The sequence below is a fragment of the Aeromonas sp. TW 6 genome, assembly GCF_013168745.1.
In the GTDB taxonomy this organism is placed as follows: domain Bacteria; phylum Pseudomonadota; class Gammaproteobacteria; order Enterobacterales; family Aeromonadaceae; genus Aeromonas; species Aeromonas caviae.
This window is the reverse complement of the sequence record NZ_JABERS010000009.1, coordinates 1-53,659: the sequence shown is the minus strand read 5'-3', so window position 1 is coordinate 53,659 and position 53,659 is coordinate 1. Positions and strand designations below refer to the sequence as shown.

At 60.6% G+C, this 53,659-nt stretch carries 64 protein-coding genes (1 of these 64 cut by a window edge); 45 read left to right on the top strand and 19 right to left on the bottom strand.

From position 1 onward, the window contains the following. From glnG to glnA, 4 genes are all read right to left on the bottom strand, one after another. A protein-coding gene (gene glnG, locus HKD46_RS06540) for a nitrogen regulation protein NR(I) (RefSeq protein WP_010672523.1) crosses the window boundary here: on the bottom strand, positions 1–1,328 show its 5' portion. 91 nt of this gene lie to the left of the window's left edge; 1,328 of the gene's 1,419 nt are visible here — the first part of the coding sequence; it begins with the start codon at positions 1,326–1,328; its stop codon lies beyond the left edge, outside the window. A gap of 9 nt (positions 1,329–1,337) precedes the next feature. Continuing rightward, positions 1,338–2,393 (bottom strand): nitrogen regulation protein NR(II), encoded by a 1,056-nt coding sequence (gene glnL, locus HKD46_RS06535; RefSeq protein WP_010672524.1) that lies wholly within the window; start codon positions 2,391–2,393, stop codon positions 1,338–1,340. Between the two features lie 86 nt (positions 2,394–2,479). After that, positions 2,480–3,049 carry a DUF4124 domain-containing protein gene (locus HKD46_RS06530; RefSeq protein ID WP_010672525.1) on the bottom strand — a complete coding sequence of 190 codons (570 nt, stop codon included), beginning with the start codon at positions 3,047–3,049 and terminating at the stop codon, positions 2,480–2,482. A gap of 192 nt (positions 3,050–3,241) precedes the next feature. Beyond that, positions 3,242–4,651: a glutamate--ammonia ligase gene (glnA, locus tag HKD46_RS06525; RefSeq protein WP_010672526.1), complete on the bottom strand. Its 1,410-nt coding sequence runs from the start codon at positions 4,649–4,651 to the stop codon at positions 3,242–3,244. Positions 4,652–5,001: 350 nt separating this feature from the next. On the opposite strand from glnA, the gene typA reads away from it, so the two are divergent. The 3 genes from typA to dtd all read left to right on the top strand — a co-directional run bounded on the left by typA (position 5,002) and on the right by dtd (position 8,427). Next, positions 5,002–6,813, top strand: a complete 1,812-nt coding sequence (gene typA, locus HKD46_RS06520; protein WP_043153538.1) for a translational GTPase TypA — start codon at positions 5,002–5,004, stop codon at positions 6,811–6,813. 177 nt (positions 6,814–6,990) lie between these two features. Further along, entirely contained in the window at positions 6,991–7,863 is an 873-nt protein-coding gene (locus HKD46_RS06515; protein ID WP_039039511.1) for a virulence factor BrkB family protein, read from the top strand. Between the two features lie 126 nt (positions 7,864–7,989). Further along, entirely contained in the window at positions 7,990–8,427 is a 438-nt protein-coding gene (gene dtd / locus HKD46_RS06510) for a D-aminoacyl-tRNA deacylase (RefSeq protein ID WP_039039510.1), read from the top strand. Positions 8,428–8,493: 66 nt separating this feature from the next. On the opposite strand, the gene HKD46_RS06505 is transcribed toward dtd, so the two are convergent. Further along, complete coding sequence (locus tag HKD46_RS06505; RefSeq protein WP_010672530.1) at positions 8,494–9,174, bottom strand: methyltransferase domain-containing protein; 681 nt, start codon at positions 9,172–9,174, stop codon at positions 8,494–8,496. Positions 9,175–9,347: 173 nt separating this feature from the next. On the opposite strand from HKD46_RS06505, the gene HKD46_RS06500 reads away from it, so the two are divergent. After that, the gene (locus tag HKD46_RS06500) at positions 9,348–10,256 is read left to right on the top strand and encodes a bifunctional GNAT family N-acetyltransferase/hotdog fold thioesterase (RefSeq protein WP_109421825.1); all 909 of its coding nucleotides are present in this window, start codon (positions 9,348–9,350) and stop codon (positions 10,254–10,256) included. A 46-nt stretch (positions 10,257–10,302) separates the two neighbouring features. On the opposite strand, the gene HKD46_RS06495 is transcribed toward HKD46_RS06500, so the two are convergent. The 4 genes from HKD46_RS06495 to HKD46_RS06480 form a co-directional block, all read right to left on the bottom strand. After that, on the bottom strand, positions 10,303–12,363 hold the full coding sequence (locus tag HKD46_RS06495; protein WP_171865037.1) for an AsmA-like C-terminal region-containing protein: 2,061 nt from the start codon (positions 12,361–12,363) through the stop codon (positions 10,303–10,305). A 142-nt stretch (positions 12,364–12,505) separates the two neighbouring features. Beyond that, positions 12,506–14,575 carry an ATP-dependent DNA helicase RecG gene (recG, locus tag HKD46_RS06490; RefSeq protein WP_171865036.1) on the bottom strand — a complete coding sequence of 690 codons (2,070 nt, stop codon included), beginning with the start codon at positions 14,573–14,575 and terminating at the stop codon, positions 12,506–12,508. A gap of 176 nt (positions 14,576–14,751) precedes the next feature. Next, positions 14,752–16,101: a CDP-diacylglycerol--serine O-phosphatidyltransferase gene (pssA, locus tag HKD46_RS06485; protein ID WP_042015252.1), complete on the bottom strand. Its 1,350-nt coding sequence runs from the start codon at positions 16,099–16,101 to the stop codon at positions 14,752–14,754. Positions 16,102–16,253: 152 nt separating this feature from the next. Continuing rightward, a complete protein-coding gene (locus tag HKD46_RS06480) occupies positions 16,254–17,615 on the bottom strand; it encodes a GntP family permease (RefSeq protein ID WP_235673808.1) in 1,362 nt (453 codons plus the stop codon). Between the two features lie 165 nt (positions 17,616–17,780). Between HKD46_RS06480 and HKD46_RS06475 the strand changes: the two genes are divergently transcribed. The 4 genes from HKD46_RS06475 (at position 17,781) to HKD46_RS06460 (ending at position 21,629) form a co-directional block, all read left to right on the top strand. Then, complete coding sequence (locus HKD46_RS06475) at positions 17,781–18,290, top strand: gluconokinase (protein WP_039039504.1); 510 nt, start codon at positions 17,781–17,783, stop codon at positions 18,288–18,290. A gap of 60 nt (positions 18,291–18,350) precedes the next feature. After that, positions 18,351–20,147 (top strand): phosphogluconate dehydratase, encoded by a 1,797-nt coding sequence (gene edd / locus HKD46_RS06470; protein ID WP_043153528.1) that lies wholly within the window; start codon positions 18,351–18,353, stop codon positions 20,145–20,147. A 9-nt stretch (positions 20,148–20,156) separates the two neighbouring features. Then, the gene (locus tag HKD46_RS06465) at positions 20,157–20,798 is read left to right on the top strand and encodes a bifunctional 4-hydroxy-2-oxoglutarate aldolase/2-dehydro-3-deoxy-phosphogluconate aldolase (RefSeq protein ID WP_039039502.1); all 642 of its coding nucleotides are present in this window, start codon (positions 20,157–20,159) and stop codon (positions 20,796–20,798) included. Positions 20,799–20,936: 138 nt separating this feature from the next. Next, the gene (locus tag HKD46_RS06460) at positions 20,937–21,629 is read left to right on the top strand and encodes an AraC family transcriptional regulator (RefSeq protein WP_151027772.1); all 693 of its coding nucleotides are present in this window, start codon (positions 20,937–20,939) and stop codon (positions 21,627–21,629) included. A gap of 55 nt (positions 21,630–21,684) precedes the next feature. On the opposite strand, the gene HKD46_RS06455 is transcribed toward HKD46_RS06460, so the two are convergent. Continuing rightward, on the bottom strand, positions 21,685–22,074 hold the full coding sequence (locus HKD46_RS06455) for a nuclear transport factor 2 family protein (RefSeq protein ID WP_041214080.1): 390 nt from the start codon (positions 22,072–22,074) through the stop codon (positions 21,685–21,687). Between the two features lie 110 nt (positions 22,075–22,184). Next, positions 22,185–23,192: a substrate-binding domain-containing protein gene (locus tag HKD46_RS06450; protein ID WP_039039499.1), complete on the bottom strand. Its 1,008-nt coding sequence runs from the start codon at positions 23,190–23,192 to the stop codon at positions 22,185–22,187. A gap of 89 nt (positions 23,193–23,281) precedes the next feature. Between HKD46_RS06450 and HKD46_RS06445 the strand changes: the two genes are divergently transcribed. Next, the gene (locus HKD46_RS06445) at positions 23,282–23,932 is read left to right on the top strand and encodes a Qnr family pentapeptide repeat protein (RefSeq protein WP_041212172.1); all 651 of its coding nucleotides are present in this window, start codon (positions 23,282–23,284) and stop codon (positions 23,930–23,932) included. 206 nt (positions 23,933–24,138) lie between these two features. On the opposite strand, the gene HKD46_RS06440 is transcribed toward HKD46_RS06445, so the two are convergent. Together HKD46_RS06440 and gpmM are read right to left on the bottom strand one after the other, a co-directional pair. Further along, positions 24,139–25,542 carry a peptidoglycan DD-metalloendopeptidase family protein gene (locus HKD46_RS06440; RefSeq protein ID WP_043153520.1) on the bottom strand — a complete coding sequence of 468 codons (1,404 nt, stop codon included), beginning with the start codon at positions 25,540–25,542 and terminating at the stop codon, positions 24,139–24,141. A 9-nt stretch (positions 25,543–25,551) separates the two neighbouring features. After that, positions 25,552–27,081 carry a 2,3-bisphosphoglycerate-independent phosphoglycerate mutase gene (gpmM, locus tag HKD46_RS06435; protein ID WP_043153519.1) on the bottom strand — a complete coding sequence of 510 codons (1,530 nt, stop codon included), beginning with the start codon at positions 27,079–27,081 and terminating at the stop codon, positions 25,552–25,554. Between the two features lie 348 nt (positions 27,082–27,429). Here gpmM and HKD46_RS06430 point away from each other — a divergent pair, with 348 nt between their 5' ends. From HKD46_RS06430 to gpsA, 3 genes are read left to right on the top strand one after another with little or no spacing between them, the layout of a single operon-like run. Further along, positions 27,430–27,861 carry a rhodanese-like domain-containing protein gene (locus HKD46_RS06430; RefSeq protein WP_010672546.1) on the top strand — a complete coding sequence of 144 codons (432 nt, stop codon included), beginning with the start codon at positions 27,430–27,432 and terminating at the stop codon, positions 27,859–27,861. Positions 27,862–27,908: 47 nt separating this feature from the next. Continuing rightward, entirely contained in the window at positions 27,909–28,379 is a 471-nt protein-coding gene (secB, locus tag HKD46_RS06425; protein WP_010672547.1) for a protein-export chaperone SecB, read from the top strand. 2 nt (positions 28,380–28,381) lie between these two features. Beyond that, positions 28,382–29,386 carry an NAD(P)H-dependent glycerol-3-phosphate dehydrogenase gene (gene gpsA, locus HKD46_RS06420; RefSeq protein WP_171865034.1) on the top strand — a complete coding sequence of 335 codons (1,005 nt, stop codon included), beginning with the start codon at positions 28,382–28,384 and terminating at the stop codon, positions 29,384–29,386. A gap of 69 nt (positions 29,387–29,455) precedes the next feature. Here gpsA and nfuA read toward each other — a convergent pair whose 3' ends face one another. Further along, a complete protein-coding gene (gene nfuA / locus HKD46_RS06415) occupies positions 29,456–30,034 on the bottom strand; it encodes a Fe-S biogenesis protein NfuA (protein ID WP_010672549.1) in 579 nt (192 codons plus the stop codon). A gap of 148 nt (positions 30,035–30,182) precedes the next feature. Continuing rightward, a complete protein-coding gene (locus tag HKD46_RS06410; RefSeq protein ID WP_043153514.1) occupies positions 30,183–30,911 on the bottom strand; it encodes a ComF family protein in 729 nt (242 codons plus the stop codon). Between the two features lie 38 nt (positions 30,912–30,949). On the opposite strand from HKD46_RS06410, the gene bioH reads away from it, so the two are divergent. From bioH to HKD46_RS06395, 3 genes are all read left to right on the top strand, one after another. After that, positions 30,950–31,714: a pimeloyl-ACP methyl ester esterase BioH gene (bioH, locus tag HKD46_RS06405; RefSeq protein ID WP_043153512.1), complete on the top strand. Its 765-nt coding sequence runs from the start codon at positions 30,950–30,952 to the stop codon at positions 31,712–31,714. A gap of 72 nt (positions 31,715–31,786) precedes the next feature. Beyond that, positions 31,787–32,020, top strand: a complete 234-nt coding sequence (locus HKD46_RS06400) for a hypothetical protein (protein WP_041214075.1) — start codon at positions 31,787–31,789, stop codon at positions 32,018–32,020. 1 nt (position 32,021) lies between these two features. After that, positions 32,022–32,783 carry a putative metalloprotease CJM1_0395 family protein gene (locus tag HKD46_RS06395; protein ID WP_043153510.1) on the top strand — a complete coding sequence of 254 codons (762 nt, stop codon included), beginning with the start codon at positions 32,022–32,024 and terminating at the stop codon, positions 32,781–32,783. Between the two features lie 58 nt (positions 32,784–32,841). Here the strand turns inward: HKD46_RS06395 and HKD46_RS06390 are convergent, their stop codons facing one another. Continuing rightward, positions 32,842–35,148, bottom strand: a complete 2,307-nt coding sequence (locus HKD46_RS06390; RefSeq protein ID WP_043153507.1) for a Tex family protein — start codon at positions 35,146–35,148, stop codon at positions 32,842–32,844. Between the two features lie 268 nt (positions 35,149–35,416). Then, a complete protein-coding gene (gene greB / locus HKD46_RS06385; protein WP_043153505.1) occupies positions 35,417–35,890 on the bottom strand; it encodes a transcription elongation factor GreB in 474 nt (157 codons plus the stop codon). A 202-nt stretch (positions 35,891–36,092) separates the two neighbouring features. Between greB and ompR the strand changes: the two genes are divergently transcribed. Beyond that, entirely contained in the window at positions 36,093–36,812 is a 720-nt protein-coding gene (ompR, locus tag HKD46_RS06380; RefSeq protein ID WP_010672556.1) for a two-component system response regulator OmpR, read from the top strand. Continuing rightward, positions 36,809–38,119, top strand: coding sequence for a two-component system sensor histidine kinase EnvZ (gene envZ / locus HKD46_RS06375; protein ID WP_010672557.1), 1,311 nt, complete (start codon positions 36,809–36,811; stop codon positions 38,117–38,119). The genes ompR and envZ overlap by 4 nt, the downstream gene beginning before the upstream one ends. A gap of 36 nt (positions 38,120–38,155) precedes the next feature. Here envZ and HKD46_RS06370 read toward each other — a convergent pair whose 3' ends face one another. Further along, positions 38,156–39,070 carry a DMT family transporter gene (locus HKD46_RS06370; protein ID WP_043153503.1) on the bottom strand — a complete coding sequence of 305 codons (915 nt, stop codon included), beginning with the start codon at positions 39,068–39,070 and terminating at the stop codon, positions 38,156–38,158. A gap of 354 nt (positions 39,071–39,424) precedes the next feature. On the opposite strand from HKD46_RS06370, the gene rpsJ reads away from it, so the two are divergent. From rpsJ to rplQ, 28 genes are all read left to right on the top strand, one after another. Next, positions 39,425–39,736, top strand: coding sequence for a 30S ribosomal protein S10 (rpsJ, locus tag HKD46_RS06365; protein ID WP_005307944.1), 312 nt, complete (start codon positions 39,425–39,427; stop codon positions 39,734–39,736). A 22-nt stretch (positions 39,737–39,758) separates the two neighbouring features. Then, positions 39,759–40,391, top strand: coding sequence for a 50S ribosomal protein L3 (gene rplC, locus HKD46_RS06360; RefSeq protein WP_010672559.1), 633 nt, complete (start codon positions 39,759–39,761; stop codon positions 40,389–40,391). A 17-nt stretch (positions 40,392–40,408) separates the two neighbouring features. Next, entirely contained in the window at positions 40,409–41,014 is a 606-nt protein-coding gene (gene rplD, locus HKD46_RS06355; RefSeq protein WP_005340616.1) for a 50S ribosomal protein L4, read from the top strand. After that, a complete protein-coding gene (rplW, locus tag HKD46_RS06350) occupies positions 41,011–41,313 on the top strand; it encodes a 50S ribosomal protein L23 (protein WP_005307955.1) in 303 nt (100 codons plus the stop codon). Before rplD ends, rplW begins: the two co-directional genes overlap by 4 nt. Positions 41,314–41,328: 15 nt before the next feature. Continuing rightward, the gene (gene rplB / locus HKD46_RS06345) at positions 41,329–42,150 is read left to right on the top strand and encodes a 50S ribosomal protein L2 (RefSeq protein ID WP_010672560.1); all 822 of its coding nucleotides are present in this window, start codon (positions 41,329–41,331) and stop codon (positions 42,148–42,150) included. A 22-nt stretch (positions 42,151–42,172) separates the two neighbouring features. Continuing rightward, entirely contained in the window at positions 42,173–42,451 is a 279-nt protein-coding gene (gene rpsS, locus HKD46_RS06340; RefSeq protein ID WP_005307960.1) for a 30S ribosomal protein S19, read from the top strand. A gap of 10 nt (positions 42,452–42,461) precedes the next feature. Then, the gene (gene rplV / locus HKD46_RS06335; protein ID WP_010672561.1) at positions 42,462–42,806 is read left to right on the top strand and encodes a 50S ribosomal protein L22; all 345 of its coding nucleotides are present in this window, start codon (positions 42,462–42,464) and stop codon (positions 42,804–42,806) included. A 3-nt stretch (positions 42,807–42,809) separates the two neighbouring features. Then, positions 42,810–43,523, top strand: a complete 714-nt coding sequence (rpsC, locus tag HKD46_RS06330) for a 30S ribosomal protein S3 (RefSeq protein ID WP_005331168.1) — start codon at positions 42,810–42,812, stop codon at positions 43,521–43,523. Positions 43,524–43,536: 13 nt separating this feature from the next. Further along, on the top strand, positions 43,537–43,950 hold the full coding sequence (gene rplP / locus HKD46_RS06325) for a 50S ribosomal protein L16 (RefSeq protein ID WP_010672562.1): 414 nt from the start codon (positions 43,537–43,539) through the stop codon (positions 43,948–43,950). Beyond that, on the top strand, positions 43,950–44,141 hold the full coding sequence (rpmC, locus tag HKD46_RS06320) for a 50S ribosomal protein L29 (protein WP_005307965.1): 192 nt from the start codon (positions 43,950–43,952) through the stop codon (positions 44,139–44,141). Before rplP ends, rpmC begins: the two co-directional genes overlap by 1 nt. Further along, entirely contained in the window at positions 44,141–44,389 is a 249-nt protein-coding gene (gene rpsQ, locus HKD46_RS06315; RefSeq protein ID WP_005307966.1) for a 30S ribosomal protein S17, read from the top strand. Before rpmC ends, rpsQ begins: the two co-directional genes overlap by 1 nt. 148 nt (positions 44,390–44,537) lie before the next feature. Beyond that, positions 44,538–44,906: a 50S ribosomal protein L14 gene (rplN, locus tag HKD46_RS06310; RefSeq protein ID WP_005307975.1), complete on the top strand. Its 369-nt coding sequence runs from the start codon at positions 44,538–44,540 to the stop codon at positions 44,904–44,906. 11 nt (positions 44,907–44,917) lie between these two features. Beyond that, positions 44,918–45,235: a 50S ribosomal protein L24 gene (rplX, locus tag HKD46_RS06305; RefSeq protein ID WP_005307977.1), complete on the top strand. Its 318-nt coding sequence runs from the start codon at positions 44,918–44,920 to the stop codon at positions 45,233–45,235. A gap of 13 nt (positions 45,236–45,248) precedes the next feature. Further along, a complete protein-coding gene (gene rplE / locus HKD46_RS06300) occupies positions 45,249–45,788 on the top strand; it encodes a 50S ribosomal protein L5 (protein WP_005331162.1) in 540 nt (179 codons plus the stop codon). A 10-nt stretch (positions 45,789–45,798) separates the two neighbouring features. After that, the gene (gene rpsN, locus HKD46_RS06295) at positions 45,799–46,104 is read left to right on the top strand and encodes a 30S ribosomal protein S14 (protein ID WP_005331161.1); all 306 of its coding nucleotides are present in this window, start codon (positions 45,799–45,801) and stop codon (positions 46,102–46,104) included. 19 nt (positions 46,105–46,123) lie between these two features. Further along, positions 46,124–46,516: a 30S ribosomal protein S8 gene (rpsH, locus tag HKD46_RS06290; protein WP_010672564.1), complete on the top strand. Its 393-nt coding sequence runs from the start codon at positions 46,124–46,126 to the stop codon at positions 46,514–46,516. Positions 46,517–46,529: 13 nt separating this feature from the next. Further along, the gene (rplF, locus tag HKD46_RS06285; RefSeq protein WP_010672565.1) at positions 46,530–47,063 is read left to right on the top strand and encodes a 50S ribosomal protein L6; all 534 of its coding nucleotides are present in this window, start codon (positions 46,530–46,532) and stop codon (positions 47,061–47,063) included. A 9-nt stretch (positions 47,064–47,072) separates the two neighbouring features. Beyond that, entirely contained in the window at positions 47,073–47,426 is a 354-nt protein-coding gene (gene rplR / locus HKD46_RS06280) for a 50S ribosomal protein L18 (protein WP_041212181.1), read from the top strand. A gap of 14 nt (positions 47,427–47,440) precedes the next feature. After that, on the top strand, positions 47,441–47,941 hold the full coding sequence (gene rpsE, locus HKD46_RS06275) for a 30S ribosomal protein S5 (protein WP_005340605.1): 501 nt from the start codon (positions 47,441–47,443) through the stop codon (positions 47,939–47,941). A gap of 6 nt (positions 47,942–47,947) precedes the next feature. After that, complete coding sequence (gene rpmD / locus HKD46_RS06270; protein ID WP_005307985.1) at positions 47,948–48,127, top strand: 50S ribosomal protein L30; 180 nt, start codon at positions 47,948–47,950, stop codon at positions 48,125–48,127. Between the two features lie 2 nt (positions 48,128–48,129). Further along, complete coding sequence (gene rplO, locus HKD46_RS06265) at positions 48,130–48,567, top strand: 50S ribosomal protein L15 (RefSeq protein ID WP_005307987.1); 438 nt, start codon at positions 48,130–48,132, stop codon at positions 48,565–48,567. Between the two features lie 8 nt (positions 48,568–48,575). Beyond that, positions 48,576–49,904, top strand: a complete 1,329-nt coding sequence (gene secY / locus HKD46_RS06260; RefSeq protein WP_010672567.1) for a preprotein translocase subunit SecY — start codon at positions 48,576–48,578, stop codon at positions 49,902–49,904. 27 nt (positions 49,905–49,931) lie between these two features. Continuing rightward, a complete protein-coding gene (gene rpmJ, locus HKD46_RS06255; protein WP_005319705.1) occupies positions 49,932–50,045 on the top strand; it encodes a 50S ribosomal protein L36 in 114 nt (37 codons plus the stop codon). Positions 50,046–50,184: 139 nt separating this feature from the next. Next, positions 50,185–50,541 (top strand): 30S ribosomal protein S13, encoded by a 357-nt coding sequence (gene rpsM, locus HKD46_RS06250; RefSeq protein ID WP_005307991.1) that lies wholly within the window; start codon positions 50,185–50,187, stop codon positions 50,539–50,541. Between the two features lie 14 nt (positions 50,542–50,555). Then, the gene (gene rpsK / locus HKD46_RS06245) at positions 50,556–50,945 is read left to right on the top strand and encodes a 30S ribosomal protein S11 (RefSeq protein ID WP_005319702.1); all 390 of its coding nucleotides are present in this window, start codon (positions 50,556–50,558) and stop codon (positions 50,943–50,945) included. A gap of 39 nt (positions 50,946–50,984) precedes the next feature. Beyond that, a complete protein-coding gene (gene rpsD, locus HKD46_RS06240; protein WP_010672568.1) occupies positions 50,985–51,605 on the top strand; it encodes a 30S ribosomal protein S4 in 621 nt (206 codons plus the stop codon). A 25-nt stretch (positions 51,606–51,630) separates the two neighbouring features. Next, complete coding sequence (locus tag HKD46_RS06235; RefSeq protein WP_005307997.1) at positions 51,631–52,620, top strand: DNA-directed RNA polymerase subunit alpha; 990 nt, start codon at positions 51,631–51,633, stop codon at positions 52,618–52,620. Positions 52,621–52,663: 43 nt separating this feature from the next. Next, a complete protein-coding gene (gene rplQ / locus HKD46_RS06230) occupies positions 52,664–53,047 on the top strand; it encodes a 50S ribosomal protein L17 (RefSeq protein WP_005307999.1) in 384 nt (127 codons plus the stop codon). 413 nt (positions 53,048–53,460) lie between these two features. On the opposite strand, the gene HKD46_RS21180 is transcribed toward rplQ, so the two are convergent. Further along, a partial coding sequence (locus tag HKD46_RS21180; protein ID WP_221413904.1) for a hypothetical protein occupies positions 53,461–53,659 on the bottom strand: 199 nt, incomplete at its 5' end.

Below are 53,659 nucleotides of genomic sequence, written 5' to 3'. Positions count from 1 at the left end.
TGATCCAGTGCCGTCTCCAGCATGATCCGTTCGAACTGGGGCATGGCATCCGCCAGGATATCGGTCTCCCCCAGCGCCAGCTTGGCGGCCACCCAGTCCTGCAACTGCTGCTGCCAGCCACCGGTCAGGGCGGGCTGGCCCGGCTCGGCGGTGCTGGTGATGGGAGTCAGCAGCTCGGTGGGCAGATCGCCTACCAGCACCTCCTGGCCCGAGGCCATCACCGTCAGCCAGCGGCAGACGTTCTCCAGCTGGCGCACGTTGCCCGGCCAGGGCAGGCGGCTGATGTAGGTCTGGGTATCCGGGTGCAGGCTCTTGGCCTCCACGTTCAGCTCCTTGGCGGCTCGCAGCAGGAAGTGCTGGGCCAGCTGGGGGATGTCCTCCCGGCGCTCCTTGAGGGCCGGAATATGGATGCGGATGACGTTGAGGCGGTGGAACAGGTCTTCCCGAAACTCGCCGTCGGCGACCCGCTTCTCCAGATTCTGGTGGGTGGCGGCAATGATCCGCACATCCACCTGCACCGGTTGGTGGCCGCCAACCCGGTAGAACTGCCCGTCCGCCAGTACCCGCAGCAACCGGGTCTGCACGTCCAGCGGCATGTCGCCTATTTCGTCGAGAAACAGGGTGCCGCCATCGGCCTGTTCGAAGCGGCCGTGACGAATGTTGTTGGCACCGGTGAAGGCCCCCTTCTCATGACCGAACAGCTCGGATTCGATGAGATCTTTCGGGATGGCCGCCATGTTGAGGGCGATGAAGTTCTTGTGGGCCCGGGGGCTGTGCTTGTGCAGGGCATGGGCAACCAGCTCCTTGCCGGTACCGCTTTGACCGTTGATGAGCACCGAGATGCTGGAGCGCGACAGCCGGCCGATGGCGCGGAACACCTCCTGCATGGCAGGGGCTTCGCCGATGATCTCCGGGGTGGTGGTGGCTTCCTGCTGGCGAGCCTTGCGCTTGGTACGTTGCTCCTTGAGGTGGTTCTCGGCCCGGCGTACCAGGGTGACCGCCTCGTCGATGTCGAACGGCTTGGGCAGGTATTCGAAGGCACCGCGCTGGTAGGCGTTGACCGCGCTGTCGAGGTCCGAGTGGGCCGTCATGATGATGATGGGCAGATCGGCCTGGCGGCGATGGATCTGCTCCAGCAGGCTCAGGCCGTCGATGCCCGGCATGCGGATATCCGAGAGGATCACGTCCGGTGAGCGCATCTCCAGTGAACTCAGCAGGGCTTCGCCGTCGGCGAAACTTTCGCATTCGAAGCCTTCGCTGCCAAGGGTGCGCTCCAGAACCCACCGGATGGAGCTGTCGTCATCGACGATCCACACTTTTGCTGTCATGAGGTTCCCTTATTTGCGAAGTGGTAGATAAATGGTGAATTCGGTGTGGCCCGGCCAGCTGATGCAGTCGATGCGACCCTTGTGCTGATCGATCAGGTTCTGGGCGATGGAGAGGCCCAGGCCCGTTCCCCCTTCCTTGCCGGTGATCATGGGGTAGAAGAGGGTGTCGCGAATGGCGTCGGGAATGCCGGGGCCGTTGTCGATGATCTTGATTTCGGCCGCCAGGCGATAGCGCTGGCCATGGATGGTGATCTGGAAGGCGGTGCGCGTCTTGATGCGGATGAGGCCGTCCTGATCCCCAAGGGCCTCGGCGGCGTTGCGCACTATGTTCAGGAACGCCTGTTGCAGCTGGTCCGATTCCATCTCGAATTCGGGGATGCTGGGGTCGTAGTCCCGCTCGATGCGGATCTGCGGCGGCAGCTCCAGGTCCACCAGACGGCGCACCTGTTCCAGCACGGAGTGAACATTGTGCATCTGGTGACGGCCGGGACGCTGGGGACCGAGCAACCTGTCGACCAGCACCCGCAGGCGATCGGCCTGCTCGATGATGATGCCGGTGTATTCACGCAAGGCCGGGTCGGGCAACTCTTTTTGCAGCAGTTGGGCCGCGCCGCGCAATCCCCCTAGGGGGTTCTTGATCTCGTGCGCCAGGCCGCGCACCAGCTCCTTGGCGGCCTGCTGCTGGGCGTGTTGCTGCAGCTCCTGGCTGATCTTCTTCTGCTGATCGATCTTGCGCAGTTCTACCACCATCAGTCGCTGTTCATGATCGGCCATGGGGCTGACGCTGATCTCTACCAGCCTGGGCTCCCCCTCCACCACCAGGGTGACTTCGCTGTCGGTGAAGCCCTGCCCCGAAATGAGGCACTGTTTGAAACGCTGCAGATCGAGAGAGATGTGTTCCAGCAGGTGGGGCAGTTCGATGCCGATCAGTCGTCGTTCGCTGAGGGAAAGCAGCTGCTCTGCCGCCGGGTTGACGAATTGAATGCAGAGACGTTCATCCATGAGAATGACGGCGGTCAGCAGATTGTCCAAGAGTGTCTTGGCGTTGTCCGAGCGGGTTGGCACAGGTTTCTCCCTAAAACGGTGCTGTACACCTAGAATGCACCAATATAGTGCATCAAGTTTACCCGCATCGGTGCGTCACATCACCCCTAATTGGCCTTGGGGGCGGCTCTGGGAGCCTGATTCACCGACGCCCTGTGCAGGTAAAAGGTGGTTGGCTTAGATTTAGCAAGGATCGTACCGTCTTTGGCGAGCAACTCGAGCCGTGCCTCATAGGCGCCCCTATCGAGGTTTTCCACCCGTATGGCCAGGCTGTTGTGAACCAGGGGCACCGCCTTGCCGTTCAGGATCAGGCGCACATCGTATTGCACCGGGACCTGGGGAGAGATCTCGCCCTGGAAGACGATGTTGCCGGTATTGTCGCGCAATGTGCTGCCCGGTTCCGGAGAGATGAGATCGATCTCCAGGGGAGCCGCTTCCAGGGCTTTCCTGGCATCGACACCGGTCAGGCTGTTGAAGTTGTCCACCTGGACCGAGTGGGGGGCTGTGCCGATGAGCGGCGAGACCCGCAGGTCCACCTCTTTTGCGCTCTTGCCGGGAGGAGGGGCATCGGTGTAGTGGGTCACCCCCTGGGGATCGACCCAGGAGTAGACGCGGGCGGCCTGTGCGGAACAGGAGGCCATCAGCAGGAGGCTCAGCAGCCAGGGTACAGTGTTCATCCATCTCTCCTTGACGGGGTTCACCTTAATCCTATCAGAGAAAAACCACGGGGTCGGGGTGTGAACAGCCGAGGGTGGTACGGCTCCGTGAATGGGATCATCTTTCTGCACGATCGTGCCCGTTCGGCGGTATTTCCGTTGCCAGAATGAAAAAAAACCCGCCAGATGGCGGGTTTGTCATGGGAAGGCGGATTAGACGGAGTAGTACAGCTCGAACTCCAGCGGGTGCGGGGTCATGCGCACGCGGTCAACATCCTGCTGTTTCAGTTCCAGGTAGGAGTTGATGAAGTCATCGCTGAACACGCCACCACGGGTCAGGAACTCACGGTCTGCATCCAGTGCGGACAGCGCTTCGTCCAGGGAACCGGCAACGGTCGGCACTTCAGCGGCTTCTTCCGGCGGCAGATCGTACAGGTTCTTGTCCATGGCATCGCCCGGATGGATCTTGTTGATGATACCGTCCAGACCGGCCATCAGCTGGGCAGCGAAGGCCAGGTACGGGTTGGCAGCCGGATCCGGGAAGCGTACTTCGATGCGGCGGGCTTTCGGGCTCGGCACGACCGGGATACGGATGGAGGCAGAGCGGTTGCGGGCGGAGTAGGCCAGCATGACCGGTGCTTCATAGCCCGGCACCAGACGCTTGTAGGAGTTGGTGGTCGGGTTGGCGAAGGCGTTGATGGCCTTGGCGTGCTTGATGATGCCGCCGATGTAGTGCAGTGCCATCTCGGACAGACCGCCATACAGGTCACCTGCGAACAGGTTGACGCCGTCTTTGGCCAGGGACTGGTGGCAGTGCATGCCGGAGCCGTTGTCGCCAAACATGGGTTTCGGCATGAAGGTGACGGTCTTGTTGTAGGCGTGGGCCACGTTGTGGATCACGTACTTCAGGACCTGTACTTCGTCAGCCTTCAGGGTGAGGGTGTTGAAGCGGGTTGCGATCTCGTTCTGACCGGCAGTCGCCACTTCGTGGTGGTGAGCTTCGACGACCTGGCCCATCTCTTCCAGCACCAGGCACATGGCGGCACGGATGTCCTGGGAGGAGTCAACCGGGGCAACCGGGAAGTAACCACCCTTGACGAACGGACGGTGACCCTTGTTGCCGTGCTCGTAGTCGGTACCGGAGTTCCAGGCAGCTTCTTCGGATTCGATCTTCACGAAGCTGTGGCCCATGGTGTTGGAGAAGGTGATGTTGTCGAACATGAAGAATTCCGGCTCCGGCCCGAACAGCACGGTGTCAGCGATGCCGCTGGACTTCAGGAAATCTTCGGCACGCTTGGCGATGGAGCGCGGATCACGGTCATAGCCTTGCATGGTGGCGGGTTCAAGCACGTCACAGACGATGTTCAGAGTAGTCTCTTCGGTGAACGGGTCCAGTTTGGCGGAAGCCGGGTCCGGCATCAGCACCATGTCAGACTCGTTGATGCCCTTCCAGCCGCCGATGGAGGAACCATCGAACATCTTGCCGTCTTCGAAGAAGTCTTCGTCAACCTGGTGGGAAGGGATGGATACGTGCTGCTCTTTACCCTTGGTGTCGGTAAAACGCAGATCAACAAACTTGACTTCGTGTTCCTGGATCAGGGCCAAAACGTTCTGGGCTGACATGCTAAGTAACCTCCGGTGTTAAAACTCTTTGGGTGAATGCGTCGTCACATTCACATAAGCCAGTATCGTGCCAAGTTTGTGACAGCTTGATTTCAGGGCACTTGCACCGTTTCAGGCTGTCGAGAAACCCGTTCTCATGCCGGTTGCTGCATTAAAGTGGTGCAACCTTGGATCGTTTTGGTGCACCGAGATGGTGCGCCAGCGTATCCAGGCCATCTAAGCAGCCTTTTGCTGCGGGGTCCATGATCCTGATCCTTTGTTGTGTGTGAATGTGTTGCAATTCTGCTAGGCAGATCACAAAGGCGAGAGTACAATTAGCGCCCAATTTTACCCGGTGATTTGAGGCGAGAATGTTAGAGAATTTACGCAATATTGCGATTATTGCGCACGTTGACCACGGCAAAACGACTCTGGTTGATAAGCTGCTGCAGCAATCCGGCACTCTGGATCGCACCAGCGAAGGTCAGGAACGGATCATGGACTCCAATGATCTGGAACGGGAACGTGGCATCACCATTCTCGCCAAGAACACTGCGATCCGCTGGAACGACTATCGCATCAACATCGTGGATACCCCGGGTCACGCCGACTTCGGTGGTGAAGTTGAACGCGTACTCTCCATGGTTGACTCCGTGCTGCTGCTGGTCGACGCCGTTGACGGCCCGATGCCGCAGACCCGTTTCGTGACCCAGAAGGCGTTCGCCCAGGGTCTGAAGCCCATCGTGGTCATCAACAAGATCGACCGTCCGGGTGCTCGTCCTGACTGGGTAATGGATCAGGTCTTCGATCTGTTCGACAACCTGGGTGCCACCGATGAGCAACTGGACTTCAAGGTTGTTTACGCCTCTGCACTGAACGGTTGGGCCACCCTGGATCAGGACGTCCCGTCCGAGAACATGGAACCCCTGTTCCAGGCCATCGTCGACAACGTGGAAGCCCCGAAGGGCGACGTTGACGGTGCCTTCCAGATGCAAATCTCCCAGCTGGACTACAACTCCTACGTGGGCGTCATCGGTATCGGCCGCATCACTCGTGGTCGCGTCAAGACCAACCAGCAGGTCACCATCGTCAGTGCCAACGGCAAACCGCGTACCGGCAAGGTCGGTCAGGTGCTGGGCTACCTGGGCCTGTCCCGTACCGAAGTGACCGACGCGCAAGCGGGTGACATCATCGCCATCACCGGTCTGGGCGAGCTGAAGATCTCCGACACCATCTGTGACAACAGTGCCGTCGAAGCCCTGCCGCCGCTCTCCGTGGACGAGCCGACCGTGAACATGACCTTCCAGGTCAACACCTCGCCGTTCGCCGGTAAAGAAGGCAAGTTCGTCACCTCCCGCAACATTCTGGAGCGTCTGAACCAGGAACTGGTCCACAACGTGGCCCTGCGCGTGGAAGAGACCGAAGATCCGGACAAGTTCCGCGTCTCCGGCCGTGGTGAACTGCACCTCTCCATCCTGATCGAAAACATGCGTCGCGAAGGTTACGAACTGGCGGTATCCCGTCCGGAAGTTATCCTGCGTACCGTGGATGGCGAACTGCAAGAACCGTTCGAAACCGTTACTGTGGACGTGGAAGAAGCGCATCAGGGTTCCGTGATGGAGCAGCTCGGCCTGCGTAAAGGCGAGATGACCAACATGACCCCGGATGGCAAGGGTCGCGTCCGTCTGGACTTCATCATCCCGAGCCGTGGCCTGATCGGCTTCCAGACCGAGTTCCTGACCATGACCTCTGGTACCGGTCTGCTGTATCACACCTTCGACCACTACGGTCCGCACAAGGGTGGCAGCATCGGTGAGCGTCAGAACGGCGTGCTGATCTCCAACGCAACCGGCAAGGCTCTGACCTTCGCCCTGTTCGGTCTGCAAGACCGTGGTCGTCTGTTCATCGGTCACGCGACCGAAGTGTACGAAGGCCAGGTCATCGGGATCCACTCCCGCTCCAACGACCTGACCGTCAACTGCCTGAAAGGCAAGCAGCTGACCAACATGCGTGCCTCCGGCACCGACGAAGCCCAGGTGCTGACTCCGCCGATCCGCATGACCCTGGAGCAGGCTCTCGAGTTCATCGACAACGACGAGCTGGTGGAGATCACCCCCAAGGCCATCCGTATCCGCAAGAAACTGCTGACCGAGATGGATCGCAAGCGCGCCGGTCGTGCTTGATCGATAGCTGTTCATCGACAGACCAAAGAGAGGCCTTATGGCCTCTTTTTTTATGGGCTCGACATGAGGGCGCATGCGGCCTGAACTCGATGGAGGCGCATCCGGCCGGTCTGCGGGTGGCCAAATGACCACCCTATCTGACACAATGTCTGCATGATCACGCTTACGAGAAACAAGATGCAGCAGCAGATCCGCGGCCGTCTGGCCCATGCACTCTCCTTCTTGCGCCACGATGGTGCCCACTTCGCCCAGTTTGTCTGGGGCCGCTTCCAGCAGGACAGATTGACGGTGACCGCCGGTTACCTGGCCTATGTCACCCTGCTCTCCCTGGTGCCCATGATCGCCGTGGTGTTCGGCATGATGTCGGCCTTTCCGGTGTTCCAGAGCCTGAAGCAGGCGATGGAGCAGTTCGTCTATCACAACTTCGTCCCCACCGCAGGGGAGATGCTCAAGGAGTACATCGACGGCTTCGTGGCCAACGCCACCAACACCACGGCCGTCGGTATCGGTGCCCTGATCGTGGTGGCCCTGATGCTCATCTCGGCCATCGACAAGAACCTCAACTACATCTGGCGATCCACCCGAAGCCGGCCCTTGGCCCAGGCATTCGCCATGTACTGGATGATCCTGACTCTGGGCCCCGTGCTTATCGGGGCCAGCATCGCCATCTCCTCCTACATTCTCTCGCTCAGGTTGTTCGCGGCTGACAGCCTGTTCGGTATCGGCTATCTGCTGCTGCGCAGCCTGCCGTTCCTCTTCTCCGTGCTCACCTTCCTACTGATCTATACCGTGGTGCCCAACTGCCGCGTGCGGCTGACCCACGCCTTCATCGGTGCCCTGGTGGCGGCCACCCTGTTCGAGCTGGCCAAGCGCGGCTTTGCCATCTACATCACCAACTTCCCCTCCTACCAGGCCATCTATGGCGCCCTGGCGACCATTCCCATCCTGTTCGTCTGGGTGTATCTGAGCTGGCTGGTGGTGTTGCTGGGGGCCGAGACCACCGCCTGCCTCGGGGAGTACGAGAAGCCCGGTGCAGAGGAGCTGGCCTGACGCCGGCCGGCCATCACACCGGATCCCGGCACAAAGACGTTGGCCCGGGCAGGGCATTTATTGGTAGCATCGACGACCGCTCATCCCGCAGGATGGGCGGTCGTGCTGTTTTGAGAGGAGAGGGATGTGATTGCACTGATTCAGCGGGTCAGCGAGGCCAGCGTAACGGTAGAGGGAGAGGTGACTGGGGCCATCGGTCAGGGGTTGCTGGTGCTGCTCGGGGTGGAGCAGGGGGATGACGAGGCCAAGGCGGACAAGCTACTGCACAAGGTGAGCGGCTATCGCATCTTCTCTGACGAGAACGGCAAGATGAACCTCAACGTGAGCCAGGTGGGTGGCAGCCTGCTGGTGGTCTCCCAGTTCACCCTGGCGGCGGATACCGGCAAGGGGATGAGACCCAGCTTCTCCGGTGGCGCCCATCCCGCAGATGCCGAGCGACTCTATGAGTACTTCGTAGCCCGCGCCAGGGAGAGCGGCGTGCCGACCGAAACCGGCCGCTTCGCCGCCGACATGAAGGTCAGGCTGCTCAACGACGGCCCCGTCACCTTCTGGCTGCAGGTATAAGGGTGGCAGGTAGGGCAGGACTCACCGGAGGGGCAGGACGCGATGCCTGCACACTTCGCAGGTTCTTCACCCTGCCGGTGCTCGCCCGCCCTGGCCATGCTGACGGGTCGCGTGCAGGATGACGTTGCGGTAGCCGGGCACGTCGTGGACGTGGGTCGGGCCTATCCACTCCTCTGCCAGTCGCAGAGCCTGTGCCTGTTCGAGCCGGGTGCGGGGCAGCAGATTGATGATGAGGGTTCCGCTCAGGCGGCTGGCCAGCGCCTGATAGAGCGGAGCCTGGAAGAGCAGCAGGGGGTTGCCGTCCTGGCTGAACAAATCCAGCAGCACCAGATCGTAGCTCTCCTGGCTCTGGTGCAGGAAGTGCAGCGCATCGGCGTGATGCAGCCGAGGCGAGCCCCCTGATGAGGGGAGGAAGAACTGCTGGAACAGGGTGAGGATCTCGGCATCCAGATCCACGCAGTCGTGGTGGGCATCGGGCCAGCGTGCCGCCAGGTGACGGGTGAGATCCCCTCCGCCCAGCCCCAGCTCCAGGATCCTGCTTGCCTGCTTTGGCAACTGCTCCGCGATGCTCCGTTGATGAGGCAGACAGAGGCGGGCCGGTTGGTGGAGGCTCATGGCGGATTGCACCACGCCGTCCATTTCCAGCCAGCGATGACGGGCATTTTCAAGCACCGAAACGCGGCGTTCGGGTTTGGCACTGAGGTGCAATAAGTGATCGGCTTGGTACGCTTGCAGATTGAAGTCCATGAATTTGCACGGCAAGATGGCTTTCGACCAGTGTAACTCAAGGATGTTGTTATGTACCGGGTGGTCACCCCCCAAACGGCAGCCGAGCTGGATACCTACTACAGGCTGCGCCGGGAGAAATGGTTGCGTCAGTCCTTCCATCTGCCAGTCGGCGCACACTCAAGGATCGCTTTATGTACCGGGTAGTCACCCCAGAAACACCAGCGGAGCTGGATGCTTACTATCAGTTGCGCTGGGAACTACTGCGCAAACCCTTCAATCTGCCCCTTGGCTCCGAGCGTGACGAGTACGATACCGTCGCCATTCACCGGCTGATGCTCGCACCCGACGGAACGCCCATCGCCGTGGGTCGCCTCTTTGTGGGCGGCGATGAAGCCCAGATCCGCTTTATGGCGCTGCGACCCGAATTTCGCGGCCAGGGGCTGGGCGCCCGCATGGTGGAGGATCTCGAACAGCTTGCCCGCGACGAGAAGGTGAAACGGCTGGTGATGAACGCCCGCCAGGAGGCGGTGGAGTTCTATCGCCGCTGTGGCTTCCTTGAGGTAGGGGAAGGCCCCGTCTCCTTCGGCCGCATCCCTCACCGCCAGATGATCAAGTCCCTGAGTCCCATGCAGACCATCCAGTACCGCCCGGAGTGGTGCCAGGATCTCACCACCCGCTGGTCGCGGGGCATTCCCATCAGCGAGAAGATGGGGGTGCACATCACCCACTACGATGGCCAGACCTTCCACCTCAAGGCCAACCTGGCGGCCAATCTCAACGTCCACGACACCATGTTCGCCGGCAGCATCTACAGCCAGTGCGTGCTGGCGGGCTGGGGTCTCATCTGGTTGCAGCTCAAGGAGGCAGGGCTGGGAGGGGATACCGTGCTGGCCGAGGGCAACATCAAGTATTACCGGCCGGTGAGCGAAGAACCGGAGGCGCGGGTGGCCCGGGAGGGCATGCCCGCCGTGCTCGAGCCGCTGAGGGGCGGAGAATCCGCCAAATTCAGCCTGCGGGTGCAGCTGTTCAGCGGCCGCAAGCTGGCGGTGGAGTTTGTCGGTCAGTACGTGGTGCTGCCCATCAAGCGCGGCGCACGCTGATCCCTGATGTTCACAGCAACAAGGCCTCTTCGCGAGGCCTTGTTCGTTATTGGACGGCGGGTGGCCGTGGGCGCCAGAGCGGGCCGCTTCGTCCCTGGGCGGGGTAGCGCACACCCGCCTCCCAGCCACAGGCGTCCTGTCCCGTGGGGACACTCCAGCCCAGGTCGGGCGCATTGAGGGGGCCGCGCCAACGGGCGAGCAGCTCGGCGCAGCGCCCCTTGTTCAGGACCCCGAGGTCGAGCTGCCACTGGTCTGCGGCCAGGTCGACACCCCCTTGCAGTGCCAGCAGGTGGGTGATGGTGGAGGCACCGCCTTGTTCGATCCGCACCTTGCCCTGCTCCGCCCTGGCATCCAGCCTGATCTGATAGAAGGGGGTGTCTCCGCGTTGCATCGCCTGCCACAGCGTCTGCGGTGTCAGATCGGGGGGGGTCTGCTCCCTGAACCAGTCATCCAGCAGGGGGTCGATGCCGACCTTGTCCCAGAAGGGATCCTTGCTCTCCAGGCTCAAGCTGCCCTGAAGGGTCCGGCGCCAGTTGGCCGTCTGCTCGCCGGGTTGCCCGTTGAGGTCGGCCTGCAGATCTGCCGCCAGATCCACCTTGCCCGCGAAGGAGACGGGGGAGTGCAGCAACTTGCCCCACTGCTCCAGATCCAGCTGCTTGCCCTGCAACTGCAGGCGGCTCTCCTGCCCGGGCGTTCTGCCCCACTGGCCGCTCAGATTGAGGGAGCCCTCGTCGGGCAGGGAGGTGGTGAGGGTGTTGAGCTGCCAGGAGCTGGGGGTCAGCTCGCCATCCAGGGTGCCGTTGCGAGCACTGAGACCGTCCCACACCAGCTCGAACCACTTGCTCTCGATGCGGGCACGCCCCAGCAGGGGGCCTGGCTGGTTGCCCCGCAGGGCGAGATCGTTCAGGTAGAGTTGCCAGCCGGTCAGGGAGAGGGGCAGGGTGTCGTCGAAAGAGAGCACCTTGAGCTTGTCGAAGGCCAGTTTGCGGATGTCGATCTGTTGCGGGCGCCAGCCCTGCCAATCCTGCCACCACCCCTGGGGCAAGCTGATGTCCATGCCGCTCAGGGCCAGATCCTTAAGGACGAGCCTCTGCTGCTGGGTGTCGAGGGCCAGCTCGACGTTGAACTCCCCTTCGTATGCCTTGCCTCGCAGCTCGGCATCCAGCTGGCGGGGGGAGAAGGCGAGCTTGCCCTCGACGGCCTCAAGCTGGAACAGGCCGCGGCCCATGTCGCCCAGAGTGCCCGCCAGATAGCCGCTGGGCTGGCTGCCCGCCTGCCAGTCGAAGGCGGTGAGCTGGCCGTTGAAGTTGTTGAGGGAGAGCTCCTGATCGATGGCATTGATGCTCATCTGGGCAAGCTGACCCCTGTCCAGGGTGATGCGGCGCAGGGGGAACTCGCCAGGGGGAATGTCACCAAGCTCGAGGCGCATGGCGCGGGCCTTGAGATCGTGCAGTTGCAGGCTGCGCTCTGGCCAGTTCAGCACCATGCCGGTCTCGAGCAGACCGTCGAACAGGTTGGTGGTCAGTCTGTCGGTGCTGAGCACCCGCCCCTCCAGCCGCCCCTTGAGGCTGAGACGGGCCAGGGTGAACATGGGGGTCTCCAGCTGGTTGATGCCCAGGGTGAGGTTGGCCTGGGGCTGGCGTCTTGGGTCGATCAGTTCCCAGTCACTCAGGGACGCACTGAGGCCGCGCAGGGTCAGGGCCTCGCTCTGCAGGTTCAGGTTGTCGATGGTGCTGTCGCTGATGGTGAGGGAGTGAACCGGCAGGCTTGGCAACTGGTTGGGGAGCGGCAGCTTGATGACGGGACGGATGAGGTCCAGGTGGGCGATGCGCACATCCCGGTTCAACCAGTCGATGTGCTCGATCTCCAGATAGAGTTTTTCCAGCTGTACCGCATCCCCATAGCGCACCTGTTCCGCCAGCAGGGTGTAGGGGTGCAGCGGATTGAACACCAGCCGGCCTATGGTGACGGGCACCCCGGTCTGCTGGCTGAGCCAGTTGGCGATGGGGCCTTTGGCGCGCTCGGCATCGAACAGGCCGAGACCGACCCAGACAAAGAGCAGCAGGAAGGCAAAGGTGTAGAGCAGGCCGCGCAGCCAGGAATTCATCAGTGCTTTCCTCCTGTTTCTGTTGCTTGGTCAGGCATTCGAGTAGTGATCCCGTAGACCGAGCCAGCATCGTATCAAGGGTTCGACACGGCTCGGGTGTTTATCCATCAGGCAAGGTGACCCTCTTCTGCATCTGCCCTGGTCAAGCATTGGAGTAGTGGTCTCGCAGGCCCAGCCAGCGGCGGATCAGGGGCTCGACATGGCTCGGGTGTTTATCCATCAGGAAGCGCGCCATCTTCTGCACCTGAGGGATGAGCGGCTGGTCGCGCACCAGATCGGCGATCTTGAGATCGGCCAGGCCGGTCTGGCGGGTACCGAGCAGCTCGCCTGGGCCGCGCAGTTCCAGATCCCGCTGGGCGATGAGAAAGCCGTCATTGGTCTCCCGCAGTACCCCGAGGCGGCTCTGGGCGGTCTTGGACAAGGGGGCATGATAGAGCAGCACGCAGTGAGAGGCCACCGACCCCCGCCCGACCCGGCCGCGCAGCTGGTGCAACTGGGCCAGCCCCAGTCGCTCCGGGTTTTCGATGATCATCAGGCTGGCATTGGGCACATCCACCCCCACCTCGATGACGGTGGTGGCGACCAGCAGTTGCAGTATGCCCGCCTTGAACTCCTCCATCACCCGTTGTTTCTCGACAGGGCGCATCCGGCCGTGTACCAGGCCGATGTGCAGGCCGGGCAGCAGGGTTTGCAGCTCGGCGGCGGTGTCTTCGGCGGCCTGGCACTCCAGCACCTCCGACTCCTCGATCAGGGTGCAGACCCAGTAGGCCTGCTTGCCCTCCTCGCAGGCGAGCCTCACCCGCTCGATCACGTCCTGGCGGCGACTGTCCGGCAGGGCGACCGTGGTAATGGGAGTGCGGCCCGGCGGCAGCTCGTCGATGATGGAGGTGTCGAGGTCCGCATAGGCGGTCATCGCCAGGGTGCGGGGGATGGGGGTGGCGGTCATGATGAGCTGGTGGGGATGCACCCCTTCCCGCTCTCCTTTTTCCCGCAGGGCGAGGCGCTGATGCACCCCGAACCTGTGCTGTTCATCGATGATGACCAGGGCGAGGCGCTGGAACACCACCTGCTCCTGGAAGATGGCGTGGGTGCCCACCACCATCTTGACGCTGCCGTCCGCGATGGCGGCTAGCGCCTCTTCCCGCGCCTTGCCCTTCTGCTTGCCCGCCAGCCAGCCGACCTTGATGCCGAGCGGTTCCAGCCACCTGGCGAAGTTGATGGCGTGCTGTTCGGCCAGCAGCTCGGTCGGGGCCATCAGCCCCACCTGGCAGCCGTTGCCGATGGCCTGCAGGGCGGCCAGTGCAGCGACCAGCGTTTTACCTGAGCCCACGTCCCCCTGGACCAGGCGCATCATGGGGTGGCTCTGTTGCAGATCCCTGGCTATCTCCGCCACCACACGGCTCTGGGCACCGGTGGGGGTGAACGGCAGGGCGCCGAGCAGCTGCCGGACCAGCTCGGGAGCGGGCTTGAGGGCTCGGGCCAGCTGGGTCTGTGCCTGGGCCCGCACCTTCAAGACCGAGAGGTTGTGGGCCAGCAGCTCTTCCAGTACGAGCCGCTGCTGTGCCGGGTGCTGGCCGCTCTCGAGCAGGGCCAGCGCCACCGAGGGAGGCGGGCGGTGCAGCAGCTTCAGGGCGGCGGCAAGATCGATCTGCTGGGGATAGAGGCCGGCAGGCAGCAGCTCCTCGACCCCGTAGAGGTCGAGCTGGGCCAGGGCCTGATCCGTGAGGCTGCGCAGGGTGAGCTGGCGCAGCCCCTCTGTGGTGGGGTAGACGGGGGTGAGGGCCTCTTCGGTCTGGCCGGCCTGCTCCTCGCCGAGCAGCTTGTACTCGGGGTGGGCCATCTCCAGGCCGTACTTGCCGGGACGTGTCTCGCCAAAGCAGCGGATAAGGCGGCCCTGGGCCAGGCTGTTTTTCTGGGCAGCGGTGAAATTGAAGAAGCGCAGGGTCAGGCTGCCGGTGCCGTCGCTGATACGGCACACCAGCATGCGGCGGCGCCCCATCACCAGCTGGGTGTCCTGGATCTCGCCCTCGACGGCACCGTGCAGGCCGGGCGGCAGATCGCCGATGGGCCACACCTGGGTGCGGTCCTCGTAGCGCAGGGGGAGGTGGAACAGCAGGTCCTGTACCGTGGCCAGCCCCAGCCGCTCGAGTTTCTCCAGCATCTTGCTGCCGACACCCTTGAGGCTGTCGAGGGAGATTTTATCCAATTTCATCAATTAGATGCCCGAAAACACTGTAAATATGTCCAGATGATAGGGGTTGTTGCGGCCTCGATGCAAGCCGCGTTGTGCCGTTCCGGGCTGGTGGGCAAGGGAGCGGGGGGAGGGTCATCCATGAAAAAGGCCTGCCGGAAACGGCAGGCCTTTTCACTGACGGGGCGCCCTGGCGGTCAGATGATGCGCTTGAGCAGGAGGTGAGCCTTGACCCTGTGGATCCGGGCCAGCAGCTTGCGCACCTGATCCGGGTAATCCTTGATCTGCTCTATCTGGTCGAAGTGACTGATGCGGCGGGTGTGGGCCAGGATGTTCTCCCGCTCCGCACTGAACTGCTCGCGCAGGTGATGGTGCTGGTCGTGTACCAGCAGGCCGTTCTCCAGATCCAGCGCCCAGGCTCGGGGATTGAGGTTGTTGCCGGTGAGCAGGGCCCACTCCTCATCCACGAAGATCCCCTTGAGGTGATAGGAGTTCTTCTCGCAGCACCAGAGCATGAGGTTGAGCCGGCCGTTGTCGATGTGGTGCTGGTTGCGCTCGGCAAACTTGCGCAGGTTGGTCTCGTAGAGATAGGGCAGACCACCGATGGTGGAGAACTTCTCCTCCGGGGGGATGAAGAAGTCGTTGGCGGTCTTGTCGCCCACGACGATGGTCACCTTGCAGCCGCGTTTGAGCAGCGCCTCCACGTCCTTGTTCAACTCCTTGGGGGGGTTGAAGTAGGGGGTGCAGATGAAGATCTCCCGCTCGGTGGCCCGCACCAGGTTGCGGATCATCCGGTTGAGCTGGTTGCCCCGCTTGCCCAGGCCCACCATGGGGGTCACGGCGATCTCCCGATCGTTGGGCTTGATGCTCTCGAAGCGGTACTGGCAGAGGCGCAGACGCTGCTTGAAGCGGCGGATCGGCCCCTTGAGCTGCTTGGCGCCGGGGATGCCGGTGCGATCCAGCCGCTGGACGGCCTCGCTGCCGAGGAAGACGTCATCCACGTAGTTGACCATGCTGCGGGTCAGTGCCGGGCTGTGGATCTGGTGATAGCGATCGAAGCGGTAGCGCTCCTGCTGGTGCAGGTAGATGTCGTTGAGGCTGGCGCCGGAGTAAAGCAGGGTGTCGTCGAAGATGAAGCCCTTGAGGTGCAGCACCCCGAGCAGCTCGCGGCCCTTGACCGGCACGCCGTAGATCTCGATCTGGTGTTGGTGGCTGGCGGCCATGGCCTGGTACATCAGGTGGTTGCCCCCCTGCTTGCCCTTGCCGATCAGGCCGCGCTGGGCGCGGTGGAAGTCGACGAACACCTTGATGTCGAGAGAGGGATTGCGCTGCTTGGCGGCATAGAGGGCGGAGAGGATCTCCCGTCCCGCCTCGTCATCCTGCAGATAGAGCGCGATCAGATAGATGCGCTGGGTCGCATGGGCGATGAGCGACAGGATCCGGCTCTTGAAGTCTTTGGCGCTGCTGAGTATCTGGAACTGATCCGCGGCGACCGCGATCTGGGGTAAGCGGGTCAGCAACTGTCGATAATGTGCCGATGAATGCATAGAGAAGCCTGAAATCACGGGATGAAGCGTTCCACTCGGGGCGAAGAATAGGCAATTCTAGCAATCTGTGGCGATGGGCCCAAGCAAGAATCCGTAAAAAGTCGGTGCAATATCACATCGGGGCCGACGGATGCGGCCCCGATGTGTTTCCGTCAGAGGATGGCGCTGGCCGTGGCCACGATGAGGAAGGCGATGGTGCCGAGCAGGGTCTCCATCACGGTCCAGGTCTTGAGGGTGGTCTTCTCGTCCATGTTGAGGAAGCGGCTGACCAGCCAGAAGCCGGAGTCATTGAAGTGGGAGAGCACGGTGGCGCCCCCGGCGATGGCGATGACGATGAAGGTCAGGTCCAGCTCGCTCAGGCCGGTGGTGGCGGCCACGGTCGGCGCCATCAGGGCGGCGGTGGTGGTCAGGGCCACGGTGGCGGAACCCTGGGCAACCCGCAGCGCGGCGGACACCAGGAAGGCTGCGAGGATCACCGGCATGCCGGTATCGGAGAGCACGTCGGCCAGCGCGGTGCCGATGCCGCTCGCCCGCAATACGCCGCCGAACATGCCGCCGGCACCGGTGACCAGGATGACGGCGCAGACCGGGGCCAGGGCGTCGTTGCAGAACTTCTCGAGCTGCACCTTGCCCTGGCTCTGGCGGAACATCCAGAGGGCGTACAGCACAGTGATGAGCAGGGCGACCGGGGTCTTGCCGACCATGCGCAGCACGTTGACCCAGTCCGCACCCTTGTCGATGACGCCCATGACGCCCAGGGTATTGAGGCCGGTATCCATGAAGATGAGCACCAGCGGCAGCAGCAGGATGGAGATCACCTGGCCGAAGCTCGGCGCCTTGTCGGAGAGCTGCTCGGCACTGGCGGTGAAGCTCGGGGGCAGGGGCAACTCAAACTTCTTGCCGGACCAGAGCCCGAACAGGTAAGCACCCAGATACCAGGTGGGCAGCGCGACCAGCAGGCCCACGACGGTGAGCAGACCGATGTTGGCACCCAGCAGCTCGCTGGCGGCCACCGGGCCCGGGTAGGGCGGCAGGAAGGCGTGCATCACCGCGAAGGCGCCGGCGGAGGGCAGGGCATACTTGAGGACGGAGCCGCCGAACTGCTTCGCCACGCTGAAGATGATGGGCAGCATGACGATGAGACCGGCGTCGAAGAAGATCGGGAAGCCGAACAGCAGGGAGGCCACACCCAGCGCGAAGGGGGCGCGGTGGGAGCCGAAGCGGTTGATCAGGGTATCGGCCAGTACCTTGGCGCCCCCCGTCATCTCCAGGATCCGGCCTATCATGGCGCCGAGGCCGACCAGCAGCGCGACCGAGGCCAGGGTGCCGCCGAAACCGGTCAGCATGGTGGGGATCACCTGGTCATAGGTGACCCCGGTGGCCAGGGCCGTCAGCATGCTGACCAGGGTCAATGCCACGAAGGCATGTACCTTGAATCGCATGATCAGCACCAGCAACATGACAATGGCTCCGCCCGCTACCGAGAGCAGATAGGCGACATCGGGTGTGTTCATTGCTCCGTCCATAAAATTGTCCTCAAATGGTTCTAGTTGTTGTTCTGCACATTTCTGTGCTGCACTTCACATTGCGAAACGTTACCGGTAACATGTTACCGGTAACGTGGTAGCTTAGAACCCATCAGGCGAACGTTTTTTGAAAAGTGAGAGAGAGGTCAAATAATGGCGGGCAAGTGCATTATCGTGATGGGTGTGTGTGGCAGCGGCAAGTCCAGCATCGGCCTCAAGGTGGCCAATGCCCTGGGGGCCAAGTTCATCGACGGCGATGATCTGCACCCTCGCGCGAACATCCAGAAGATGGCGGCGGGCAACCCGCTCAACGATGAAGACAGGGCCCCCTGGCTGGAGCGGATCCGCGATGCGGCCTACAGCCTGGAGCGCAAGAACGAGCTCGGCGTCATCGTCTGCTCGGCCCTCAAGAAGCAGTACCGCGACCAGATCCGCGAGGGCAACGACTCGGTGAGTTTCCTGTTTCTGGATGGCAGCCAGTCCCTCATTCTCGAACGGATGCGGGCACGGCAGGGCCACTTCATGCGCGAAGCCATGGTACAAAGCCAGTTTGATACCCTGGAGCGACCGGATGGCGAGCCCGGCGTGTTTCGCATCGATATCGACGGGACCTTCGAACAGGTGGTCGACCGTGCCGTCACCGCGCTGACGCAGGCGCAATGAGCCATGTCGCGCGCCCGGCTGCAGCCGACCGCGCCCGTATATAGAGTTGGAGAGAAAGCTATGACCCATCCCGTGATCACCCAGGTGACCAACCGCATCCGCGAGCGCAGCACCGCCCGCCGTGCCCGCTTCCTGGCCCGCATCCAGCGCCAGGCTGATCAGGGCAAGACCCGCGCCTCCCTCTCCTGTGGCAACCTGGCCCACGCCGTGGCCGCCTCGAGCTGTGACGAGAAGGGGCGGATCCTCGACATGACCCGCGCCAACGTGGCCATCGTCACCGCCTACAACGACATGCTGAGTGCCCATCAGCCCTATCAGGGCTACCCGGACATCATCAAGGGCGCCCTGGCGGAGCTCGGCCACAGCGCCCAGGTCGCCGGCGGCGTGCCCGCCATGTGCGACGGCGTGACCCAGGGTCAGCCGGGGATGGACATGTCCCTCTTCTCCCGGGACCTCATCGCCCAGGCCACCGCGGTCTCCCTCTCCCACAACACCTTCGACGCCACCCTGCTGCTCGGCATCTGCGACAAGATTGCCCCGGGCCAGATCATGGGGGCGCTTTCCCACGCCCACCTGCCCACCGCCTTCGTGCCTGCCGGCCCCATGGCGAGCGGCATCAGCAACGACGAGAAGGTGAAGGTGCGCCAGCAGTACGCTGCCGGTGAAGTGGGCCGCGACGCCCTGCTCAAGATGGAGTGCGGCGCCTACCACGCGGCGGGCACCTGCACCTTCTACGGCACCGCCAACACCAACCAGCTGGTGTTCGAAGCCATGGGCCTGATGCTGCCGGGCTCCGCCTTCGTGCATCCGCACAGCGAGCTGCGCCACGCCCTCACCGAGGAAGCGGCCCGCCGCATCAGCGCCATGATCCCGGGCTCCCCCGCCTATCGCCCCCTGAGTGCGGTGATCGACGAGCGCGCCCTGGTCAACGGCCTGGTGGCCCTGCTCGCCTCCGGCGGCAGCACCAACCACAGCATCCACATGGTGGCGCTGGCCCGTGCCGCCGGGCTGGAGCTGACCTGGGACGACCTGAGCGATCTCTCCGACGTGGTGCCGCTCCTGGTGCGCATGTACCCGAACGGCCCGGCGGACGTCAACGCCTTCGAGCAGGCGGGGGGCGTGCCCGGCCTGATGCGTCGTCTGGCCGAAGAAGGGCTGATCCACATGGATGCCACCCCGGTCTTCGGCGAGATGCAGGACTACCTCAGCCGTCCGGCACTGGTGGATGGCAAGCTGGTGTGGCAACCGGTGGGCGAGAGCGGGGATCCGAGCGTGCTCTCCCCCTCTGGCAGCGAGTTCCAGGCCACCGGCGGCACCAAGCTGCTGGCGGGCAACCTGGGCCGCGCCGTGGTCAAGGTTTCCGCCGTCGCGCCCGAGTATCGGGTCATCGAGGCCCCGGCCCGGGTCTTCTCCTCCCAGCATGCGGTGGAGGCGGCCTACAAGGCCGGTGAGTTGAACCAGGACGCCGTCATCGTGGTGCGCCACAACGGCCCGGCCGCCAACGGCATGCCGGAGCTGCACAAGCTGATGCCGGTGCTTGGCAACCTGCAGAAGGCGGGTCACAAGGTGGCCCTGGTCACCGATGGTCGCCTCTCCGGTGCCTCCGGCAAGATCCCGGCCGCCATCCACGTCACCCCGGAAGCGCTGCACGGCGGGGCCATCGGCCTGCTCGCCGATGGCGACCTGCTGCGGGTGGATGCCGAGTCAGGCCGCCTCGACTGCCTGACCGATTTGAGTGGCCGTACCCAGGCCGAGATCGACCTCACCCTGGAACAAGAGGGGTGGGGTCGTGAACTGTTCAGCGTGATGCGTCGCGCGGTATCGAGCGCCGAGTGCGGCGCCACCATCTTTGACTAAGGAAGAGCTATGCAGAACTGGAAAGTGACCCCTGCCGAGGTGTTTGCCGCCTCCCCCCTGGTACCCGTGATGGTCATCAACGACCTGGAGCAGGCCCTGCCGATGGCCAAGGCGCTGCTCGACGGCGGCATCTCGGTGTTCGAGATCACCCTGCGCACCCCGGTGGCGCTGGACGCCATCGCCCTCATCGCCAAGGCGATGCCGGATGCCATGGTCGGTGCCGGTACCGTGCTCAACTGCGCGCAGTTTGATGCCGCCGTCGCTGCCGGTGCCCGCTTCGTCATCTCCCCGGGCATGACCCCGGCCCTGCTGGCCCACGCGGCCAAGAGCACGGCGCCGCTGATCCCGGGGGTGGCCACCCCGTCCGAGGTGATGCAGGCGCTGGAAGCGGGCTACGACCACCTCAAATTCTTCCCGGCCGAGGCGAACGGCGGCACCAAGGCACTCTCCGCCATCGCGGCGCCCCTGCCCCAGGTGAAATTCTGCCCCACCGGCGGCATCGGCCCGAAAAACGTGGCCGACTACCTGGCGCTGAAATGTGTGGCCACCGTCGGCGGCTCCTGGATGCTGCCGGCAGACGCCGTCAAGAGCGGCAACTGGGAGGAGGTGACCCGCCTCTCCCGGGAAGCGGTTGAATTGGTTAAACGCTAAGCAAATATCGTTTAGAAAAATTAAACAGGCCACCCCCGGGTGGCCTGCTGTTTTTCCGCCCCCGGAGGGGGTGGGCCGTTTGCTTCCGGCCTCGCCCTGGCTTAAGGTCGGGGGCTGCCCCTCTCCCCTGGAGCCTTCATGTCCTGTCTGCATCCATCCTACCCGCAAGGGCACTTCACCGCGCTGCACTGCCACCCCCATGCCCAATACTGCTATCTGCACGACGGGGGCGGCATCATCACGGGGCGAGGGGAGGGAGAACTGCTGGTGGCGGGCCAGATCTGCTTTATTCCGGCGGGGTGGGAGCACGAGTTTCGCGTGCTGCGCCGCTCCCGGCTCTCCCTCCTCTATGTGCCGACGTCGGCCCGTACCGCCTTCGGCCCCTTGCAGGCCAGCCCGCTGCTGGCGGGCCTCTTCGCCCGCCTGTCCGAGCTGGCCGAGGAGGAGGTGAAAGGGGCCTATCTGACGGTGCTTGGCCAGGAGCTGGAGCGCGCCGACCCGCTCGCGGCGCGCATTCCCCTCGCCGGGGCGCTGGACCCGCGCCTGCTGCGGGTGCTGGACAGGGTGTGCCAGGCACCCGCCATCCATCTGACGCTGACGGCGCTGGCGGCAGATTGCGGCGCCTCGGTGCGCACCCTCAACCGGCTCTTCCTCCAGCAGCTGGGGTGCAGCTTTCGCCAGTGGCGGGAGCAGGTGGTGCTGGGACGGGCGCGCCAGTTGCAGCACAGGGGGCTCACGCTGGCCCAGATCGCCGATCGGCTCGGCTACGAGGATCCCGGCGCCTTGTCCCGCGCCCTCCAGCGCCTTGCCCGACGCGAACCGGCGGCCTGAGGGCCCGTCGTCTGCCTTCCTGCCCGCCATGGCGGTGTCTGCGGGTTGCCGGCAGTCAGCGCCGCGAGCCGATATCCGCATCCTCCTTGCTGCCTGCCAGCAGACAGGTCACCTCGTCGGTGTGGCAGATCCGGTCGCCGCGAAAGGTGAAGAGGCCGCTTACCTTGCAGACCAGGGTGCCGCCGTCCTGGCGGGTGGCCCGTACCACATGGGTCGAGTGCACCCGCTCCCCCTGCGCCAGGGTGGCGACAAACTCGATGCTCGCACCGGCCAGATGGCGGCGCAGTGTGGCGATGTGCTGGTGAAACGCCGGGTAGTCGAGCCGCTCGCCGTTCACCTCCTGGCAGTAGTCTGGGGTGAACCAGGCGTCGAGCTCCGCCAGGGGGAAGGCGGGATCGCAGATGACGCGCTGCAGGCAGGCTTTCAATCGTTCGGTGTGGTGCATGGTCTGCTCCTGACAGGGTGGATGGAGGAGCCAGCATAGGCCAGGGGACGGCGAGGGGAGAGGGGAGAAGGCGCCATCATGGCGGTCGAACGCGCCATGATGGCCGGGGATCAGCCGAGGCTTTCCCCCTCATAGAGGGAGAAGCCGATGTCCTTGCACCTGGTCGCCAGCGGCTGGCCGCCGAGGCGGGCCAGCAGCATGATGGCGGCTTCGCGACCTATGGTCTCGCGGGGGGTGACGATGCTGGCGAGCTTGGGGGTCATGGCGTGGCCGATGTCGAGGGCGTTGCTGCCGGCAATGGCCACCTGCTGGGGCACCGGGATCCACCTGGCCTGGCATTGCAGCAGGGCCCCCACTGCGAGGTCGTCGTTGGTGCAGAACAGGCCGTCGAGATCGGGGAAGCGCGCCATGGCCTGGGCCAGCAGCTCTCCCCCCAGGGTGAAGCTGGAGGATTGCTCGGTCAGCAGGTGCTGGCCGGTCAGACCGAAATCGGCCATCGCCTGGTAGTAGCCTTCCATTCGCAGCTGGGTGCGCACGTCTAGCCGGGCGCCGAGGTAGATCACCTTGCGCCGTCCCCGGCGCAGCATCTCTGTTACCATGGCCCGGGCGGCGGCCCGGTGATCCATGCCCACCACCATGTCGATGGGGGAGAGGGGCAGATCCATGGTCTCCACCACCGGGATGCCGGCGGTGGCGATCATCTTGCGGGTGCGCTCGGTGTGCTGGGTGTCCGAGAGGATGAGCCCGTCCACGTTGTAGGAGAGGAGCGAGGCGACCTGCTCCTCCTCCCGCTCCGGGCTGTAGCCGTAGTGGGCGAGCAGGGTCTGGTAGCCGGCGGGCCGGGTCACCGCCTCGATGCCGTGGATCACCGCTGAGAAGACCTGGTTGGAGAGGGAGGGGATCAGGATGCCGATCGCCTTGCTGGTGGCGTTCGACAGCATGTCCGGCGCCCGGTTCGGGATGTAGCCGAGCTCCTCCACCGCGGCGGCGATGCGCTCGCGGGTCCCTTCGGCCACGGCGGACGGGTCGCGCAGGTAGCGGCTGACGGTCATCTTGGTGACACCGGTCAGGTCGGCAATGTCCTGCAGGGTAGGGCGGCGCTTGCGGGTGTCGTTCATCTGGGGATCCGGCAAAAAAATGTTACACGTAACATTACCGTTTTTGCACGGCAATGTCAGCATATGACGCCATCAACAGGGGGCAGGGGATGATCAAGGGCAGGTGTTTCGAGGGGGTCCACTTCGAGCAGCAAGAGGTGGAGGGGGAGCAGTTCCAGGGGTGCCGCTTCATCGGCTGTCACTTCTCCTGGCTCGATCTCGGGGAGAGCCGCTTCGTCGACTGCAGCTTCTATGACAGGGAACGGGAGCTGGGATGCCTGTTTCAGGGCTGCGATCTGAGGGAGGCGAGCTTCCTGCGCTGCGATCTCACCCTGGCGGACTTCGGCCGCAGCCAGTGTCTTGGGCTGGAGATGCGCGACTGCCAGGCCATGGGGATCAACTTCGCCCATGCCAGCTTCGCCAACCGGATCACCGCCAAAAGCTACTTCTGCGAAGCCCACCTCACCGGCAACAACTTCAGCTACGCCAACTTCGAAAGCTGCCTGCTGGAGCGGTGCGAGCTTGCCGGCAACCGCTGGCAGGGGGCCAACCTGCTGGGCGCCTCCCTGGCGGGCTCGGATCTCAGCGGCTCCGAGTTCGGGCAAATCGACTGGACCAGCTTCAACCTGCAAGGCTGCGATCTGCGCCAGTGCGATCTGCCCGGCCTGGATCTGCGCCGGGTCAACCTCGCCGGGGTGCAGATCAATGAAGATCAGCAGCAGGGGCTACTGGAGCAGATCGGGCTGGTGGTCTTCCCCTGAGCGGGATGGAAAAGAGGTAAGTTTTCATCATCGGGGCGGGCGGTGTGGTGCCTCCCCTGCCAAGTAAAAAGCCTGCGCGATGCAGACTTTTTGTCAGGTGAAGTGGTAAACGACGCGGTGTTGCTGTCTTTTGCTCCCTGCTCCCCTCGCGGGAGAAGGGCTGGGGATGAGGTAGCGGACTCCACTCGGGCACCGCCAAGGCGGGCTTAGCGTCTGGCCAGCCACTTGGTCGGGTTGATGGCCTCGCCCTGATAGCGGATCTCGAAGTAGAGGCCGGAGCGCTCCTGTCCGCCGCTGTCGCCGACCAGGGCCACGGGCTCACCCTGCTCCACCTTTTGTCCCACCTGGCGCAGCAGCGACTGGTTGTGGCCGTAGAGGCTCATGTAACCCTTGCCGTGGTCGATGACCAGCAGCATGCCGAAGCCGTCGAGCCAGTCGGCGTAGACCACCTGGCCCGGAGCCACCGCCTTGACCTGGGTCCCTTCGCTGGCGCCGATCAGGGTGCCCTTCCACTTCAGCTCGGCGGTACGCGGCGAGCCGTAGGAGATGAGGATGGGGCCCTGCACCGGCCAGCGCAGGTTGCCACCCGTGCTCAGACCGCCGTAGCCGTTGCTGCTCGCCTTGGCGCTGTTGCGGGCGGCAGCTTGCTGCTGCGCCACCTTGGCCTGCTGTTCGGCGACGCGCTGCTGCTGGGCCGCCAGCCGCTGCTGTTCGCCGACCTGGCGCTGCTGGGCCGCGATCCGCTGCTGCTCCTCGATGCGTTTCTGTTCGGCTGCCAGGCGCTGGGCCTCCAGACGGCGCTGGCGCTCCTGCTCGGCCTTGATCTTGGCGAGGCGCTCCCGCTCTGCCCGTTCGCGGCGTTCCTTTTCTTCCTGCTGGCGACGCAGCTCTTCCAGCCGCGCCTTGAGCGCCTTCTCCGCCTTGACCAGCTTGTCGAGCTTCTGCTCGTCGGCCTGCACCGATTGCTGCAACTGGTTGCGCACCTTGGCACGGCTCTGCTGGCTGGCCAGCAGGCTCTGGTGATGCTCCTGCTGCTCGCCGAGCAGGGTCTGGAGGCGGTTCTCGGTCTCCCTGGTGGCCTGCTGGTTCTTGGCCAGCTTGTCACGGGTGGCGCGCAGGGCTTCAATGGCCTCGATACGGGCCTTGTTGAGGTAATCGAAATAGTCGAGGGCGCGGCTCAGCTTGGCCGGATCCTGCTGGTTGAGCAGCAGTTTGAGGTAATCGTGGTTGCCCGCCTGGAAGGCGCTTTCCGCCTGCTTGGCCAGCAACTGCTTCTGGTGTTTGGCTTGTTGCTCCAGTGCCAGCTTGTCCTGCTGCAGGGACGCCAGCTTCTGCTGGTTCTGCCGGAGTTGCTGTCTGGTCTGCTCGAGTTTGGCGGCGGCAGCCGAAATGGCCTGCTCGTCAGCCTTGAGCTGGGTGTTGAGCTTGGCAAGCTCCTGCTTGCTGAGCTTGAGGGTCTGTTGCTGTTCCTTGATCTGGGACTGCATGGCCCCCAGCTGCTGGTTCGCAGCCCGGGCTGTGCCGGTACCGCCGATCAGGCAAAAAAACAGCGCGCCGACCAACAGGCCGACGCGACTGGTTTTCTGTGAAATAATTTCGCATCCCCGCATGGGGCAGGATTATTTCAGAATCATCAGGGGCTTGCCAGTCATTTCCGGCGGCACCGGCAGACCCATCAGGGTCAGCATGGTGGGGGCCAGATCGGACAGTTTGCCGCCTTCGGCGACCTCGGCTTTACGACCGAAGTAGATGAGGGGAACCGGCAGATTGGTGTGGGCGGTGTGGGCCTGACCGGTCTCTTCGTCCATCATCTTCTCGGCGTTGCCATGGTCTGCGGTGATGAGGCACTCGCCACCCACTTCCGCCAGGGCGTCGGTGACGCGACCGATGCAGTGGTCGACCGCTTCACAGGCTTTGACGGCCGCATCGAACACGCCGGTGTGACCGACCATGTCGCCGTTCGGGTAGTTGCAGATGATGACGTCGTACTTGCCGCTCTTGATGGCCGCAACCAGCTTGTCGGTCAGCTCTTCGGAGCTCATCTCCGGCTGCAGGTCATAGGTAGCCACTTTCGGGCTCGCCACGATTTCGCGATCTTCGCCGCTGAAGCAGGCCTCTTCGCCACCGTTGAAGAAGAAGGTGACGTGGGCGTACTTCTCGGTCTCGGAGATGCGCAGCTGGGTCTTGCCCTGCTTGGCCAGCCACTCACCCAGGGTATTGACCAGGGCGGTGGGCGGATAGGCGCAGGCGGTTTTGATGTCGGCCGCGTATTCGGTCAGCATCACGAAGTGCAGGGCCGGGGTGGCGGTGCGGGCGAAGCCGGTGAAGTCGGTATCGACGAAGGCGCGGGTGATTTCGCGGGCGCGGTCGGCACGGAAGTTCATGAAGATCAGCGCGTCGCCGTCGATCATCGGTGCAGCGTCGCCGATGCGGGTGGCCTTGACGAACTCGTCGTTCTCGTCGCGGGCATAGGCAGCGGCCAGCGCGTCGGTGGCGTTGTCGGCGGTGAATTCGCCCTTGCCCTGGGTCATCAGGTCATAGGCCTGCTGCACGCGATCCCAGCGGTTGTCGCGGTCCATGGCGTAGTAACGACCGATCATGGAGGCGAAACGACCCTTGCCCAGTCGGGCAAACAGGGCGTCGAACAGCTCGATGGAGGACTGGGCACTGCGCGGCGGGACGTCGCGGCCATCCAGGAAGGCGTGGAAGTAGATCTGCTCGGCGCCACGCTTGGCGGCCATCTCGATCATGCCCATGATGTGCTCTTCGTGGCTGTGTACGCCACCCGGGGACATCAGACCCATGATGTGCACGGCCTTGCCCTTGGTCACGGCAGCGTCGACAGCCTTGGCCAGCTCGACGTTCTGGAAGAAGTCGCCGTCCTGGATGTCCTTGGAGATGCGGGTCAGCTCCTGATAGACGACGCGACCGGCACCGATGTTGGTGTGGCCCACTTCGGAGTTGCCCATCTGGCCGTCCGGCAGACCCACGTCCAGGCCGGAGCCGGAGATCAGGGTGCTGGTGTAGTCACGGGCCAGGCGATCCAGGTTGGGGGTCTTGGCGGCAGCAACGGCATTGTACTCTTGCTTGGTGCTGTAGCCCCAACCGTCCATGATGACCAGAACCAGCGGTTTCTTAGCTGTTGACATAAGACTATGTCCTCTCGGATAGGAATGAATTGCGGGAAGTGAAACTAGCGTAATATTACTACATCTGCCGAAATAGTCACCTGATAGCCAAGTCCCTCTCCAGCCTCGCTTTTTAACTGTTATCCCGCTGTTTTAGGCATGTTGCCGGCTTGTCTGCCGCGGCGGGTTTTCCTCTGTTTCGCCCCTCTTTTCGGCATGGCGCATCCTCTCGTTCGGCCCGGTTGGAGGAGGAAGAATCGGCAGCCATCCCTGATGGGAGCTTGCTCTCGCTTTGCCGCCAAGATGGCTGATCTTATGCAGGGCCCCATGTATACTCGGGCCCTTGTCTTGGTCCCTGGATAGTAGAAGATGCAAGAGTATTTGGATTTTGCGGCCCGCAATCCGCTGCTGACCGCAGCCTGGTTGGGCCTGGCAGGCACCCTGGTGTACACCACTGTGCGTGCTCGTTTTTCTCCGGTGAAGGCGGTCAACAACCACGCCGCTACCCTGCTTATCAACCGTGAAAATGCCACCGTCGTGGACATTCGCAGTCAGGATGAATTTGCCAAAGGTCATCTGGCCGGGGCCCATCACCTGCCGCTCGCCCAGATCCAGGCGAATAATCTGGGTCCGGTTGAAAAGCACAAGGATGCCCCCATCATAGTGGTGTGCGAGTCGGGGATGACCGCTGGTGGCGCGGGTCGCCAACTGAGCAAGGCCGGTTTCAAGCAGGTGTATGTGCTCAGCGGTGGCATGGCCCAATGGCGTGCAGACAATCTGCCGGTGACCAAAAAACGCTGATTTAAGGGCCTGCGCCCACTCATTATCTTAAAAAGGAATCAAACGAAATGGCTGACGAAATCAACAACCAGGAAGTGCAACCGGAATTCCACATCCAGCGTGTCTACACCAAGGATGTTTCCTTCGAAGCCCCGAATACTCCGCACATCTTCCAGAAAGAGTGGCAGCCGGACGTCAAGCTGGACATGGACACCAAGACCAATGTCCTGGCCGACAGCGTCTATGAAGTGGTGCTGACCCTGACTGTCACCTGCAAGCTGGAAACCGAGACCGCCTTCCTGTGCGAAGTGCAGCAAGCCGGCATCTTCACCATCGGCAACCTGCCTGAGCCGCAACTGGCCCACTGCCTGGCGGCCTTCTGCCCGAACATCCTGTTCCCGTATGCCCGCGAAGCGGTATCCAACCTGGTGAGCAAGGGGTCCTTCCCGCAGCTGAACCTGGCACCGGTCAACTTCGACGCCCTGTTCGCCCAGCACATGGCGCAGGTACAGGCCCAGCAGGCGACTGCGGAAGCCTGATAATGGCCGACCAGATCGCAATCTCGGTCCTGGGGGCGGGGTCTTATGGCTCCGCCCTTGCCATTTCTCTGGCGCGCAATGGTCATCCGACCCTGCTGTGGGGTCACGACCCTGCCCATGTCGCCGAGCTGGAACAGGATCGCTGCAACAAGGCATTCTTGCCGGATGTCCCCTTCCCGGCCGATCTGCAACTGACGTCGGATCTGCAGGTGGCGGTGCAAGCCGCTCCCGTGCTGCTGCTGGTGGTGCCGAGCCATGTGTTCGGCCAGGTACTGGCCCGGGTCAAACCCTTCCTGCGCCCGGATACCCGGATCGCCTGGGCCACCAAGGGGCTGGAGCCGGACAGCGGCCGTCTGCTGCAAGAGGTGGCGCGGGAGGTGCTGGGGGATGCCATTCCACTGGCGGTCATCTCGGGCCCGACCTTCGCCCGCGAGCTGGCCGCCGGTCTGCCGACCGCCATCTCGGTGGCCTCGACCCACGACGACTTTGCCGACGATCTCTCCCACCTGCTGCACTGCGGCCGCTCGTTCCGGGTCTATACCAATCCGGACTTCATCGGTCTGCAACTGGGCGGGGCGGTCAAGAACGTCATTGCCATCGGTGCCGGTCTCTCTGACGGACTCGGCTTTGGCGCCAACGCCAGAACCGCGCTCATCACTCGGGGTCTGGTGGAGATGCAGCGTCTGGGCGCCGCCCTCGGGGCCGACGCCAAGACCTTCATGGGGATGGCGGGGCTCGGGGATCTGGTGCTGACCTGTACCGACAACCAGTCGCGCAACCGCCGTTTCGGTCTGGCGCTGGGAGCGGGCAAGTCGGTTGACACCGCCATGGCCGAGATAGGCCAGGTGGTGGAGGGCTATCGCAACACCAAGGAGGTGCATCTGCTGGCGGCCCGCTGTGGCGTCGAGATGCCCATCTGCGAACAGATCTTCAAGGTGCTGTACGAGGGCAAGAACCCGAAAGAGGCAGCCATCGCCCTGCTGTCGCGAGACAAGAAGGACGAGTGATCTGCCAGCCGCAGCATGCAAAAGGCCCCGCCAGCTGGCGGGGCCTTTTCTTTGCCGCAAGGGGGCAAATCAGTAGTAGGAGTGGTCGCCGCGCTGGTGCTCGGTGGCATCCTTGACGCCGTTGAGCTCGCCCGGGAATTTCTCCAACAACTGCTTCTCGATCCCCTCTTTCAGGGTGTAGTCGACCATGGAGCAACCGTTGCAACCGCCGCCAAACTGCAGGATGGCCAGTTTGTCGTCGGTCAGCTCGACCAGGGTGACCTTGCCGCCGTGACCGGCCAGCATGGGGTTCACTTCGGACATCAGCACGTACTCGATGCGGTCGATCAGCGGGGCGTCGTCGGCCACCTTGCGCATCTTGGCGTTCGGGGCTTTCAGGGTGAGCTGGGAGCCCATCTGATCGGTGACGAAGTCGATGGTGGCATCCACCAGGAAGGGGGCGCTCAGGGGATCGACCAGGCAGTCGAAGCCGCTGAACGGCAGGTGCTGATCTTCCGGGTCGACCGCGTCGGGTGGGCAATAGGATACGCCGCACTCGGCATTCTGGGTTCCCGGATTGACCACAAACACCCGGATGTTGGTGCCATCAGGCTGCTTCTCCAGCAACTTGCGGAAGTGGGCCTGGGCGGTGTCGGAAATGCTGATCATCATTATCCTCATAAACCTGAGTGTACGACTAGGGTATTCATGATAACTCGCTTGGCGGGGCTTGGGTAGCGTGCCGATGGCGAGCCTGTGAGCCCGGGCGTATCGGAATCATGCCGCCAGCGGACTCCCGGGCCGGATCCCAGCCCGGTTATTTCAGGTGTCGGAGGGTACGGCAGATGGCCCACACCTCTACCGTGGTGACGCCGTGCTCATGAAGCAACCGGGTGAGCTGACCTGCGGTGGCGCCCGTGGTGACCACATCATCAAGCAGTGCCACATGCCGGTAGTGGTGAGGTTCTATTTCGAAGGCGCCACGCAGATTGCGTCGCCGCTGGCCGGCACTGAGCCGGGTCTGTTGCGGGGTCGACCTTGTCCGGCGCAGTACGCGGGTGTCGCAAGGAATGCCGGTGAGTGCGCTCAGGGCATGGCCGATTTCTTCTGCCTGATTGAAGCCGCGCCACCACTGGCGCCACCAGTGCAGGGGAACCGGAATGATGACCTGCGGTGGGTTGGCGAGGTCCAGATGGTCTGCCAGCAGGCGGGCAAGCAGCGGCGCGAGCAGGATCTGACCGGAATACTTCAGCTGGGGGATGAGTTGGGCATAAGGTGCCTGATAATCGCCGATCACCTGTAAACGCTCCCAGGGGGAGGGTCTGCGCTGGCAGCGACCGCACAGCAGTTCGCTCTCGCGATGTTGCTCCGGCAGCGGTGCTGCACACATCAGGCATCGTCTGTCGTGTTGGCGCTGGGCGTGGCGACACCAGGAGCACAACAAGGGCGTGTCATCACAGGGTTGGCGACAGAGCAGGCACAGACCGAGCCAGTCGGACTGGGTGCCAAGGATCGGACTTGCTTTGGCGAGCAGCCGCTTTAACATGCAGGCTCCAAGCAGATAAACAGGGATCTTGAGTCTAGATGAGCGTATCGGTTGAGCGGTTTGGCCAGGGCCCGGACCTGGTGTTGTTGCATGGCTGGGGCATGAACGGGGCCGTCTGGCACGGTATTGCCCAAGAACTGGCTGCCCACTATCGGCTGCATCTGGTGGACCTGCCCGGCTTTGGCAACAGCCCCCTGCAATCAGGAACAGACTACACCCTGCCCTGGCTGGCAGAGCAGGTGGCGGCCATATTGCCTGAAAAATGCCATCTGCTCGGCTGGTCCCTCGGTGGTCTGGTGGCGAGTCAGTTGGCGCTGACCATGCCTGAACGCCTTCACTCTCTCATTACCGTAGCCAGTTCTCCCTGCTTCATGGCCCGCGACGAGTGGCCCGGGATTGCCCCCAAGGTGCTGGCGGGGTTCAACCAGATGCTGGCCGGCGACTTCATGCAGACCATAGAGCGTTTCCTCGCGATCCAGGCCATGGGCAGCGAGCACGCCAGAAATGACATTCGCCAGTTGCGTCACTGGCTGGCGGAGCGACCCGCTCCCCGGCTTGCGGCCCTGGAGGCGGGTCTGGGCCTGCTGGCCGAGGTCGATCTGCGGGATGAACTGATCGGCCTGGATCTGCCCTGGCTGCGTCTTTACGGCAGGCTGGATACCCTGGTGCCGAAGGCCGCCATTCCCTTGCTGGATGCGCGCTACCCTGCCAGCCACAGTCTGGTGCTGGAGAAGGCATCCCATGCCCCCTTCATCTCCCATCCAGAGCAGTTCATCACCCTCCTGCGGCAGTTCATTGACTGAGATTTGAGCGGCAGGCTTCAATAACTCGTCAGGTTGATGGATAATTAGCCAACCCTACAGAGGAGTGTGCCAATGCGTATCGAATCAGCCATGACGGCGGGCGTGCAGGGGTTCCAACGGGCCGAGCAGTTGGCGGGCCAGGCGTCCAGCCAAATCGCCCGTCTCAATACGCCAGCGGGTGAGCAGGTGCAGTTGCCGGATGAACTGGTGAATCTCAAGGTGGCCGAGCTGCATGCCGGGGCATCCGCCAAGGTGATCCAGACGGCCAGCGACATGCTGGGCACCCTGATCGATATCCGGGTGTGACATGAACATCAACGTCAGTCTGCCGACCATCATTCCGAATCAACTGCAGCCGCAGACGGAATCGGCACAGACTGACAACCGCCGCGCAGAACTGGTGCCCCCCAGCCGCCAGAGTGAGGCGTCCAACGCCGAGTCCGGCGTCGGTTCCCAGAAAGAGAGATCCCGGGCCGCCCAGGCCAATCCCGCCGCCCCATCCTCGTCCACGAAAGAGAACGGCCAGACCGGCCCCGTGATGGTGGCGCACCGTTTTGTCGAGGCAACGGGGGAGGAGGGGGAGCGTCGACAACGTCAGGAGGGTGAACAGCAGGAGCAGCAAAAGCAGCAGCGTCAGGTGGCTGCGCTGGTCGAACGGGATCTCGAAGTTCGCAAGCACGAGCAGGCGCACCAGGCAGCCGGCGGCGAGCATGCGGGGAGCCCTACCTACCAGTTTTCCCGTGGGCCGGATGGCAAGCGTTATGCCACCGGGGGGGAGGTGGTCATCGACATGGGGACCATTCCCGGGGATCCCGCCGCGACCATCGCCAAGATGCAGCAGGTGCGTGCCGCAGCACTGGCTCCCGATGAACCATCGTCACAAGACATGAGTGTGGCCCGTGCCGCCTCTGGCAAGGAGGCACAGGCCCGCAAGGATCTGATGACCCTCAGGCAGGAAACCACAGGCCCGCTCGGTGCTTATATGGACAATCGAAACCAGGTGATTGCCAGGCACTATCAGCAAGCGGTGAGGCCGGCCTCCCCGCATAGCCTGAGTCAGGACGTCTGATCCCGCTCCGTGCAGGCATGAAAAAGCCCCTTTCGGGGCTTTTTTGCATTCTGGGGGCTTATTTCTTCAGTTTCGACAGGGCAGCCGCGAAGGCGTTGCCCATGGCACCCTCGGTCGGAGCGCTCTGACGGGGCGCCTGTTTCGGTCGGGTGTTGCCGGTGTGACGCGGCTCGGCCGTTTTGCGTGCAGGCTGGCCGGCTTTTTCATCCAGACGCATGGTCAGACTGATGCGTTTGCGCGGTACGTCGACTTCCAGCACCTTGACCCGGACGATGTCACCGGCCTTGACCACCTCGCGGGGATCCTTGACGAAGCGATCGGTGAGGGAAGAAATGTGCACCAGCCCGTCCTGATGGACGCCGATGTCGACGAAGGCGCCGAAGTTGGTGACGTTGGTGACCACACCCTCCAGCACCATCTCGGGCACCAGATCGCTGATTTTCTCCACCCCTTCCTTGAAGGTGGCGGTCTTGAACTCGGGACGCGGGTCGCGGCCGGGCTTGTCCAGCTCGCCAATGATGTCGGTGACGGTAGGCACCCCGAACTGATCGTCGGTGTAGTCGGTGGGCTTGAGGGTGCGCAGCAGGCTGCTGTTGCCGAGCAGGCTGTCCACGGTCTGCTCCAGCTTGGCGAGGATCCGCTCCACCACCGGGTAGGATTCCGGGTGCACCGCCGAGCCGTCCAGCGGGTTGCTGCCGCCCCGAATGCGCAGGAAGCCGGCGCATTGCTCGAATGCCTTGGGCCCGAGTCGGCTTACTTTCAGCAGCTGCTGACGACTCTTGAAGGCGCCGTTCTCGTCGCGGTAGGCGACGATGTTCTGGGCCAGGGTCTGGGAGAGGCCGGAAACCCGGTTGAGCAGGGCGACCGAGGCGGTATTCACATCCACCCCGACCGCGTTCACGCAATCCTCGACCACCGCGTCGAGGCGGCGGGCCAGCTGGCTCTGGCCGACGTCGTGCTGGTACTGGCCCACACCGATGCTCTTGGGATCGATCTTGACCAGCTCTGCCAGGGGATCCTGGAGACGACGAGCGATGGAGACGGCGCCGCGAATGGAGACGTCGAGATCCGGGAATTCCTGGGAGGCGAGCTCGGAGGCGGAGTAGACCGATGCCCCCGCTTCACTCACTACTATCTTCTGTGCCTTGGCGGCCGGGTAGCGCTCGAACAGATCGCTCACCAGGCGGTCGGTTTCCCGGGATGCGGTGCCGTTGCCGATGCTGATGAGCTCGACCTTGTGCTTCTGGCACAGCTCGCTCAGGGTCTTGAGACTCTGGTCAACCTGGCGTTTGGGTTCGAACGGATAGATGGTCGCGTGATCGACCAGCTTGCCGGTGGCATCCACCACCGCTACCTTGACCCCGGTGCGGATGCCGGGATCCAGCCCCATGGTGCAGCGCATGCCGGCCGGTGCCGCCATCAGCAGATCCTTGAGGTTCATGGCGAACACCTTGATCGCCTCCTCCTCCGCTGACTCGCGGATACGGCCGATCAGCTCGGTTTCCATCTGCAGGGAGAGCTTGATCTTCCAGGTCCAGCTCACCACCCCCTGCAGCCACTTGTCGGCCGGGCGGTGTTGCAGGTTGAGTCTGAGGTGATGGGCAATGATCCCTTCGCAGGGGCTGGTACCCTCATCCTCGCCGGTGACCAGCGCCAGGTTGAGGATCCCCTCGTTGCGGCCGCGCAACATGGCCAGCACCCGGTGGGAGGGGGCCTTGTGCAGGGGTTCGTCGTGTTCGAAGTAGTCCTTGAATTTGGCCCCTTCCTGCTCCTTGCCGGCCACCACGCGGGCACGCAGGGTGGCGTTGTGCCACAGGTAGTCCCGCAACTTCTCAAGGAGATCGGCCTGCTCGGCGAAGCGCTCCATCAGGATGTAACGGGCACCGTCGAGGGCGGCCTTGCCGTCGGTGATCCCCTGCTCGGCATTGAGGAAGCGAACCGCCTCTTGCTCGGGATCCTTCATGGGGTCACCCAGCAGCAAATCCGCCAGTGGCTCCAGCCCCGCCTCGATGGCCATCTGCCCCTTGGTGCGCCGCTTGGGCTTGTAGGGGAGGTAGAGGTCTTCCAGCCGGGTCTTGCTGTCGGCGTCGTTCAGCTCGCGGGCCAGCTCGGGGGTCAGTTTGCCCTGCTCTTCGATGGAGCGCAGGATCACCTGGCGGCGATCCGCCAGTTCACGCAGGTAGCCGAGGCGGCTCTCCAGGGTACGCAGCTGGCTGTCGTCCAGACCGCCGGTCACCTCTTTGCGGTAACGGGCGATGAAGGGAACGGTCGCGCCTTCGTCCAGCAGGCGAACGGCTGCCTGCACCTGTTCCGGGCGGGCATTCAGCTCACCGGCGATCTGATGTTCTATTACGTGGCTTTGCATCGAGGGTCTCTTGGTCGGGTTCTGTCTAACTGGCCAGCGTTGGGCTATGTCGCCGAACAGGGGGTCTGTCCTGGCGATACTTTAGATACCTGCCAGGCCACTGCCGCGCGGGCCGGTTGGCGCCGCAAGGCGCCGAGTGTGAGCACTATATGGGGTCGGGCAGCGGGATGCCACCCCGGCAGAAATGACGTTTCTCATACCCGGTGGGCGGACATGCTCGGTCTCTCCTGGCCTTGTCAGCCGATTTGGCAGTGAGGCTAGGCCTGGCTTATTTGGGATAGCTGATCTCATTGATGTACCAGCAGGCGTCACCCACTGGCGTTTGAACCATGGCTTCATCGCCCACCTCTTTCTTGAGCAGGGCACGGGCCATGGGGGAGTCGATGGAGATGTAATCCTTGCGGCCGAAGATCTCGTCATAGCCGACGATGCGAAAGCGCTTGGTCTCACCCTCGTCGTTTTCCACCTCGACCCAGGCGCCGAAGAAGACCTTGCCCTCCTGGGAGGGGGAGTAGTCGACTATGGTCAGCTCTTCCAGGCACTTGCGCAGGTAGCGAACCCGGCGGTCGATCTCCCGCAGGCGTTTCTTGTTGTACTGGTAATCGGCATTCTCGCTGCGATCACCCAGGCTCGCTGCCCAGGCCACTTTTTTGGTGACATCGGGCCTCTCCTCCCGCCAGAGCATGTCGTGCTCCTGCCGGAGCATGGTGTAGCCTTCACGGGTAATGAGTTTGGTTTTCATGGAGTTATCACTCCCTCGCCAATTGCATCCGGTTGCTCGGGATCTTAGTCATTGTCGCCGCGCTGTCGAGCAAAAAGCAGAGCTGGCCATCCATCCTTCCCGGCTCCGGGGCCGAATGAGGGCAATAACCGGTAACATATTTATGCTTTGTGGTTGCAGGGGGCGGCTCTAGTATGAGGGGAGACAGAAAAGAGAGGTGGCAATGAGTCAGCAATACAAGGTCCTGGTGGTGGACGACGATCTGAAACTGCGTTCCTTGCTGGAGCGCTACCTCACCGAGCAGGGGTTTGTAGTGCGAGGTGTCGCCAACGGGGAGCAGGCCGATCGCCTGCTGACGCGTGAAAACTTCAGCCTGATGGTGCTTGATCTGATGCTGCCGGGGGAAGACGGCCTCTCCATCTGCCGCCGCCTGCGCGAGGCCGGCAACCAGATCCCTGTCTTGATGCTCACCGCCAAGGGGGACGAAGTGGATCGCATCGTCGGTCTGGAGATGGGGGCCGACGATTATCTGCCCAAGCCGTTCAACCCCCGTGAGCTGCTGGCCCGGATCCGCGCCGTGCTGCGCCGCCACACCGTGGAGCTGCCCGGCGCCCCTTCCGCGGCGGAGAAGATGGTGAGTTTCGGGGCCTACCAGCTCAATCTGGCGACCCGTGAACTGAGCCGTGATGGCGAACCGGTTGCCCTGACCAGCGGGGAGTTCGCCGTGCTCAAGGTGCTGGTGAGTCATCCTCGCGAACCGCTCTCCCGTGACAAGCTGATGAACCTGGCCCGTGGTCGCGAGTACACGGCCACCGAGCGCAGCATTGATGTGCAGGTCTCCCGCCTGCGCCGCCTGCTGGAACAGGACCCGGCCCAGCCTCGCTATCTGCAGACCGTCTGGGGTCTGGGGTATGTGTTCGTACCGGACGGTGAGAACGCATGAAGAAAGTGGGCAGCATGTTCTCCCGCATGCTCTGGTTTCTGGCTGCCGTGCTGGTGGTCTATCAAGTCGTCTCCTACGTTACCTTCTACAACTACCTGCTGGCGCCGACCGTCAAGCAGATCAGCCACCTGCTGGCAAACCAGGTCAAACTCATCTTTCCGGTGGACAACAACCAGCTGGCGCTCAGTGAAGATGCCGAGGCGCTGGTCTATGTGACCACTGGCAGCGACATCTATACCCAGAGCGAGGCGGAGCAGCACGGGCTGAATGATTCCAAGCCCTACCCCTATCTGGAGCAGAGCATCAGCCGCGAATTGAAAGGGGATACCAGGGTCAGAGTTGAAATCCAGGATCACTACATCATCTGGATCCAGCCTCCCCAGGCCAGCCAGATGTGGGTGCGCATTCCCCTGACTGAAATTGAAGATGACGACATCGAACCGCTCATCCTCTATATGAGCGTCTTGCTGGTGGTGACCCTGTTTGCAGCCTGGCGTTTTGCCCGTCAGCTGGTGCGACCGCTGGAGGATCTGGAAGCGGGGGCCGTGGCGGTGGCGCGCGGCAACTTTCCCGATGCCCTGGGGGAGCAGGGCTCGCGGGAGGTGCGCCGCCTGACCCGCACCTTCAACCACATGTCGAGCTCCATCAAGGGGCTGATCGAGGAGCGCAACCTGATGATGGCCGGGGTATCCCACGATTTGCGCACCCCTCTCACCCGCATTCGTCTCGCGACCGAGATGATGTCCTCGGGGGATGAGTACCTCAAGGAGAGCATCAATGCGGATATCGATGAGTCGAACGGCATCATCGATCAGTTCATCGACTACATTCGCCCGAACGAGGGGCTCGATGCCCGGCCCGTCGACCTGACCCAGCTCATTCACGATGCGTTGCTGATGCAGACCGATCAGGGACTGGAAGTGGAGCTGCTCCTGCCGGAGGAGGCGGTGCGTGTGGCCTGCCATCCCATCAGCATTCGCCGTATCCTCAACAATCTGTCGGGCAACTCCCTGCGCTATGGCGCGACCCGGTTGCAGGCCGAGCTCAGGGATGATGGCCACTGGGTGCGGCTGCGACTCTCCGACAATGGCCCGGGGATCGCAGAAGAGGACTACTCCCGGGTGCTCAAGCCCTTCACCCAGGGCAATGTGGCGCGCACCGGTGGCGGCAGTGGGCTGGGGCTGGCCATCGTTGCCAAGATAGTTTCCCAGCATCACGGCACCATCAGGTTGGGGCGCTCCGAACTGGGGGGCTTGCAGGTGGAGATCCGGCTACCCAAGAACCAGCCGCTGGAGTGGATGGATTGAAAGCAGGGCGTATCGAGAGATGCGCCCTTTTGTCTGTCAGGCGTGGGGGTCGCTCACCTTGCGGTAGCGCTTGCCATATTTGAGTTGCTGGATAAGCAGGGCGGCGACGATGAGAGCCAACCCGATGGGGGTTGCCGGGTGAATGGTTTCGCCGATCAACAGGTTGAGCAGCACCAGAGAGGCAAACGGCGAGATGAAGATGAGGTTGCTGATGGGGGCTGTGTTGGTGGCGTGGCGCAGGGCCATCAGCCAGAGCACGAAACCGAAGCCCATCTCGAACAGCCCCACATAGATGGCGCCGGCCCATCCCTGCCAGGCGGTCATGGCAAAGTCCGAGAGCAACCAGGTCGCCACGATGATGAAGGGCAGGCTGATGAGGAAGCCGAGCAGCAGGCTGACGACGGGATCCCCCTGATTGCGGGTGTTGAGGATCCAGTAACCGGCCCAGATCAGGGTCGACACCAGCGCCAGCGTGACGCCGAGGGGGCTGTCGAACTGTAGACCGAACACGTCCCCCCTGGTGGCGATCACCAGGGCGCCGAAATAGCCGAGCACGATGGCGACGCCATCGCGGCGGCGCAGCTTTTGACCGAGGAAGGGAACGGCCAGCAGGCTGAGGGTGATGGCCCAGGTGTAGTTGAGAGTCTGCGCCTGCTGGGCGGGCAGCAGATCATATGCCTTGAACAGCAGCAGGTAATAGAGGAAGGGGTTCAGGACCCCGAGAGCGAGGTAGTAGAGGGGGCGACTCTTGATGTAGTCGAGCAGTAGCGGCAGTTTGCCCTGACAGGCCACGATGCATCCCAGGGTCAGGGTCGAGGTGCTGGCGGCGACCAGCAGCAGCTGTACTGGTTCAAAGTAGGCGAGGGAGATCTTGAAGGCGCTGGCCACCGTGGACCAGAGGGCGACGGCACAGAGCCCGTACTGGTAGGCTTTCTTCTGATTCTTGAGCATGGGATGCGTTCCGCAAACAGGGGCGAGGGCGCAGTCTATCAGCCTGTTTGCAACATTGTCGTTACCGTCTCGCCGAGGGCGATGATTTGATCGCCTGGAGATCCATCCGCCACACAACATTGCGCACAATCTGTCCGCCTTCACTTGCGTGAGTGGAAAAAATCCGTATAATCCCCTCCGCTTGCCCATGAGGCAGCCAGACGATATGTCTGCTTGCTGAGCTTCCCGTTTACGAGTTGCCAGCCATACAGTCCTCCCGATATGGGAGGAAACGTGAAAAATCACACCTCTGGCGGGAGTAATCTCGGTCGGGCGGTGTTGATTTATGTTCTTTTATCTATTGGAGCTCTGTCAATGCAGAACCAAAGAATCCGTATCCGCCTGAAGGCTTTTGATCATCGCCTGATCGATCAATCCACTGCGGAAATCGTTGAAACTGCTAAGCGCACTGGCGCGCAGGTTCGCGGTCCTATCCCGCTGCCGACTCGCAAAGAGCGTTTCACCGTTCTGATCTCCCCGCACGTCAACAAAGACGCGCGTGATCAGTACGAGATCCGCACTCACAAGCGTCTGGTAGACATCGTTGAACCGACTGACAAGACCGTTGACGCTCTGATGCGTCTGGATCTGGCAGCTGGTGTAGACGTCCAGATCAGCCTGGGTTAATTACGGAAAGAGGTTGATAACAATGACAATCGGTCTTGTAGGTCGCAAAGTGGGTATGACTCGCATCTTCACTGAAGATGGCGTTTCTATCCCGGTGACTGTTATCGAAGTTGAAGCTAACCGTGTAACTCAGGTCAAATCTGTAGAAACCGACGGCTACAACGCTATTCAGGTTACCACTGGCGCCAAGAAAGCCAGCCGCGTAACCAAGCCGGAAGCTGGCCACTTCGCCAAAGCTGGTGTAGAAGCCGGTCGCGGTCTGTGGGAATTCCGCCTGAACAACGGTGAAACTTTCACTGTTGGTAGCGAGCTGAAAGTAGATCTTCTCGCTGACGTTAAGCTGGTAGACGTTACCGGCACATCCAAGGGTAAAGGTTTTGCCGGTACTGTTAAGCGCTGGAACTTCCGTACCCAGGATATGACCCACGGTAACTCCCTGTCCCACCGTGTACCTGGCTCCATCGGTCAAAACCAGACCCCGGGCCGTGTATTCAAGGGCAAGAAGATGGCTGGTCACATGGGTGCTGAGCGTGTAACGACTCAGAACCTGGAACTGGTTCGTGTTGACGCTGAACGCAACCTGCTGCTCATCAAAGGCGCAGTACCGGGTGCAACCAACGGCAACGTGATCGTCAAACCTGCCGTCAAAGCGTAACGTCTGAGGAGATAGTAATGGAATTGGTAATGAAAGACGCCAAGAGCGCTCTTGAAGTTTCCGAGACTACCTTCGGGCGCGAATTCAACGAAGCTCTGGTTCACCAGGTTGTCGTTGCATATGCCGCTGGTGCCCGTCAGGGTACTCGTGCGCAGCTGACTCGCTCTGAAGTGTCTGGTGGCGGCAAAAAGCCGTGGCGTCAGAAGGGTACTGGTCGTGCCCGTGCTGGCTCCATCCGTTCGCCCATCTGGCGTTCCGGTGGTGTGACCTTTGCTGCTAAGCCGCAAGATCACAGCCAGAAAGTAAACAAGAAGATGTACCGCGGCGCTATCCGTAGCATCCTGTCCGAGCTGGTACGTCAAGAGCGCCTGATCGTTGTTGAGAAGTTCGGCATCGAAGCGCCGAAGACCAAAGAACTGATCGCCAAGCTGAAAGAAATGGAACTGACTGACGTTCTGATCGTGACTGCTGAAGTCGATGAGAACCTGTTCCTGGCTGCTCGTAACCTGTACAAAGTTGACGTGCGTGACGTTGCCGGTATCGACCCGGTCAGCCTGATCGCTTTCGACAAGGTTCTGATGACTGCTGACGCAGTTAAGCAAATCGAGGAGATGCTGGCATGATCCGTGAAGAGCGTCTGCTGAAAGTTCTGAAGGCTCCGCACATCTCTGAAAAGAGCACCATGGTCGCAGAAAAGCAGAACACTATCGTGTTCAAAGTTGCTGTTGATGCCACCAAGGCGGAAGTCAAAGCTGCAGTTGCGAAACTGTTCGAGGTCGAAGTTGAGACCGTCCGTACCCTGAACATGAAGGGTAAGACCAAGCGCGCAGGTGCACGCGTAGGCCGTCGTTCCGATTGGAAAAAGGCTTATGTGACCCTGAAAGCTGGTCAGGACATCGACTTCATGGGCGCAGCCGAGTAAGAGGAGTTCTGAAAAATGGCAATCGTTAAGTGCAAGCCTACTTCTCCGGGCCGCCGCCACGTCGTCAAGATCGTCAACCAAGAGCTGTACAAGGGCAAGCCCTTCGCCGCTCTGCTGGACAGCAAAAGCAAGTCCGGTGGCCGTAACAACAACGGTCGTATCACCACTCGTCATATCGGTGGTGGTCACAAGCAACACTACCGTCTGATCGACTTCAAGCGCGACAAAGACGGCATTCCGGCCAAAGTTGAGCGTCTGGAATACGATCCTAACCGTACCGCAAACATCGCCCTGGTGCTGTATGCAGACGGTGAGCGTCGTTACATCCTGGCTCCGAAAGGCCTGAAAGCTGGTGATGCAATCGCCTCTGGTGCTGATGCTGCCATCAAGGTAGGTAACACCCTGCCGATGCGCAACATCCCGGTCGGTTCTACCGTTCACGCCGTTGAGATGAAGCCTGGTAAAGGTGCCCAGCTGGCTCGTTCCGCTGGTACTTTCATCCAGATCCTGGCTCGTGAAGGTAACTATGTAACTCTGCGTCTGCGTTCCGGCGAAGTACGTAAAGTTCTGGCCGAGTGCCGCGCTACCATCGGTGAAGTGGGTAACTCCGAGCACATGCTGCGTCAACTGGGTAAAGCTGGTGCTAACCGCTGGCGTGGTATTCGTCCGACCGTTCGCGGTATGGCGATGAACCCGGTTGATCACCCGCACGGTGGTGGTGAGGGTCGTAACAAGGGCATGCAGCCTGTGTCCCCATGGGGCCAGAAGGCTAAGGGCTTCAAGACCCGTAAGAACAAGCGTACCGACAAGTACATCGTACGTCGTCGTAACAAGTAATTGTTAACATAGAGGAATCACCATGCCACGTTCTCTCAAGAAGGGTCCATTTATCGACCTGCACTTGCTGAAGAAGGTAGAGAAAGCGGTGGAAAGCGGGGATAAAAAGCCGGTTAAGACCTGGTCCCGTCGTTCAATGATCATCCCGAACATGATCGGTTTGACCATCGCTGTCCATAATGGTCGTCAGCACGTTCCGGTTTTCGTTACCGAAGAAATGATCGGTCACAAACTGGGTGAATTCGCACCGACTCGTACTTATCGCGGCCATGCTGCTGATAAGAAGGCTAAGAAGCGCTAAGGGATAAATGATGGAAGCTATCGCTAAACACCGTTATGCCCGTACTTCTGCCCAGAAAGCTCGTCTGGTAGCCGATCAAGTACGTGGTCTGTCCGTAGACAAGGCTCTGAACATCCTGACCTTCAGCCCGAAAAAGGCTGCTGTTCTGGTGAAGAAAGTGCTGGAATCTGCCATTGCCAACGCTGAGCACAACGAAGGTGCCGATATCGACACCCTGCGTGTTGCCACCATCATGGTAGACGAAGGTCCCTCCATGAAGCGCATCCGCCCGCGTGCCAAAGGTCGCGCGGATCGTATCCTCAAGCGTACCGCTCACATCACTGTAGTGGTATCCGACGCTAAGGCTGGGAGATAAGCAATGGGTCAGAAAGTACATCCTAATGGCATTCGCCTGGGTATTACCAAGCCTTGGAATTCTACCTGGTTCGCGAACACCAAAGACTTCGCTGACAACCTGTACAGCGATTTCCAAGTACGCCAGTTCCTGACCAAGGAGCTGAAAAACGCTTCCTTGTCCAAGATCACCATCGAGCGTCCGGCCAAGAGCATCCGTGTGACCATTCACACCGCTCGTCCGGGTGTCGTGATCGGCAAGAAAGGCGAAGACGTTGAAAAACTGCGCAAAGCTGTAGCCGCAATCGCTGGCGTGCCTGCTCAGATCAACATTTCCGAAGTCCGCAAGCCGGAGCTGGATGGCAAACTGGTTGCCGACAGCATCACTTCCCAGCTGGAGCGTCGCGTAATGTTCCGTCGTGCTATGAAGCGCGCCGTACAGAACGCCATGCGCCTGGGTGCCAAGGGCATCAAAGTGGAAGTTTCCGGTCGTCTGGGCGGTGCTGAAATCGCGCGTACCGAATGGTACCGTGAAGGTCGTGTGCCCCTGCACACCCTGCGCGCCGACATCGACTACGCAACTTCTGAAGCCCACACCACTTACGGTGTGATCGGCGTTAAAGTTTGGATCTTCAAGGGCGAAGTTCTGGGCGGTCTGGCTGCAGTCAATGCTGCCGCTGCTCAAGAGCAAGCTCCTGCGAAGCCCAAGCGTGACAACAAGCGCCGCGCTGCCAAGTAAGGAGATTCGGTAAATGTTGCAACCTAAGCGTACTAAATTCCGCAAGACCCACAAGGGTCGTAACCGCGGTCTGGCCAATGCCGGTAACGAAGTATCCTTCGGTACCTTTGGCCTGAAGGCGACATCTCGTGGTCAACTGACTGCTCGTCAAATCGAAGCAGCCCGTCGTGCCATGACCCGTCACGTTAAGCGTCAAGGCAAGATCTGGATCCGTGTGTTCCCGGACAAGCCCATCACCGAAAAGCCCCTCGAAGTTCGTATGGGTAAAGGTAAGGGTAACGTGGAATACTGGGTTTGCCCGATCCAGCCTGGCAAGGTTCTGTACGAGATGGATGGTGTACCTGAGGCTCTGGCGCGTGAAGCGTTTGCCCTGGCCGCAGCTAAGCTGTCTGTTCAGACCACTTTCGTAATTAAGACGGTGATGTGATGAAAGCCCAAGATCTGCGTCAAAAGAGCGTCGAAGAACTGAACCAGGAGCTGCTGGGTCTGCTGCGTGAGCAATTCAACATGCGCATGCAAGCTTCCACCGGCCAGCTGGCTCAGACTCACACTCTGAAACAAGTGCGTCGTGACGTCGCACGTATCAAGACTGTACTGACTGAGAAGGCAGGTGCGTAATGACTGACAAGATCCGTACTCTGCAAGGTCGTGTAATTAGCGACAAGATGGACAAATCCATCACCGTCGCTATCGAGCGCAAGGTAAAGCACCCGATCTACGGTAAGATCATCAAGCGCACTACCAAGCTGCACGTGCATGACGAGAACAACGAGTGCAAGGCTGGCGATCTCGTGGAAATCCGCGAGTGCCGCCCGCTGTCCAAGACCAAGTCCTGGACCCTGGTTGCTGTCGTAGAAAAGGCCTAATTCGGTACTTTTTAGCCCAAACGGCCCCCCATCGGGGCCGTTTGTTTTTTAGGCTACCTTTTCAAAAATAGCTGTGTTATAGTTTCGCGCCTTTTGAAGGCAGCCAGATCCCATCAGGGATAAGAAGTAAACAAAGCGGAGCACTAAGATGATCCAGATGCAAAGTATGCTGGGTGTTGCCGACAACTCCGGCGCTCGCAGTGTAATGTGTATTAAGGTTCTGGGTGGTTCGCACCGCCGTTATGCCGGCATCGGCGACATCATCAAGGTTTCCATCAAGGAAGCCATTCCTCGCGGTAAAGTGAAGAAAGGTGATGTGTATAACGCGGTGGTCGTACGCACCCGTAAAGGCGTTCGTCGTCCGGACGGCTCTGTCATCCGTTTCGACAACAATGCGGCTGTGTTGCTTAACAACAACCAACAGCCAATCGGTACTCGTATTTTTGGCCCGGTGACCCGTGAACTCCGTAACGAGAAGTTCATGAAGATTGTGTCCCTGGCACCCGAAGTACTGTAAGGAGTCGAACGATGGCAGCTAAAATCCGTCGCGAAGACGAAGTAATTGTTCTTACCGGCAAAGACAAGGGCAAGCGTGGCAAAGTCACTCAAGTCCTGATTGCAAAAGGTAAGGTAATCGTGGAAGGCATCAACCAGGTGAAGAAACACCAAAAGCCGGTACCCGCACTGGGTCAGGCTGGCGGCATCGTCACCAAAGAAGCCCCCATCGATGTATCTAACGTCGCGCTGTTCAACTCTGCCACTGGCAAGGCTGACCGCGTTGGTTTCCGGATTGAAGACGGCAAGAAAGTCCGTTTCTTCAAATCCACCGGCGAACTTGTGAAGTAATTGGAGTTTAACGATGGCGAAACTGCATGATTACTACAAATCCGATGTAGTAAATGAACTGTCCAAGCAGTTCGGTTACAAGACTATCATGCAAGTCCCTCGGATCGAGAAAATCACCCTGAACATGGGTGTTGGTGAAGCGATCTCTGACAAGAAGTTGCTGGAAAATGCTGCTGCCGATATGGCTGCCATTTCCGGTCAGAAACCGCTGATCACCAAAGCACGCAAATCTGTTGCGGGCTTCAAGATTCGTGAAGGCTACCCGATAGGTTGTAAAGTAACCCTGCGTGGCGAGCGTATGTGGGAGTTCCTGGAACGGCTGATTTGCATCTCCGTACCGCGTATCCGTGACTTCCGTGGTCTGAACGCCAAGGCGTTCGATGGCCGTGGTAACTACTCCATGGGCGTGCGTGAGCAAATCATCTTCCCGGAAATCGACTATGACAAGGTCGATCGCGTCCGTGGTCTGGATATCACCATCACCACTTCCGCGAATACCGACGAAGAAGGCCGTGCTCTGCTGGCTGCCTTTAACTTCCCATTCCGCAAGTAAGGTTAGGGTTATGGCTAAAACATCCATGAAAGCACGTGAAGCAAAGCGTGCGAAGCTGGCAGCCAAGTTCGCGACCAAGCGTACCGAGCTGAAAGCTATCATCGTTGATATGAACGCTTCTGAAGAAGCGCGTTGGGATGCTGTCTTGCAACTGCAACAGCTGCCCCGTGATTCCAGTCCGTCCCGCCAGCGTAACCGTTGCAACATCACTGGTCGTCCGCACGGTTTCCTGCGGAAGTTTGGCCTCTCTCGCATCAAGGTGCGTGAGCATGCCATGAAGGGCGAAATTCCGGGCCTCAAAAAGGCCTCTTGGTAAGAATCTCGGGAGTTAGACTATGAGCATGCAAGATCCGATCGCGGATATGCTGACCCGCATCCGTAACGGTCAGGCGGCGAGCAAAGTTGCGGTTTCCATGCCTTCTTCCAAGCTGAAAGTGGCTATCGCCAAAGTGCTGAAAGAAGAAGGTTACATCGCTGGCTACAACGTAGCTGGTGACGTGAAACCGGAACTGGAAATCGAACTGAAATATTTCCAGGGCAAGCCGGTTGTAGAACTGATCCAACGCGTGAGCCGTCCCGGCCTGCGTATTTACAAGCGCACTACTGATCTGCCGAAAGTCATGGGCGGTCTCGGTGTTGCTATCGTGTCCACGTCTAAAGGTGTGATGACCGACCGTGCTGCCCGTAAGGCAAGCATGGGTGGTGAGATCATCTGCTACGTCGCTTAATAGGAGGTCGGAAATGTCTCGCGTTGCTAAGGCACCCGTCACTATTCCTGCTGGCGTAGAGGTGACTCTGAACGGCCAAGAACTGTCCATCAAAGGTGGCAAGGGTTCCCTGGTTCGTTCCATCCACGCCGGTGTAGAAGTGACCAAAGAAGACAATGTACTGAAGTTCGCCCCGCGCGACGGCATCGCTGGTGCTGACGCTCAGGCCGGTACTGCCCGTGCATTGGTCAACAACATGGTAGTCGGTGTTACCCAAGGCTTCGAGCGCAAGCTGCAGCTGGTTGGTGTAGGTTACAAAGCCTCCATCAAGGGCAATGCTGTTGCGCTGGCACTGGGCTTCTCTCACCCGGTAGAGCATGCGCTGCCGGCTGGTGTCACCGCTGAATGTCCGTCCGCCACCGAGATCGTTCTGCGTGGTGTGGACAAGCAGCTGGTTGGCCAAGTCGCCGCCGATATCCGTGCTTACCGCGCTCCGGAGCCCTACAAGGGCAAGGGTGTACGCTATGCCAACGAGCAAGTGCGTACTAAAGAAGCTAAGAAGAAGTAAGGTAACACTATGGACAAGAAAGCAGCTCGTCTCCGTCGTGCTACTCGTGCTCGGAAAAAGATGCAGGAACTGGGAGCTACCCGTCTGGTTGTTCACCGTACCCCGCGTCATATCTATGCGCAGGTTATTGCAGCCAACGGTTCCGAAGTTCTGGCCTCTGCTTCCACAGTAGAGAAAGCCATCAGTGAAGCTCTGAAATACACCGGTAACGCAGATGCTGCTACCGCTGTAGGTAAGGCTATCGCTGAGCGTGCTATTGCCAAAGGCGTTCAGAACGTATCTTTCGATCGTTCCGGTTTCAAGTATCACGGTCGTGTAGCCGCTCTGGCTACCGCTGCTCGTGACGCTGGTCTTCAGTTCTAAGCTAGGAGTCGAAGATGGCTAAAGTCGAATCTCAAGCCGGCGAACTGCAAGAAAAGCTCATTGCAGTAAACCGTGTTTCGAAAACTGTTAAAGGTGGTCGTATCATGTCCTTCACCGCGTTGACCGTGGTGGGTGATGGTAACGGCCGTGTAGGTTACGGTTACGGTAAGGCCCGTGAAGTTCCGGCCGCCATTCAAAAGGCGATGGAACAGGCTAAGCGTAACCTGAACAAGGTTGAGCTGAACAACGGCACCCTGCACCACCCGGTGCGTGGCGTTCACTCTGGTTCCACCGTGTTCATGAAGCCGGCCTCCCAAGGTACTGGTATCATTGCAGGCGGCGCCATGCGTGCCGTACTGGAAGTTGCTGGTATCCACAACGTGCTGGCCAAGACCTACGGTTCCACCAACCCAATCAACGTTGTTCGCGCAACTGTCGACGCTCTGGTTCACGGTCAATCACCGGAACAGATCGCGGCCAAGCGTGGTCTGCGCGTTGAAGAAATTCTGGGGTAATGCGACATGGCTAACACTGTAAAAGTAACTCAAACTCGCAGCTCTATCGGCCGTCTGCCAAAGCACAAGGCGACTCTGCGTGGTCTGGGTCTGCGTCGCATTGGTCACACCGTTGAGCTGGAAGATACTCCCTGCGTACGCGGCATGATCAACCAGGTTTATTACATGGTTAAGGTGGAGGGCTAAGCATGCGTCTGAATACTCTGTCTCCGGCCGCTGGCTCCAAGCGCGTCAAGCACCGTCCGGGCCGTGGTATCGGTTCTGGTCTGGGCAAGACCGGTGGTCGTGGTGTTAAAGGTCAAACCTCTCGTTCCGGTGGCGGCAAGGTCCGCAACGGTTTCGAAGGCGGCCAGATGCCTTTGAAAATCCGTCTGCCGAAGTTCGGTTTCTTCTCTCGCAAATCTTTGGTTTCTGCCGAAGTGCGCCTGAACGAAATTGCCCTGGTAGAAGGTGATGTGGTCGACGTGAGCACTCTGAAGCAAGCCGGTGTTATTACCAAAAACATCGTGTTCGCTAAAGTTGTTCTGTCTGGCAACATTGACCGTGCTGTGACCGTTCGTGGTCTGTCCGTCACCAAGGGTGCACGTGCAGCCATCGAGGCCGCTGGCGGTAAAATCGAGGAATAATCAGTACAATGGCTAAGAAACCAGGATTGGATGTTAAAGCACAAGGTGGTCTGAGCGAACTGAAGAGCCGTCTGCTCTTCGTTCTCGGGGCAATTATCGTGTTCCGTGCAGGCTCTTATGTGCCGATCCCTGGTATTGACGCCGCCGTACTGGCCGAGTTGTTCCAACAACAGAAGGGCACCATCATTGAGATGTTCAACATGTTCAGTGGTGGTGCACTCTCGCGTGCTTCTATTCTTGCACTGGGGATCATGCCGTACATTTCGGCGTCGATCATTATCCAGTTGCTGACTGTGGTTCATCCTGCTCTTGCTGAACTCAAGAAAGAGGGTGAATCCGGCCGTCGCAAGATTAGCCAATATACCCGTTGGGGCACGCTGGTTTTGGGAACGTTCCAGGCCATTGGTATTGCAACCGGTCTGCCGAATATGATGCAAGGACTCGTGACTCATCCGGGTTTGGGCTTCTATTTCACAGCCGTTGTGAGTCTGGTCACCGGTACCATGTTCTTGATGTGGTTGGGTGAACAGATTACCGAGCGTGGGATTGGTAATGGTATCTCGTTGATTATCTTCACAGGTATCGTCGCCGGTCTGCCTCATGCCATTGGCGCTACGGCCGAACAGGCACGTCAAGGGGAATTGCACATCCTGCTGTTGTTGTTGCTGGGCTTGATTGTTTTCGCTGTGACTTACTTTGTGGTGTTCGTGGAGCGTGGTCAGCGTCGTATCGTCGTTAACTATGCCAAGCGTCAACAAGGCCGCCAGGTATTCGCTGCGCAAAGCACACACCTGCCGTTGAAAGTGAATATGGCCGGTGTGATTCCTGCGATTTTCGCATCCAGCATCATCCTCTTCCCGGGTACCATTACCTCCTGGTTTGGTCAGGGCGAGGGCAAGATCGCTGACATCCTGCAACAGGTCTCTATGGTCCTGCAGCCGGGTCAGCCCTTGTACGAGATGCTCTATGCAGCAGCCATTATCTTCTTCTGCTTCTTCTATACCGCGCTGGTGTTCAACCCCCGCGAGACAGCAGATAATCTGAAGAAGAGTGGAGCCTTTATCCCGGGGATCCGCCCGGGCGAGCAGACAGCACGTTACATCGATAAGGTTATGACTCGCCTGACATTGGCAGGTGCGCTCTATATTACCTTTATCTGTCTGGTACCCCAGTTCCTGATGACTGCCTGGAACGTACAGTTCTACTTCGGTGGCACCTCGCTGCTGATTATCGTGGTAGTTATCATGGACTTCATGGCTCAGGTTCAGACCCATATGATGTCTCATCAATATGGCGACGTCCTGAGGAAGGCCAACCTGAAGGGCTACGGCCGCTAAAGGTCGGCGTAGTTACGGAGTTAAGCAATGAAAGTTCGTGCTTCCGTTAAGGCAATCTGCCGTAACTGCAAAATCATCAAGCGTCACGGTGTGGTGCGTGTGATTTGCAGCGAGCCAAAGCATAAACAGCGCCAAGGCTAATTTTTTACGGTTAGTACTTGCAACAAATAGTTGTGCTGGCTAATATAGCCAGCCAACTTTTGTTGTGTATTGGTTGACCGCCACGTATCCGCTCACGGGCTTTGTGGTGGTCGTTATCTACTATATGTAGGAGTGAATAGTGGCCCGTATCGCTGGCATTAACATTCCTGACCATAAACATGCAGTCATTGCGTTGACTGCTATTTATGGCGTCGGTCGTACCCGCTCCAAGGCCATCTGTGCCGCAGCCGGTATCGCTGAGAATGTGAAAATTAAAGACCTGGACGAAGCTCAGATCGAGAGTCTGCGTGAACAAGTAGGTAAATTCACCGTTGAAGGTGACCTGCGTCGTCAGATTTCCATGAACATCAAGCGATTGATGGATCTGGGTTGCTACCGTGGTTTGCGTCACCGTCGTAGCCTGCCTGTTCGTGGTCAACGTACCAAGACCAACGCTCGTACCCGTAAGGGTCCGCGCAAGGCTATCAAGAAGTAACGGGAAGGTAGAAAATGGCTAAAACTCCGACTCGTGCTCGCAAGCGCGTTAAAAAGCAAGTGAGCGACGGTATTGCGCACGTTCATGCATCTTTCAACAACACAATCGTGACCATTACTGACCGTCAGGGCAATGCTCTGTCTTGGGCTACCTCTGGTGGTTCCGGTTTCCGTGGTTCCCGTAAGTCCACTCCGTTTGCTGCCCAGGTAGCTGCTGAGCGTGCTGGTGAGATCGCCAAAGAATACGGCGTGAAGAACCTGGAAGTCATGGTCAAAGGTCCGGGTCCCGGTCGTGAGTCTTCCATCCGCGCTCTGAACGCGGCTGGTTTCCGCATCACTAACATTACTGATGTGACTCCGATCCCGCACAACGGTTGTCGTCCTCCCAAGAAGCGCCGCGTGTAACGCTGTAGCTACTTGGTCTAGGATTGTTGGAGAAAGAAGATGGCAAGATATATCGGTCCTAAGCTTAAGCTTAGCCGTCGTGAGGGCACCGACCTCTTCCTGAAGTCTGGTGTTCGTGCGATTGATTCTAAGTGCAAGATTGACACCGTTCCTGGTCAACACGGTGCGCGTAAAGCGCGTCTGTCCGACTACGGTGTGCAACTGCGCGAGAAACAAAAAGTACGTCGTATCTACGGCGTATTGGAAAAACAGTTCCGCAACTACTACCGCGACGCTGCCCGTCAAAAGGGTAACACCGGTGAAAACCTGTTGCAGCTGCTGGAAGGTCGTCTGGACAACGTCGTCTACCGCATGGGCTTCGGCGCCACTCGTGCTGAATCTCGTCAGCTGGTGAGCCACAAAGCCATCATGGTAAACGGCCGCGTTGTGAATGTTCCTTCTTTCCAGGTATCCCCTGAGGACGTGATCTGCGTTCGCGAGAAGGCTAAGAAGCAAGCGCGTATCAAAGCTTCCCTGGAAGTTGCTGGTCAGCGCGAGAAGCCGACTTGGGTAGAGGTTGACGCTGCTAAGATGGAAGGTGCCTTCAAGCGCCTGCCTGAGCGTTCCGACCTGTCTGCCGACATTAACGAACAGCTGATCGTCGAGCTTTACTCCAAGTAAAGCTAGCTTCTAAAGAGAGGACACAATGCTGGGTTCTGTAACAGATTTTCTTAAACCGCGGCTAGTTGACATCGAGCAAGTTAGCCCGACTCACGCGAAAGTGACTCTCGAGCCGCTTGAGCGTGGCTTTGGCCACACGCTGGGCAATGCCCTGCGTCGTATTTTGCTGTCATCTATGCCCGGTTGTGCGGTTACTGAAGTCGAGATCGACGGAGTACTGCACGAGTACAGCAGCAAAGAAGGTGTACAGGAAGACATTCTTGAAATCCTGCTCAACCTGAAAGGTATCGCTGTGAAGCTGGAAGGCAAGGACGAGGTAACTCTGTCCCTGACCAAGTCTGGAACAGGCCCCGTTACCGCTGGTGATATCACTCACGGTGATGAAGTCGAGATCGTAAACCCGGAGCACGTAATCTGCCACCTGACTGGTGCAAATGCTGAGATCAGCATGCGCCTGAAAGTTCAGCGCGGTCGTGGTTATGTGCCTGCTTCTGCTCGTGTTCACAACGATGATGAAGAGCGTCCTATCGGTCGCCTGCTGCTGGACTCCGCGTTCAGCCCCATCGTTCGCATCGCCTACAATGTCGAGGCGGCACGTGTGGAACAGCGCACCGACTTGGACAAGCTGGTTATCGACATGGAGACCAATGGTACTCTGGATCCGGAAGAAGCCATCCGTCGTTCAGCCACTATTCTGGCAGAGCAACTGGAAGCCTTCGTGGATCTGCGCGATGTCAGCGTGCCCGAGAAGAAAGAAGAGAAACCCGAGTTTGATCCGATTCTGCTGCGTCCTGTCGATGATTTGGAGCTGACAGTTCGTTCAGCGAACTGTCTGAAGGCAGAAGCTATCCACTATATTGGTGATCTGGTACAGCGTACCGAAGTTGAGTTGCTTAAGACTCCTAACCTCGGTAAGAAGTCCCTGACTGAGATCAAGGACGTGTTGGCCTCCCGTGGTCTGTCTCTTGGCATGCGCCTTGAGAACTGGCCGCCCGCCAGCATCGCTGACGAGTAATCCAGATTACGGGTTTCACAGATTTAGTTAGAAGGATAAGGTCATGCGCCATCGTTTGAGTGGTCGTCAACTGAACCGGAACAGCAGCCATCGTCAGGCTATGTTCCGCAACATGGCCAGCTCCCTGGTTCGTCATGAGATCATCAAGACGACTCTGCCTAAGGCAAAAGAGCTGCGTCGTGTAGTTGAACCGCTGATCACCCTTGCCAAGACTGATAGCGTTGCTAATCGTCGCCTGGCATTTGCCCGTACTCGCGATAACGCGATCGTGGCTAAGCTGTTCAATGAACTGGGCCCGCGCTACCTGGAGCGCGCCGGCGGTTATACTCGCATTCTGAAATGCGGTTTCCGTGCTGGCGACAACGCTCCTATGGCTTACATTGAGCTGGTAGACCGCCCGGCCGCTGCTGAAGCAGCTGCTGAGTGATAAAAGAAAAAGCCGGGCTTGTCCCGGCTTTTCTTCTGGTGGATTCTGATACTGCCTCTACTGCCTCTACTGCCTCTACTGCCTCTACTGCCTCTACTGCCTCTACTGCCTCTACTGCCTCTACTGCCTTACTTTGTAAGTGAGCGATGATTTTTCAATAGTCTCTATATTAAGTCTTTATCTCTACCTGAACGACAGCGGTTCGTGTTACATAGCCCAGAGTGGGGCAATGTCATTGTTCATCTGACGTATTAAGCAGGCGTGAGTCATGGCGTGTGGCTGCTGTAGTGCCGTTGAGGGCTTCTTCTGTGGGTAAGCCTGTATAAAAGCTGTGCTTAGATATGAATAACTAAAAAAGTGTCGATTTTTGCAATTTTATTGCAGAGGAGGGGTTGCCAGAACGAATTCGCTCCCTATAATGCGCCTCCATCGACAGGGCAAGCGGTAACGCAAACAAGCCAGTCGGTGCCTCGAAAAAGCCTCGTAAAATAAGGCTTGACTCGAGAAGGCGGTTGAGTAGAATGCCACTCCCGCAGCAGCCAAAAGCTGCGTCGCTCTTTAACAATTTGAATCAAGCAATCTGTGTGGGCACTCACAGCATCGAGCATCAAA

Excerpts from the sequence above, each read along its gene's own strand:
- HKD46_RS06530 (WP_010672525.1), bottom strand. The coding sequence starts at position 3,049 with ATGAACACTGTACCCTGGCTGCTGAGCCTCCTGCTGATGGCCTCCTGT.
- glnA (WP_010672526.1), bottom strand. The coding sequence starts at position 4,651 with ATGTCAGCCCAGAACGTTTTGGCCCTGATCCAGGAACACGAAGTCAAG.
- typA (WP_043153538.1), top strand. The coding sequence starts at position 5,002 with ATGTTAGAGAATTTACGCAATATTGCGATTATTGCGCACGTTGACCAC.
- HKD46_RS06515 (WP_039039511.1), top strand. The coding sequence starts at position 6,991 with ATGCAGCAGCAGATCCGCGGCCGTCTGGCCCATGCACTCTCCTTCTTG.
- HKD46_RS06505 (WP_010672530.1), bottom strand. The coding sequence starts at position 9,174 with ATGGACTTCAATCTGCAAGCGTACCAAGCCGATCACTTATTGCACCTC.
- HKD46_RS06500 (WP_109421825.1), top strand. The coding sequence starts at position 9,348 with ATGTACCGGGTAGTCACCCCAGAAACACCAGCGGAGCTGGATGCTTAC.
- HKD46_RS06495 (WP_171865037.1), bottom strand. The coding sequence starts at position 12,363 with ATGAATTCCTGGCTGCGCGGCCTGCTCTACACCTTTGCCTTCCTGCTG.
- recG (WP_171865036.1), bottom strand. The coding sequence starts at position 14,575 with ATGAAATTGGATAAAATCTCCCTCGACAGCCTCAAGGGTGTCGGCAGC.
- pssA (WP_042015252.1), bottom strand. The coding sequence starts at position 16,101 with ATGCATTCATCGGCACATTATCGACAGTTGCTGACCCGCTTACCCCAG.
- HKD46_RS06480 (WP_235673808.1), bottom strand. The coding sequence starts at position 17,615 with ATGAACACACCCGATGTCGCCTATCTGCTCTCGGTAGCGGGCGGAGCC.
- HKD46_RS06475 (WP_039039504.1), top strand. The coding sequence starts at position 17,781 with ATGGCGGGCAAGTGCATTATCGTGATGGGTGTGTGTGGCAGCGGCAAG.
- edd (WP_043153528.1), top strand. The coding sequence starts at position 18,351 with ATGACCCATCCCGTGATCACCCAGGTGACCAACCGCATCCGCGAGCGC.
- HKD46_RS06465 (WP_039039502.1), top strand. The coding sequence starts at position 20,157 with ATGCAGAACTGGAAAGTGACCCCTGCCGAGGTGTTTGCCGCCTCCCCC.
- HKD46_RS06460 (WP_151027772.1), top strand. The coding sequence starts at position 20,937 with ATGTCCTGTCTGCATCCATCCTACCCGCAAGGGCACTTCACCGCGCTG.
- HKD46_RS06455 (WP_041214080.1), bottom strand. The coding sequence starts at position 22,074 with ATGCACCACACCGAACGATTGAAAGCCTGCCTGCAGCGCGTCATCTGC.
- HKD46_RS06450 (WP_039039499.1), bottom strand. The coding sequence starts at position 23,192 with ATGAACGACACCCGCAAGCGCCGCCCTACCCTGCAGGACATTGCCGAC.
- HKD46_RS06445 (WP_041212172.1), top strand. The coding sequence starts at position 23,282 with ATGATCAAGGGCAGGTGTTTCGAGGGGGTCCACTTCGAGCAGCAAGAG.
- HKD46_RS06440 (WP_043153520.1), bottom strand. The coding sequence starts at position 25,542 with ATGCGGGGATGCGAAATTATTTCACAGAAAACCAGTCGCGTCGGCCTG.
- gpmM (WP_043153519.1), bottom strand. The coding sequence starts at position 27,081 with ATGTCAACAGCTAAGAAACCGCTGGTTCTGGTCATCATGGACGGTTGG.
- HKD46_RS06430 (WP_010672546.1), top strand. The coding sequence starts at position 27,430 with ATGCAAGAGTATTTGGATTTTGCGGCCCGCAATCCGCTGCTGACCGCA.
- secB (WP_010672547.1), top strand. The coding sequence starts at position 27,909 with ATGGCTGACGAAATCAACAACCAGGAAGTGCAACCGGAATTCCACATC.
- gpsA (WP_171865034.1), top strand. The coding sequence starts at position 28,382 with ATGGCCGACCAGATCGCAATCTCGGTCCTGGGGGCGGGGTCTTATGGC.
- nfuA (WP_010672549.1), bottom strand. The coding sequence starts at position 30,034 with ATGATCAGCATTTCCGACACCGCCCAGGCCCACTTCCGCAAGTTGCTG.
- HKD46_RS06410 (WP_043153514.1), bottom strand. The coding sequence starts at position 30,911 with ATGTTAAAGCGGCTGCTCGCCAAAGCAAGTCCGATCCTTGGCACCCAG.
- bioH (WP_043153512.1), top strand. The coding sequence starts at position 30,950 with ATGAGCGTATCGGTTGAGCGGTTTGGCCAGGGCCCGGACCTGGTGTTG.
- HKD46_RS06400 (WP_041214075.1), top strand. The coding sequence starts at position 31,787 with ATGCGTATCGAATCAGCCATGACGGCGGGCGTGCAGGGGTTCCAACGG.
- HKD46_RS06395 (WP_043153510.1), top strand. The coding sequence starts at position 32,022 with ATGAACATCAACGTCAGTCTGCCGACCATCATTCCGAATCAACTGCAG.
- HKD46_RS06390 (WP_043153507.1), bottom strand. The coding sequence starts at position 35,148 with ATGCAAAGCCACGTAATAGAACATCAGATCGCCGGTGAGCTGAATGCC.
- greB (WP_043153505.1), bottom strand. The coding sequence starts at position 35,890 with ATGAAAACCAAACTCATTACCCGTGAAGGCTACACCATGCTCCGGCAG.
- ompR (WP_010672556.1), top strand. The coding sequence starts at position 36,093 with ATGAGTCAGCAATACAAGGTCCTGGTGGTGGACGACGATCTGAAACTG.
- envZ (WP_010672557.1), top strand. The coding sequence starts at position 36,809 with ATGAAGAAAGTGGGCAGCATGTTCTCCCGCATGCTCTGGTTTCTGGCT.
- HKD46_RS06370 (WP_043153503.1), bottom strand. The coding sequence starts at position 39,070 with ATGCTCAAGAATCAGAAGAAAGCCTACCAGTACGGGCTCTGTGCCGTC.
- rpsJ (WP_005307944.1), top strand. The coding sequence starts at position 39,425 with ATGCAGAACCAAAGAATCCGTATCCGCCTGAAGGCTTTTGATCATCGC.
- rplC (WP_010672559.1), top strand. The coding sequence starts at position 39,759 with ATGACAATCGGTCTTGTAGGTCGCAAAGTGGGTATGACTCGCATCTTC.
- rplD (WP_005340616.1), top strand. The coding sequence starts at position 40,409 with ATGGAATTGGTAATGAAAGACGCCAAGAGCGCTCTTGAAGTTTCCGAG.
- rplW (WP_005307955.1), top strand. The coding sequence starts at position 41,011 with ATGATCCGTGAAGAGCGTCTGCTGAAAGTTCTGAAGGCTCCGCACATC.
- rplB (WP_010672560.1), top strand. The coding sequence starts at position 41,329 with ATGGCAATCGTTAAGTGCAAGCCTACTTCTCCGGGCCGCCGCCACGTC.
- rpsS (WP_005307960.1), top strand. The coding sequence starts at position 42,173 with ATGCCACGTTCTCTCAAGAAGGGTCCATTTATCGACCTGCACTTGCTG.
- rplV (WP_010672561.1), top strand. The coding sequence starts at position 42,462 with ATGGAAGCTATCGCTAAACACCGTTATGCCCGTACTTCTGCCCAGAAA.
- rpsC (WP_005331168.1), top strand. The coding sequence starts at position 42,810 with ATGGGTCAGAAAGTACATCCTAATGGCATTCGCCTGGGTATTACCAAG.
- rplP (WP_010672562.1), top strand. The coding sequence starts at position 43,537 with ATGTTGCAACCTAAGCGTACTAAATTCCGCAAGACCCACAAGGGTCGT.
- rpmC (WP_005307965.1), top strand. The coding sequence starts at position 43,950 with ATGAAAGCCCAAGATCTGCGTCAAAAGAGCGTCGAAGAACTGAACCAG.
- rpsQ (WP_005307966.1), top strand. The coding sequence starts at position 44,141 with ATGACTGACAAGATCCGTACTCTGCAAGGTCGTGTAATTAGCGACAAG.
- rplN (WP_005307975.1), top strand. The coding sequence starts at position 44,538 with ATGATCCAGATGCAAAGTATGCTGGGTGTTGCCGACAACTCCGGCGCT.
- rplX (WP_005307977.1), top strand. The coding sequence starts at position 44,918 with ATGGCAGCTAAAATCCGTCGCGAAGACGAAGTAATTGTTCTTACCGGC.
- rplE (WP_005331162.1), top strand. The coding sequence starts at position 45,249 with ATGGCGAAACTGCATGATTACTACAAATCCGATGTAGTAAATGAACTG.
- rpsN (WP_005331161.1), top strand. The coding sequence starts at position 45,799 with ATGGCTAAAACATCCATGAAAGCACGTGAAGCAAAGCGTGCGAAGCTG.
- rpsH (WP_010672564.1), top strand. The coding sequence starts at position 46,124 with ATGAGCATGCAAGATCCGATCGCGGATATGCTGACCCGCATCCGTAAC.
- rplF (WP_010672565.1), top strand. The coding sequence starts at position 46,530 with ATGTCTCGCGTTGCTAAGGCACCCGTCACTATTCCTGCTGGCGTAGAG.
- rplR (WP_041212181.1), top strand. The coding sequence starts at position 47,073 with ATGGACAAGAAAGCAGCTCGTCTCCGTCGTGCTACTCGTGCTCGGAAA.
- rpsE (WP_005340605.1), top strand. The coding sequence starts at position 47,441 with ATGGCTAAAGTCGAATCTCAAGCCGGCGAACTGCAAGAAAAGCTCATT.
- rpmD (WP_005307985.1), top strand. The coding sequence starts at position 47,948 with ATGGCTAACACTGTAAAAGTAACTCAAACTCGCAGCTCTATCGGCCGT.
- rplO (WP_005307987.1), top strand. The coding sequence starts at position 48,130 with ATGCGTCTGAATACTCTGTCTCCGGCCGCTGGCTCCAAGCGCGTCAAG.
- secY (WP_010672567.1), top strand. The coding sequence starts at position 48,576 with ATGGCTAAGAAACCAGGATTGGATGTTAAAGCACAAGGTGGTCTGAGC.
- rpmJ (WP_005319705.1), top strand. The coding sequence starts at position 49,932 with ATGAAAGTTCGTGCTTCCGTTAAGGCAATCTGCCGTAACTGCAAAATC.
- rpsK (WP_005319702.1), top strand. The coding sequence starts at position 50,556 with ATGGCTAAAACTCCGACTCGTGCTCGCAAGCGCGTTAAAAAGCAAGTG.
- rpsD (WP_010672568.1), top strand. The coding sequence starts at position 50,985 with ATGGCAAGATATATCGGTCCTAAGCTTAAGCTTAGCCGTCGTGAGGGC.
- HKD46_RS06235 (WP_005307997.1), top strand. The coding sequence starts at position 51,631 with ATGCTGGGTTCTGTAACAGATTTTCTTAAACCGCGGCTAGTTGACATC.
- rplQ (WP_005307999.1), top strand. The coding sequence starts at position 52,664 with ATGCGCCATCGTTTGAGTGGTCGTCAACTGAACCGGAACAGCAGCCAT.